50 protein-coding genes and 1 pseudogene are annotated in these 45,733 nt (G+C 38.8%); 15 read left to right on the top strand and 36 right to left on the bottom strand.

From position 1 onward, the window contains the following. Positions 1 to 30: 30 nt before the first annotated feature. The 11 genes from IV514_RS17310 to IV514_RS17260 form a co-directional block, all read right to left on the bottom strand. Positions 31 to 414, bottom strand: coding sequence for a hypothetical protein (locus IV514_RS17310; RefSeq protein WP_206486579.1), 384 nt, complete (start codon positions 412 to 414; stop codon positions 31 to 33). Between the two features lie 126 nt (positions 415 to 540). Further along, on the bottom strand, positions 541 to 897 hold the full coding sequence (locus IV514_RS17305; RefSeq protein WP_206486578.1) for a DUF2750 domain-containing protein: 357 nt from the start codon (positions 895 to 897) through the stop codon (positions 541 to 543). A gap of 103 nt (positions 898 to 1,000) precedes the next feature. Further along, complete coding sequence (locus IV514_RS17300) at positions 1,001 to 1,429, bottom strand: hypothetical protein (RefSeq protein WP_206486577.1); 429 nt, start codon at positions 1,427 to 1,429, stop codon at positions 1,001 to 1,003. 113 nt (positions 1,430 to 1,542) lie between these two features. Next, positions 1,543 to 1,995 carry a hypothetical protein gene (locus IV514_RS17295; RefSeq protein ID WP_206486576.1) on the bottom strand — a complete coding sequence of 151 codons (453 nt, stop codon included), beginning with the start codon at positions 1,993 to 1,995 and terminating at the stop codon, positions 1,543 to 1,545. A gap of 132 nt (positions 1,996 to 2,127) precedes the next feature. Next, positions 2,128 to 2,631 carry a hypothetical protein gene (locus IV514_RS17290; RefSeq protein WP_206486575.1) on the bottom strand — a complete coding sequence of 168 codons (504 nt, stop codon included), beginning with the start codon at positions 2,629 to 2,631 and terminating at the stop codon, positions 2,128 to 2,130. A gap of 75 nt (positions 2,632 to 2,706) precedes the next feature. Further along, positions 2,707 to 3,327 (bottom strand): hypothetical protein, encoded by a 621-nt coding sequence (locus IV514_RS17285; protein ID WP_206486574.1) that lies wholly within the window; start codon positions 3,325 to 3,327, stop codon positions 2,707 to 2,709. Positions 3,328 to 3,449: 122 nt separating this feature from the next. Next, complete coding sequence (locus IV514_RS17280) at positions 3,450 to 3,758, bottom strand: hypothetical protein (protein WP_206486573.1); 309 nt, start codon at positions 3,756 to 3,758, stop codon at positions 3,450 to 3,452. Positions 3,759 to 3,889: 131 nt separating this feature from the next. Next, a complete protein-coding gene (locus tag IV514_RS17275) occupies positions 3,890 to 4,360 on the bottom strand; it encodes a hypothetical protein (protein ID WP_206486572.1) in 471 nt (156 codons plus the stop codon). Positions 4,361 to 4,475: 115 nt separating this feature from the next. Beyond that, on the bottom strand, positions 4,476 to 4,949 hold the full coding sequence (locus tag IV514_RS17270; RefSeq protein ID WP_206486571.1) for a hypothetical protein: 474 nt from the start codon (positions 4,947 to 4,949) through the stop codon (positions 4,476 to 4,478). Positions 4,950 to 5,083: 134 nt separating this feature from the next. Then, on the bottom strand, positions 5,084 to 5,371 hold the full coding sequence (locus IV514_RS17265) for a hypothetical protein (protein WP_206486570.1): 288 nt from the start codon (positions 5,369 to 5,371) through the stop codon (positions 5,084 to 5,086). Positions 5,372 to 5,488: 117 nt separating this feature from the next. Continuing rightward, positions 5,489 to 5,917 carry a hypothetical protein gene (locus tag IV514_RS17260; protein WP_206486569.1) on the bottom strand — a complete coding sequence of 143 codons (429 nt, stop codon included), beginning with the start codon at positions 5,915 to 5,917 and terminating at the stop codon, positions 5,489 to 5,491. 253 nt (positions 5,918 to 6,170) lie between these two features. On the opposite strand from IV514_RS17260, the gene IV514_RS17255 reads away from it, so the two are divergent. Next, complete coding sequence (locus IV514_RS17255; protein WP_206486568.1) at positions 6,171 to 7,145, top strand: integron integrase; 975 nt, start codon at positions 6,171 to 6,173, stop codon at positions 7,143 to 7,145. 144 nt (positions 7,146 to 7,289) lie between these two features. Here IV514_RS17255 and IV514_RS17250 read toward each other — a convergent pair whose 3' ends face one another. Further along, a complete protein-coding gene (locus IV514_RS17250; RefSeq protein ID WP_206486567.1) occupies positions 7,290 to 9,521 on the bottom strand; it encodes an NADP-dependent isocitrate dehydrogenase in 2,232 nt (743 codons plus the stop codon). A 200-nt stretch (positions 9,522 to 9,721) separates the two neighbouring features. Between IV514_RS17250 and IV514_RS17245 the strand changes: the two genes are divergently transcribed. From IV514_RS17245 to IV514_RS17215, 7 genes are all read left to right on the top strand, one after another. Then, positions 9,722 to 10,318: a pseudouridine synthase gene (locus tag IV514_RS17245; RefSeq protein WP_346776945.1), complete on the top strand. Its 597-nt coding sequence runs from the start codon at positions 9,722 to 9,724 to the stop codon at positions 10,316 to 10,318. Then, positions 10,305 to 10,778, top strand: a complete 474-nt coding sequence (locus IV514_RS17240; RefSeq protein ID WP_206486565.1) for an NUDIX hydrolase — start codon at positions 10,305 to 10,307, stop codon at positions 10,776 to 10,778. The genes IV514_RS17245 and IV514_RS17240 overlap by 14 nt, the downstream gene beginning before the upstream one ends. A 79-nt stretch (positions 10,779 to 10,857) precedes the next feature. After that, positions 10,858 to 11,988: a tRNA 2-thiouridine(34) synthase MnmA gene (gene mnmA / locus IV514_RS17235; RefSeq protein WP_206486564.1), complete on the top strand. Its 1,131-nt coding sequence runs from the start codon at positions 10,858 to 10,860 to the stop codon at positions 11,986 to 11,988. A gap of 24 nt (positions 11,989 to 12,012) precedes the next feature. Further along, complete coding sequence (hflD, locus tag IV514_RS17230; RefSeq protein ID WP_206486563.1) at positions 12,013 to 12,636, top strand: high frequency lysogenization protein HflD; 624 nt, start codon at positions 12,013 to 12,015, stop codon at positions 12,634 to 12,636. Positions 12,637 to 12,694: 58 nt separating this feature from the next. Next, positions 12,695 to 14,065 carry an adenylosuccinate lyase gene (gene purB, locus IV514_RS17225; RefSeq protein WP_206486562.1) on the top strand — a complete coding sequence of 457 codons (1,371 nt, stop codon included), beginning with the start codon at positions 12,695 to 12,697 and terminating at the stop codon, positions 14,063 to 14,065. Between the two features lie 87 nt (positions 14,066 to 14,152). After that, positions 14,153 to 15,304: a cupin domain-containing protein gene (locus IV514_RS17220; protein ID WP_206486561.1), complete on the top strand. Its 1,152-nt coding sequence runs from the start codon at positions 14,153 to 14,155 to the stop codon at positions 15,302 to 15,304. 4 nt (positions 15,305 to 15,308) lie between these two features. Continuing rightward, complete coding sequence (locus IV514_RS17215) at positions 15,309 to 15,770, top strand: GNAT family N-acetyltransferase (protein ID WP_206486560.1); 462 nt, start codon at positions 15,309 to 15,311, stop codon at positions 15,768 to 15,770. A gap of 26 nt (positions 15,771 to 15,796) precedes the next feature. Here IV514_RS17215 and IV514_RS17210 read toward each other — a convergent pair whose 3' ends face one another. Further along, positions 15,797 to 16,198: a DUF4826 family protein gene (locus IV514_RS17210; RefSeq protein WP_241242453.1), complete on the bottom strand. Its 402-nt coding sequence runs from the start codon at positions 16,196 to 16,198 to the stop codon at positions 15,797 to 15,799. 261 nt (positions 16,199 to 16,459) lie between these two features. Between IV514_RS17210 and IV514_RS17205 the strand changes: the two genes are divergently transcribed. Both IV514_RS17205 and betT read left to right on the top strand, forming a co-directional pair. Continuing rightward, complete coding sequence (locus tag IV514_RS17205; protein ID WP_206486559.1) at positions 16,460 to 17,503, top strand: Glu/Leu/Phe/Val dehydrogenase; 1,044 nt, start codon at positions 16,460 to 16,462, stop codon at positions 17,501 to 17,503. Positions 17,504 to 17,913: 410 nt separating this feature from the next. Then, positions 17,914 to 19,866, top strand: coding sequence for a choline BCCT transporter BetT (betT, locus tag IV514_RS17200; protein ID WP_241242452.1), 1,953 nt, complete (start codon positions 17,914 to 17,916; stop codon positions 19,864 to 19,866). 11 nt (positions 19,867 to 19,877) lie between these two features. Here the strand turns inward: betT and IV514_RS17195 are convergent, their stop codons facing one another. The 4 genes from IV514_RS17195 to ppsA all read right to left on the bottom strand — a co-directional run bounded on the left by IV514_RS17195 (position 19,878) and on the right by ppsA (position 28,058). Further along, complete coding sequence (locus tag IV514_RS17195; RefSeq protein WP_206486557.1) at positions 19,878 to 20,372, bottom strand: MarR family transcriptional regulator; 495 nt, start codon at positions 20,370 to 20,372, stop codon at positions 19,878 to 19,880. Positions 20,373 to 20,473: 101 nt separating this feature from the next. Further along, the gene (locus IV514_RS17190; protein WP_206486556.1) at positions 20,474 to 23,536 is read right to left on the bottom strand and encodes an FAD-binding and (Fe-S)-binding domain-containing protein; all 3,063 of its coding nucleotides are present in this window, start codon (positions 23,534 to 23,536) and stop codon (positions 20,474 to 20,476) included. Positions 23,537 to 23,669: 133 nt separating this feature from the next. Further along, on the bottom strand, positions 23,670 to 25,457 hold the full coding sequence (locus IV514_RS17185) for a thiamine pyrophosphate-dependent enzyme (RefSeq protein ID WP_241242451.1): 1,788 nt from the start codon (positions 25,455 to 25,457) through the stop codon (positions 23,670 to 23,672). A 222-nt stretch (positions 25,458 to 25,679) separates the two neighbouring features. Further along, positions 25,680 to 28,058: a phosphoenolpyruvate synthase gene (ppsA, locus tag IV514_RS17180; protein WP_206486555.1), complete on the bottom strand. Its 2,379-nt coding sequence runs from the start codon at positions 28,056 to 28,058 to the stop codon at positions 25,680 to 25,682. Positions 28,059 to 28,256: 198 nt separating this feature from the next. Between ppsA and IV514_RS17175 the strand changes: the two genes are divergently transcribed. The 4 genes from IV514_RS17175 to tsaA all read left to right on the top strand — a co-directional run bounded on the left by IV514_RS17175 (position 28,257) and on the right by tsaA (position 31,556). After that, positions 28,257 to 29,066 (top strand): pyruvate, water dikinase regulatory protein, encoded by an 810-nt coding sequence (locus IV514_RS17175; protein ID WP_206486554.1) that lies wholly within the window; start codon positions 28,257 to 28,259, stop codon positions 29,064 to 29,066. 126 nt (positions 29,067 to 29,192) lie between these two features. Beyond that, on the top strand, positions 29,193 to 30,245 hold the full coding sequence (locus IV514_RS17170) for a 3-deoxy-7-phosphoheptulonate synthase (protein ID WP_206486553.1): 1,053 nt from the start codon (positions 29,193 to 29,195) through the stop codon (positions 30,243 to 30,245). A 208-nt stretch (positions 30,246 to 30,453) separates the two neighbouring features. Beyond that, on the top strand, positions 30,454 to 30,834 hold the full coding sequence (gene rcsF / locus IV514_RS17165) for an Rcs stress response system protein RcsF (RefSeq protein ID WP_206486552.1): 381 nt from the start codon (positions 30,454 to 30,456) through the stop codon (positions 30,832 to 30,834). Positions 30,835 to 30,836: 2 nt separating this feature from the next. Next, on the top strand, positions 30,837 to 31,556 hold the full coding sequence (gene tsaA / locus IV514_RS17160) for a tRNA (N6-threonylcarbamoyladenosine(37)-N6)-methyltransferase TrmO (RefSeq protein ID WP_206486551.1): 720 nt from the start codon (positions 30,837 to 30,839) through the stop codon (positions 31,554 to 31,556). Between the two features lie 57 nt (positions 31,557 to 31,613). On the opposite strand, the gene IV514_RS17155 is transcribed toward tsaA, so the two are convergent. From IV514_RS17155 to IV514_RS17140, 4 genes are all read right to left on the bottom strand, one after another. Then, positions 31,614 to 32,918 (bottom strand): amidohydrolase family protein, encoded by a 1,305-nt coding sequence (locus IV514_RS17155; RefSeq protein WP_206486550.1) that lies wholly within the window; start codon positions 32,916 to 32,918, stop codon positions 31,614 to 31,616. Positions 32,919 to 33,039: 121 nt separating this feature from the next. Further along, positions 33,040 to 33,708 carry a site-2 protease family protein gene (locus IV514_RS17150; RefSeq protein WP_206486549.1) on the bottom strand — a complete coding sequence of 223 codons (669 nt, stop codon included), beginning with the start codon at positions 33,706 to 33,708 and terminating at the stop codon, positions 33,040 to 33,042. Between the two features lie 113 nt (positions 33,709 to 33,821). Continuing rightward, positions 33,822 to 34,226 carry an ABZJ_00895 family protein gene (locus IV514_RS17145; protein WP_206486548.1) on the bottom strand — a complete coding sequence of 135 codons (405 nt, stop codon included), beginning with the start codon at positions 34,224 to 34,226 and terminating at the stop codon, positions 33,822 to 33,824. Between the two features lie 70 nt (positions 34,227 to 34,296). Beyond that, on the bottom strand, positions 34,297 to 34,683 hold the full coding sequence (locus IV514_RS17140; protein WP_206486547.1) for a hypothetical protein: 387 nt from the start codon (positions 34,681 to 34,683) through the stop codon (positions 34,297 to 34,299). Between the two features lie 128 nt (positions 34,684 to 34,811). Between IV514_RS17140 and IV514_RS17575 the strand changes: the two are divergent. After that, positions 34,812 to 34,928: pseudogene (locus IV514_RS17575) on the top strand (IS110 family transposase); the annotation flags it as partial. A 49-nt stretch (positions 34,929 to 34,977) separates the two neighbouring features. Here IV514_RS17575 and IV514_RS17135 read toward each other — a convergent pair. The 15 genes from IV514_RS17135 to IV514_RS17065 all read right to left on the bottom strand — a co-directional run bounded on the left by IV514_RS17135 (position 34,978) and on the right by IV514_RS17065 (position 45,592). Continuing rightward, the gene (locus IV514_RS17135) at positions 34,978 to 35,202 is read right to left on the bottom strand and encodes a hypothetical protein (protein ID WP_206486546.1); all 225 of its coding nucleotides are present in this window, start codon (positions 35,200 to 35,202) and stop codon (positions 34,978 to 34,980) included. A gap of 188 nt (positions 35,203 to 35,390) precedes the next feature. Continuing rightward, entirely contained in the window at positions 35,391 to 36,725 is a 1,335-nt protein-coding gene (gene nhaA, locus IV514_RS17130) for a Na+/H+ antiporter NhaA (protein ID WP_206486545.1), read from the bottom strand. Between the two features lie 214 nt (positions 36,726 to 36,939). After that, positions 36,940 to 37,149: a cold-shock protein gene (locus tag IV514_RS17125; RefSeq protein WP_206486544.1), complete on the bottom strand. Its 210-nt coding sequence runs from the start codon at positions 37,147 to 37,149 to the stop codon at positions 36,940 to 36,942. Between the two features lie 306 nt (positions 37,150 to 37,455). Further along, a complete protein-coding gene (locus IV514_RS17120; RefSeq protein ID WP_206486543.1) occupies positions 37,456 to 37,971 on the bottom strand; it encodes a lipocalin family protein in 516 nt (171 codons plus the stop codon). Positions 37,972 to 38,080: 109 nt separating this feature from the next. Further along, a complete protein-coding gene (locus IV514_RS17115) occupies positions 38,081 to 38,251 on the bottom strand; it encodes a hypothetical protein (protein WP_206486542.1) in 171 nt (56 codons plus the stop codon). A 175-nt stretch (positions 38,252 to 38,426) separates the two neighbouring features. Next, on the bottom strand, positions 38,427 to 38,636 hold the full coding sequence (locus IV514_RS17110; RefSeq protein WP_206486541.1) for a hypothetical protein: 210 nt from the start codon (positions 38,634 to 38,636) through the stop codon (positions 38,427 to 38,429). A gap of 119 nt (positions 38,637 to 38,755) precedes the next feature. Then, positions 38,756 to 39,130 carry a hypothetical protein gene (locus tag IV514_RS17105; protein ID WP_206486540.1) on the bottom strand — a complete coding sequence of 125 codons (375 nt, stop codon included), beginning with the start codon at positions 39,128 to 39,130 and terminating at the stop codon, positions 38,756 to 38,758. Positions 39,131 to 39,770: 640 nt separating this feature from the next. Continuing rightward, positions 39,771 to 40,361: a hypothetical protein gene (locus tag IV514_RS17100; RefSeq protein ID WP_206486539.1), complete on the bottom strand. Its 591-nt coding sequence runs from the start codon at positions 40,359 to 40,361 to the stop codon at positions 39,771 to 39,773. 575 nt (positions 40,362 to 40,936) lie between these two features. Beyond that, positions 40,937 to 41,314 carry a hypothetical protein gene (locus IV514_RS17095; RefSeq protein ID WP_206486538.1) on the bottom strand — a complete coding sequence of 126 codons (378 nt, stop codon included), beginning with the start codon at positions 41,312 to 41,314 and terminating at the stop codon, positions 40,937 to 40,939. Between the two features lie 113 nt (positions 41,315 to 41,427). Then, on the bottom strand, positions 41,428 to 41,931 hold the full coding sequence (locus tag IV514_RS17090) for a hypothetical protein (protein WP_206486537.1): 504 nt from the start codon (positions 41,929 to 41,931) through the stop codon (positions 41,428 to 41,430). A gap of 114 nt (positions 41,932 to 42,045) precedes the next feature. Continuing rightward, positions 42,046 to 42,468: a hypothetical protein gene (locus IV514_RS17085; RefSeq protein WP_206486536.1), complete on the bottom strand. Its 423-nt coding sequence runs from the start codon at positions 42,466 to 42,468 to the stop codon at positions 42,046 to 42,048. Between the two features lie 62 nt (positions 42,469 to 42,530). Next, positions 42,531 to 43,193 carry a hypothetical protein gene (locus IV514_RS17080; protein ID WP_206486535.1) on the bottom strand — a complete coding sequence of 221 codons (663 nt, stop codon included), beginning with the start codon at positions 43,191 to 43,193 and terminating at the stop codon, positions 42,531 to 42,533. Positions 43,194 to 43,326: 133 nt separating this feature from the next. Further along, complete coding sequence (locus IV514_RS17075; protein ID WP_206486534.1) at positions 43,327 to 44,196, bottom strand: PhzF family phenazine biosynthesis protein; 870 nt, start codon at positions 44,194 to 44,196, stop codon at positions 43,327 to 43,329. A 187-nt stretch (positions 44,197 to 44,383) separates the two neighbouring features. After that, the gene (locus IV514_RS17070; protein ID WP_206486533.1) at positions 44,384 to 44,713 is read right to left on the bottom strand and encodes a GNAT family N-acetyltransferase; all 330 of its coding nucleotides are present in this window, start codon (positions 44,711 to 44,713) and stop codon (positions 44,384 to 44,386) included. A gap of 111 nt (positions 44,714 to 44,824) precedes the next feature. After that, positions 44,825 to 45,592, bottom strand: a complete 768-nt coding sequence (locus IV514_RS17065) for a hypothetical protein (RefSeq protein WP_206486532.1) — start codon at positions 45,590 to 45,592, stop codon at positions 44,825 to 44,827. Between the last annotated feature and the right edge of the window lie 141 nt (positions 45,593 to 45,733).

Here is a 45,733-nt window from a genome sequence, read left to right as displayed (position 1 = left end):
GCAAGACCATTGTCCCTGTTTATTTGCTTGTTATGTTTCTGTTACAGCCAAACCTTTTTGAATACGGTTACGACCTTTAGAATAAATTTCTTGGGCTCGTCGTATGTAAAATGCAGCGGCAGCTAACTGATTAGGGGTTGTAATGGTGCACTCTGAATAGCCTGACATACCTTCTTTAAGAGGTAATTCTTTGAATTCAGCAAATTCAGATGGATTACCACGCAAGCTAATAGCAATATTTTTAGCACGCTTCCAATGAGGTTCAAGTGTTACAAAGTTATTTGGGCGAATTACCCAGCGTTTACCATTTAATTCAAATTTACCATTATCTGCAATAGACTCTGAATAATCGGCAATTGCCAACCCTACAATTGAAAGATCTCCAAGTTCATTTAAATTATCACGGATATTCAACTTACACTCTCCAAAGAAACATAACGCCCCATTCAGGGGCTTTTAATAGTTGGTTAAAATAACGAACGCAGTGAGGAAAGCCAACTATTTAAAGTCCCGCACTGCAATGGCTTGTTAGGAAATACCCTACGCAAAAGCCTCAATTTGTTTGATTAATGACTCTACAGTTAAATCAATACCAGTAATATTTTGACCACTGAGATTTACGCCAATCAGTCGATTATTCTCCATTAACATAGGAGATAAAACATCTTTAAAGAATTGCCAAGAAATCTCTCTCGGAGAGTACTCACCTAATAATTCAGGGTTAAGCTTTTTAAGCCTCATAATTCTTGATTTTGAAGACCAAAGAGGAAAAGACACTTTATCACCATCGACATCAAATTCTAAAGCGTCACCATCTTCAGTTTCAGCGAACCACAATCTTTGATTTTCTGAAACTTCTTCATAGAATTTATTTGCCTGGGAGCTTCCACTACTCATTTGGTATTCCTAACGCCTCGCATAACGGGCTAATAATGCTTGGCTAAAATTGGTGAGGCACGAACCAAGCCAAGCTTTATTAGTCCATGCGTTGATGCGCTTGTTAGGCAACTTTTACATATACCCAATGTGCTGGCTTTATGGCATGCATGAACATACATTTCCAATTATTGTAGTTAGCCCCACATTGTAATCTTGTATTTTTACCGTCAGATATTTCAAATTTAAATGGCATGGACTTACACCAATCGATTTTCACTGAAATAGTATGGTTGCCTGCTGGTAGTTCAAAGTGTTTCGTTTCGCCAGAGCCAATTTCACCAACCACAGCGTTGTCAACAAAAACGATATATTTACGAAGATAATTTGTGGGTTCAACGCCACGAGCTAATGTTAAACAGTTTAAGGGAGCAGAGCTATCTTTAACCAAGCTTTCCTTATGTCGTTTTATCTTCGCACTAAAATAAATACCAGAACCTAGCCAAATAACTAGAACCCCAATTAGAGGTAAAAATGCTTTGATTAACTCCATACTTTCCCTAGTTGCCTAACGCCTTACTAATGGGCGCATAAATGCTTGGCTAAAATTAGCGACGAAGGAGCACAAGCCAAGCGTTTTGCGACCTTTTGAGTAACTTGTTAGGTTTATATTTTTTTGTAATACACATCTATCTTGTGCCCAACAGCCTTAAAGTCACTGTTGATTTTTAAGAAACAAACCTCTCTCGTTTCCTTTTCTTCGTAATTTTTACCAGAAACTTTGGTTTTTGCGATTGTACTGGAAGTGGCGCAAAAGCCTGTGTTGTCAGTTAAACGTACTTCTGTATTATCTAACGTAGAGCGTGGTGTCGAGTTAGGCTTGTTCATTTTTTTCATAAACCCGACCATTTGTTCACCAGTTACTTTACGGCTATCACTCCCCATTCCTGGGACATGCATAGTTTGAACTATTTCATATTCATCAGTTAGCCACTGTGAATACTTGCTTGCATCATTACTCATATAGTCCGATTCAAATGCAAGGTAGATAGATTTTAGCTCGTCATTTGCAAACGCACTGATACTAAAAATAGTTAGAAGCGATAAAATATATTTCAATGGTTACTCCTTTAAACCTAACGCCCCGTTCAGGGGCTTTTAATAGTTGGCTAAAATAACGAACGCAGTGAGGGAAAGCCAACTAATAAAAGTCCCTCTCTGCAACGGCTTGTTAGCCATACATTGCACACATTAATTTATTGATATTGCTCTCCAAGAGGATGCCTTTTTGAAAGTAATGGTGCTTAGGTCTGTTATGACGTTATCGTTATTAGTTAATATTTTAGGTAAGTGTAACGTGAATGATTCCAATCTCTGAATTTCCTTTTTAAACTCAATGACTAATACTTCTCCACTTTCTAAATTTGTATTTAATGCATGGCCCGCGTCTCCAATTTTACTAATAACTCTTAGCTCACTAGGGTAAGACTTCCGTGACTCTCCAGAGATGTAAAAACTGGATGATGTAATTGAAATTGCATTATTCTCAGAATTATTGGAAAGAAATAACCAAGTTGAATCTGAGTTCTCTTGAGTCCACACCTCTAATTTAATGGCTCCACGATAAATATAGGCTTGGCTATTTTGTATATGATCATCTTCGGTGTTAGCGACAGGCTTGTAATATGTCGCCTTGTAAGCACACCCTGTTAAAAAAGAAATAAAAAGGCAAACTGTAAAAATATACTTAATCATATTTTGTATGGCTAACGCCCACAGCAGAGGCAAACATGGAGCGCAGCGGAATGTTTGTCCTGCTGGCTGTGCTTGTTAGCTGATTGCTGATTCATGGACCTGCGGCACAAAACCGTTGCTTAACAACTCGACAATTGACGGCGGTGTAAGTAATGTGACCATCTCATCTTTTGCTGGTAGGGAAACGCTACTAACATAGCCGTCAAATGACCATTCCTTAAGCTTACCTTTCCAAAACAGGAATGCCTCGCCACCTATTTCAATAAATGCGCCATCGGGAAGCTTTTCGAAAGAGCAAGAATGTTTGACCTTTACTCCTCCGCGAGCTGCTCGCTCTGCATGTAACTGCTTATCGATTTCTGAAACGGATATAGACTTAAGATCAGTTTTGCATTTAAGCCACAAGTTTTTAAATTCGTTATATCTCTGCCGCCTACAATGAGCACAAGGCCGATGCCCCGCTGCAAGTGCCGTTGCCTCATCCAAGAAAAATAGTTCAGAGTAACTATTTTGTCCGAACAACTTGCGCTTTATCCCTTTAAAACTGAGTTCACAAGTTACCCAATTTTTGTGTGCCCAAGGCTTAACAATATTCTTGTCGTTATCATGTAGGATTCCCCTGTTTCCAAGAAACTCACCTCTTGCTTTGACAGCAACCAAATTTCCCCAAGGATCTATTCTATTTTGTAGAGGCATTCACTCTTCTCCGACAGCTAACGCCCCAATAAGGGGCTGATAAATGCTTGGCTAAACTTGTGTAGCGAAGCGGAACTGAGCCAAGTGTTAGCAGTCCCGCGCTTAATTGGCTTGTTATATTTTCATTTACGCGAACAGAATACCGAGTGATATGGAAAGAGCAATAATATGATTCCTAAGCCAATTGCCCAAACAATATCAACAGTTTGAAACAATAAAGCATGATTATTTTCTAGTAAAGAGTTAACCGAACCATAGAGTAATTTACTAGCTTCAGGTTCTATATTCTGGTTTTCGATGAGCATTGCTATTTTAGAGCTTAACTCTTTATCTGCTTCAACATTAGCAGAGATAAGTGACTCCATAAAATAGGAAGCCCCAAAGATTATTAGACCAATAAATGCAGGGAAAAATGATTTAATGTTACTCATGCAACTCCTTTGCTACAGGGAAATATAACGCCGCGTTAAACGGCTTAGTAATGCTTGCTAAAATGTGAAGCGAAGCGAAACCGAGCAAGCATTACGGTGTCCGACTTTTTAAACGCCTTGTTATAACTACATTACTTCGTACTTAAACCTTCTTCAGTGAAATACTCGCTCCAAGCTTTGGTTTTAATTTCCGAGAGCACATTAGGTGTGAGAACATAATAGTCTGTAATTAACTTATTTTTCTTTCGGCCATATCCAAGCCAAATGGTCGTTTCGTAATTTAAATCTGATGGAATTCCAAAAATAGAACCTAAACTCCTTTCTAGTTCATCACTAGACTGACTTTCTAAATTTGCATAGAAAATGATCGCACCTTGATGTTTTACTTGAATTGAAGCTAAAACGAATTCATCAGATTTAATTTTTTCTGGGTGGAGTAAATAAAGACTTCTAATTGAGCTTCCAGTTGATGATGCACTTTCTAATAGTTGAATTTTGAACAGTGATACTTGCTCAACACTTAATTCATGTTCATTCACATATACAGATGTAGTATTTATTGAAAAGCATGCAAAGTATATAAAAGCTAAAATTTTACGCATGATTTCCCTTGTAGTTATAACGCCCGCCTAAGAGGCGGAAAATGCTTGGCTAAAATTAGCGAAGAATGAGCGCAAGCCAAGCATTTTGCGTCCATTTTTTAAGGCGCTTGTTAGGCTACAAAAAGCCTATTTTTGCTCTAGGCTCACCTTTAATTGAATCTTCATAATCTTGCTTAATAGACTCATAGACATGCTTATTTATTGCTTGAGATGACTCATATGACAAGTTACTCAATGTAAAGTTTTCACCAAGAATATTTATGATAAAACTATCACCTTTAGTATTTATAGTTAAGTGTGCCACCGAACCACCAAAGTAATTTGACTCACTTGAACTGAAGGAAAACTCTATGCCTATATGAAACTCTGTATTACTTTTACTTACCAGTTTTGCTTTATCTTCACTTTTGATGCGTTGAGATAAGTCACTAGAAAGTTGAACCAATTTTACTTGGTTACTAGGTGCCTCCAAGTAGTTCGATAAATGACTTACAATATTGACTGCGCACCGCATTGCCTTTTCCATGTTTTGAAATAAAAGCTCTGCATCTTTTAATACTAGTGAGTTTAATTCGTCAAATTTACTCATAATCATCCTTAATAACCAATACTCGAATGTAGCCTAACGCCTTAATAAACGGCGAAAAATAGCAGGCTAAACTAAGCGAAGAATGAGCGCAAGCCTGCTGTTTTGCGTCCACTGTTTAATTAACTTGTTATATTTCACTTACTTCTCTGTTCCGCTAGAAAAGCAGCGTATTCAGACCTAGCTTTACTGTTTGGCTTTAAACCTTTTGAATCGCACCAATTTAGCAATTTACTAATTTTAATTGATATTTTCTTCACTTGATGCCCGTCAGTTCGAAGCTCTTTGATAACAGTTTCAGCATTGTGCCGCCATTCTTGGTAAGTATCATCCAGCGTTTCGGGATCTTCTACGGTTTCTTTTAACTTTTGCCATTCTTCAGGCTGAAACCAAGCGAAAGAATAAACGATTTGTTGTTCACTCATACTGGTCTTCTCCGTGAAATATAACGCCCCATTCAGGGGCTGATAATAGCTTGCTAAACTTGTGAAGCGAAGCGGAACCGAGCAAGCTGTTAGCAGTCCCGTCACTGTAATGGCTTGTTATAAGCACTGCTTCACGTTGGCTTCAATATACTTAACAATTGAAGGCACGCTGTAACTTTTTAAATAGTTTGTTCCACATTTACTAGTGCATTGGTATGTAATCAACACTGCTGCATCGCCGCCCGAATGAATAGTTTCATAAAACCCGAGAATTACAGTTGTTTTCTGCTCATTTATTTTTTCAAAATTGGTTTTTGTAATAAATATTGGATTTTCATTTAACCTGTACTCAACCATTGTTGAAACAGGAATCCACTTTCCTCCAATGACTTTCGGGTAATTTAAACCAACATATTCATCGGTTGGGCGATCTAAAGTGAAGCCAAGGCAAAATGCTTTTTCAGGTGTTAACTCGACGTCTGGCGGAACCATATCCGCCAAAGAAATAAATGAGAATAAGTAAAATATTACTAGAATATTACGCATTGATTTCCCTGTGCTTATAACAGCTTATTAGGAGGAATAATTCTCGCTTTACGGCGGAAAGTTTACCTCCATGTATTGATAAAAAAATACGTTACGCTTTTTTTAAATTAATTTCAACTCAATCAATTAGATAAATAAACTATTAGAGGTCTGATGTGTGAAACCGAGAATAATTCTCGGTTTATGGCGCAGAGCGAGAAAACAACTATACTGTATATTTATACACCAGCATACTATCAAGGATTGATAAAAGATGTCTTCACCATTTTTACAAATGATTGCTGAGAAAATGAATACTCAGCGTTATGCAAAGCGCACTATAAATACCTACCTCTACTGGATTAAAGGCTATATTAATTTTTGTCACAAAACTCACCCCAAGCAGTGTGGTAATGAAGAGGTGGAAGAGTTTCTAAATTATCTTGCCAATCAATTACTAGTGGCACCAAAAACACAAGCTTTAGCACTAAATGCTCTAGTTTATCTTTATAAACAAGTATTAGGGTGCCCGTTATCAATCAACCTAAATTTTAATAAATCAAAAAACTCACCCAACCTACCAGTAGTGTTAACACAAAATGAAGTTAATGAGCTACTTAACGCAGTAGATTCCAATCATTCACTAATTTGTCGTCTCATGTATGGTTCAGGCTTACGGGTAATGGAAACTGTCCGGTTACGAGTTCACGACATTGATTTTGATTACCATACCATTCAAGTATGGCGAAGCAAAGGTGGGAAAAACAGGCGAGTGACCTTAGCGCCTGAACTTACCTGTGAATTAAAAACCCAAATCAAACTCGCTCGAGCATTATTTGAGCGCGATAGAATCAGTCCAAGCTATGCAGGGGTTTGGTTACCTAATCGTTTAGATAGAAAATACCCAAATGCCCCTTTTGAATTTGGCTGGCATTATCTATTTCCGTCACAGCGATTAAGTACTGAGCCACAAAGTAACAACGTTAGGCGTCATCATATTGATGAAACAAGACTTAGAAAAGCGCTGAAAACAGCGGTCGCTAAAACCACGATCGAAAAACGTGTCACTTGTCATACTTTACGTCATTCATTTGCCACCCATTTATTACAACGAGGGGCTGATATTAGAACGGTACAGGAACAATTAGGGCATACAGACATCCGCACCACACAAATTTATACCCATGTTATTGAACAAGGGGCAAATGGTGTTCGTAGTCCGTTATCCGATCTTTATTCAAATGAGTAAGATAAAGATTAAAGAAATGCTATGAGTGCATGTTGTATTTCACATAATAACAGCACTATGTTTGAGCTATCCTAGTTTTTTCGTTTCAATAAAAAAGGCCATGCATTGCTGCATGGCCTCTTAGTATTCTATTTTGAGTCTAAATTATAACAAACTAGAAAGAATGGTATTTAAGGTTTCACTCGGGCGCATTGCTTTAGACGCTAAATCAACATCTGCAAAGTAGTAACCGTTGATATCCATCGCAGGACCCTGTGCATTATTTAATTCAGTCACAATTTTTTCTTCTTGCTTAGTCAATGCTTGAGCAACCGCAGTAAATGCTGTTTTCAATTCTTCATCTTGCGTTTGCTCAGACAAGGCTTGTGCCCAATACATGGCTAAGTAAAAATGAGAACCACGGTTATCTAATTCACCTACTTTACGTGATGGTGACTTATTCTCATCTAAAAACTTACCTGTGGCCGCATCTAACGTATCAGCTAATACTTGCGCTTTCGCATTGCCAGTTGTTGTCGCTACATGCTCTAGTGAAGCTGCTAATGCTAAAAATTCCCCTAATGAATCCCAACGTAAGTGGTTTTCTTTGTTGAACTGTTGCACGTGCTTAGGTGCACTGCCACCAGCGCCTGTTTCAAACAAACCACCGCCGTTCATTAACGGTACAATAGACAACATTTTTGCCGATGTGCCCAACTCTAAAATTGGGAATAAATCGGTTAAATAATCACGTAATACGTTACCAGTGACAGAAATCGTGTCTAAGCCGTCTTTACATCTTGCTAAGGTAAATTTACACGCTTCTACCGGTGCTAGAATACGAATGTCTAAACCACTGGTGTCGTGGTCGGCTAAATAAGTGTTCACTTTTTTGATCATTTGCGCATCATGACCACGGTTTTCATCTAACCAGAACACAGCAGGCGTATTGGCGGCACGAGCGCGCGTTACCGCTAATTTAACCCAATCTTGAATTGGTGCATCTTTTGCCTGACACATACGGAAGATATCACCTTGCTCAACCGTTTGTTCAATCAACACATCACCGTTGGCAGCTACTACACGTACCTTACCATTTGCAGACATAGTAAATGTTTTATCGTGCGAACCGTACTCTTCCGCTTTTTGCGCCATTAAACCAACATTAGGAACTGTACCCATAGTAGTTGGATCAAACGCACCATTTTCACGACAAAAATCAACAACAGCAGAGAACACCCCAGCATAGTTGCGATCTGGGATCATAAACTTAGTATCTTTTTGCTTACCGTCTGGACCCCACATTTGGCCTGACGCACGTAAAGCCGCTGGCATTGACGCATCAATAATCACATCGCTAGGTACGTGTAAGTTGGTAATGCCTTTATCTGAATCTACCATTGCCATTTCTGGACGAATTTCATAAACCGCATTTAAATCAGCTTCAATTTCTGCTTTTTTATCTGCAGGTAAACGCTCAATTTTTGCGTATACATCACCAATACCGTTATTGGCATCAACACCTAATTGTTCAAACGTTGCAGCGTGTTTTTCAAACACATCTTTGTAAAATACTTTAACGCAGTGACCAAACATGATCGGGTCAGACACCTTCATCATGGTCGCTTTTAAATGCAATGAAAGTAATACATCTTTCGCTTTCGCGTCATCAATTTCTTTAGCAAAAAAGTCCACTAATGCTTGCTGATTCATTACTGAAGCATCAATCACTTCTTTATCTAATAACGGTAAGTTTTCTTTTAATACTTTCACATCACCGTTATCTGCAACAAACTCAATGTTAACTGACGTTGCACCGTCAATAGTGACTGACTTTTCACTGCCGTAGAAATCACCTGACTCCATATGCGCAACATGTGATTTTGAATCTTTTGACCATGCACCCATTGAATGTGGGTTTTTCTTCGCATAGTTTTTCACTGAAGTTGGCGCACGGCGGTCAGAGTTACCTTCACGTAATACTGGGTTAACCGCTGAGCCTAATACTTTGGCATAAGTTAATTTAATTGACTCTTCTGCTTCATTTTGTGGCTCAGCTGGGTAATCTGGTAAGTTATAACCTTTTGCCTGAAGCTCTTTAATTGCCGCTTGTAATTGCGGTATCGACGCTGAAATATTCGGTAATTTGATAATATTTGCTTCAGGTGTTTTCGCTAATTCACCAAGCTCAGCTAATGCGTCATCCATACGTTGTTCAGGGGTTAAATACTTCGGAAAATGAGCAATAATACGACCCGCTAAAGAAATATCACGTGTTTCCACATTGATACCTGACGAAGCAGTGAACGCTTGTACTATGGGTAATAATGAATGCGTAGCGAGTGCTGGCGCTTCATCGGTAATGGTATAAATGATTTTAGACGATTCTGTGGTCATTTTTTATCCTACTTTAATCAGCGAGTATGCAATAAAATGAAAATTAAACCACCAAATATGGGACATTATTCACTTTATTTAAAAAAATATTAGCGCGCGCATAGTATAGGAATTCAAAGCACATTAAAATAGGCAAGATAAAAACTCATTAAGCAAAATTTTGGTAATACTCTGTGGCATTTCAACGTAACAAAGGCACAATAAGACACCAAGCACATCGCAAACAAAAGGTACGACCAGTAGTAAAAGACCGAAAGATCGTGCTATTTAACAAACCTTATGATGTCTTAAGTCAATTCACTGATGATGAAAATCGTCAAACCTTGAAAGATTATATTCCAATCAAAGAGATTTATGCTGCGGGGCGATTAGACAAAGATAGCGAAGGCTTATTACTACTTACCAATGATGGGGCATTACAGCATGAATTAGCGAATCCAAAGAAAAAAACTGCAAAAACCTACTGGGTACAAGTAGAAGGAGCTCCTAACGAAGACGATTTAAACAAGCTACGCAAAGGTGTCACTCTCAAAGACGGCTTAACTAAACCCGCTAAAGTAAAACAGATACAAACACCTAATGTTTGGGCACGCACCCCACCCATTAGAGAACGCGCTAACATTCCAACAACTTGGCTAAGTATCAGCATCACCGAAGGCAGAAACCGTCAAGTCAGGCGTATGACAGCCCATATTGGCTTTCCTACCCTAAGATTAATCCGTTATAGTATAGGCAAATATACCATAAACGGTATTGATAATGGCGACTACAAAGAGATAACTGATGACAACCAATAACCACCACGGTGAGCAACAATTTAAACCCAATACCACAGTAGCTGTTGTCGTGCATTGCCAAGGAAAGTTTCTCTTGGTCGAAGAATTAGAAAATAACCAACAAGTGTATAATCAACCGGCTGGCCATCTTGAAGCAAACGAAAACCTGATCGACGCAGCCAAACGCGAATTATATGAAGAAACAGGGCTTGATCTTACCCCCAACTACTGTAGCGGTATTTACTACTTTCACCGTCCAGAACTTAGCTTATACTTCTTACGTTTTTGTTTTGTGATAGAACTGGATGCTATTGCTGATACCGCCCCACAAGATGAAGAAATTATTGCAACACACTGGTTAACACTTGAACAAATTCACGACAAACAGGCACAATTACGAAGCCCTATGGTGCTTAACTGTATTGAAGATTACCTTAACGGACAAAAAATCGACATCCGTTTACTAAAATCTAACCTTTAAAGTCACATCTAACACTATATCCCACTAAAACACCGTGCTATAATTTTGCGCCTTTTTATCAAGACCTGAATTTAGTTAAATGTCATCAAACGAGCAATTAGTAGTAAAAGCCCCTGAAGACACCAAAGTAATTGTTGGTATGTCTGGCGGTGTTGACTCTTCTGTTTCCGCCCACTTGTTAATCGAACAAGGCTACCAAGTGGAAGGCCTGTTTATGAAAAACTGGGAAGAGGATGACACCGATGAATATTGTGCCGCCGCTGAAGATTTAAAAGACGCGGAACAAGTGTGCCAGAAATTAGGCATTAAATTACACACCATTAATTTTGCGACAGAATACTGGGATAACGTATTTGAATATTTTCTTGCCGAATACAAAGCAGGACGTACCCCTAACCCAGACATCATGTGCAATAAAGAAATTAAATTTAAGGCATTTTTAGAATTTGCATGTGAAGATTTGGGTGCTGACTATATTGCGACAGGTCATTATGTGCAACGCGAATTTCGTGATGGCAAATGGGTGATGTTGCGTGGTTTAGATAATAATAAAGATCAAAGCTATTTTCTTTATACCCTCAGCCACGAACAAGTTGGTAGAACCCTATTCCCAGTCGGTCATATCGAAAAGCCACAAGTAAGAGCCATTGCAGAACAAGCTGACTTAGTCACAGCGAATAAAAAAGACAGCACAGGCATTTGTTTTATTGGTGAACGGAAATTTAAAGATTTTCTACAGCAATATTTACCCGCGCAACCAGGTAAAATTGAATCGGCAGAAGGTGAAGTGATCGGTGAGCATGATGGTTTAATGTATCACACCTTAGGCCAACGAAAAGGCTTACGCATTGGCGGTTTAGCCAATGCGGGTGAAGCGCCTTGGTATGTGGTAGATAAAGATTTAGAGCGCAATGTATTAATTGTAGGCCAAGGCCATGACCACCCTCGGCTGTTTTCCAAAGGTTTATACGGTAACCAATTACATTTAGTGAATAGAACACCATTAACCGCTGCAATCACTTGCACGGTAAAAACACGTTACCGTCAGCAGGATGTCAAATGCACACTAACACCTGACAGTAACAACCCTGAAGCATTTACCGTTATGTTTGATGAGCAGCAAAGCTCAGTGACACCAGGACAATCGGTAGTATTTTATCAAGATGATGTTTGCCTAGGTGGCGGCATTATTAACACGTTAATTCGTTAAATCTTTTAAAGGTTATCTTTTTATATGCATCAACTTGATGAACAAACGATCACATTAGCAGCAGTTTGCCAAGTAGCAGAGCTAGTACAGAAGCTGGCACGCAAAGGACAATCAAACGATGAAGAATATGTCTGCTTACTCAATAGTATCATGATCACCTCCCCGCAAAATACCTTAGAAGTATACGGTGGAGATATCGCTAATCTTCGTATTGGCTTACAAACGTTAATTACTCATTTAGGCAATAAAGCAAAAGCAAAAGATCCAGAAATCACTCGATATGTGGTGAGCTTATTAAGCTTAGAGCGGCAACTAACGAAAAAAACCAAAAAGCTCAACGAATTAGGCGAACGTATTGAACAAAGTCAACGTCAATTGGCGCACTATGATATTAACAGCGATACGTTAAACGCCAGTTTAGCCAGTATTTACAGTGATGTTATCAGCCCTTTAGGCACACCAATACAAGTAGCGGGTAACCCTGAAATACTGAAACAATCAATTAACCAACATAAAATTCGCGCCTTATTATTGGCAGGCATTCGTTCTGCAGTATTGTGGCGTCAAGTTGGTGGTAAAAGACGTAATATTTTATTTTCACGTGCAAAAATTGTTGCCTGTGCTGAGCAGTTGCTCAAGCAGATTTAACGTGGAAGAAACAATTTTTATTAAACAATTTGTAAGTTAACTCAATTAGGAACTTATTATGGAACTTTCAGCTTTAAGTGCAATTTCACCAGTCGATGGTCGTTACGGCAGTAAAGTCAAAGCACTTCGCCCTATTTTCAGCGAATTTGGTTTAATTAAATACCGCGTCACGGTTGAAGTACGTTGGTTACAAAAATTAGCGACAACAGGTGACATTACCGAAGTTCCAGCGTTTTCTGCCGAAGCAAATGCCCTATTAGATGCAATTGTAACGAATTTCAGTGAACAAGATGCTATGCGCATTAAAACCATTGAAGCGACTACCAATCACGACGTGAAAGCCGTTGAATATTTCTTGAAAGAACAAGTTGCTGATAACCAAGAGTTAAACGCAGTAACGGAATTCATTCACTTTGCCTGTACTTCTGAAGACATTAACAACTTATCGCACGGCTTAATGTTAAAAGAATGTCGTGAACAGGTGCTATTACCTGTGATGGATGAAATTTTAGCCGAGCTTAAAGCTTTAGCCGTTGAATACCAAGCCATTCCTATGATGTGTCGTACTCACGGTCAACCTGCTTCACCATCAACTATGGGTAAAGAATTTGCTAACGTTTATGTGCGTTTAAAGCGCCAACGTGATCAAATCGCCAATGTTGAGTTATTAGGAAAAATTAATGGTGCTGTCGGTAACTATAATGCTCACCTTTCAGCTTACCCTGAAGTGAACTGGCACAACTTTGCACAAGAGTTTGTTGGTTCTTTGGGTTTAACTTGGAATGCCTTTACCACGCAAATCGAACCTCATGATTATATTGCTGAATTATTTGATGCCGTTGCCCGTTTTAATACCATTTTGATCGACTTTGATCGCGACGTTTGGGGTTATATCGCTTTAGGTCACTTCAAACAAAAAACCATTGCAGGTGAAATCGGTTCATCAACCATGCCACATAAAGTTAACCCGATTGATTTTGAAAATTCAGAAGGTAACTTAGGCATTGCGAATGCACTATTTGCTCATTTAGCACAAAAATTACCAGTATCTCGCTGGCAGCGTGATTTAACAGATTCAACGGTATTACGTAACTTAGGTGTTGGTTTTGGCCACTCGTTAATTGCTTATGCAGCAACATTGAAAGGCATGAGTAAGTTACAAGTCAATGAAGCAGCATTACTTGCTGAGCTTGATCAAAACTGGGAAGTATTAGCAGAGCCAGTACAAACAGTAATGCGTCGATATGGTATTGAAAAGCCATATGAAAAATTAAAAGAATTAACCCGTGGTAAGCGTGTAAACGGTGAATCAATGCGTGAGTTTATTGATAACCTTGAGCTACCTGAATCAGCTAAAGCGTCTTTACGTGAAATGACACCGGCAAGTTATATAGGCCGTGCGGTTTCTTTTATTGCTGAACTAGACTAATCACTGATTGAGTCTAATAAATAAAAAGGAACCTTTGGGTTCCTTTTTAATTTCTGCGATTAATATGAGTAGACATTGGAATAACACATGACTAATGAAATTAATTGGGGCGATCTTACCCCAGAATTGTTCTTAAAAGAGTATTGGCAAAAAAAGCCTTTGTTGATCAAAAATGCCTTACCTGGCTTTCAAGGATCTATTGATGCCAATGAATTAGCCGGTTTAGCCATGGAGCAAGAAATTGAATCTCGTATCATCTCAAAACAACCCGATAATAAGTGGCAAGTTTCGCATGGCCCTTTTGACGATTTTGAACAATTTGGCGAGCAAAACTGGACGTTATTAGTGCAGGCAGTGAATAACTGGTCTCGTGAAACCGATCAGTTAATTTCATTAGTCAATTTTATTCCTCGCTGGCGTGTAGATGATGTCATGGTAAGTTTTTCAACCCCCAATGGTGGCGTTGGTGCACATCTCGATCAATATGATGTTTTCATCATTCAAGGGGAAGGCAAACGTAGATGGCAAGTAGGTTTACCTGATAGCTCATTAGAGACGTTACTGCCGCACCCCGATCTCAAACAAGTCAGTGATTTTACTCCCGTCATAGATGAAGTGACCGAAGCTGGTGATCTACTTTATATTCCACCTAATCACCCTCATAAAGGTGTTGCCCTTGAAAATGCGTTGAACTTTTCCATTGGTTTTCAAGCGCCTTCTAGTCAGGATTTATGGTCAGCTTTTGCTGATAAACTGATTGATAACAACCGAGGCGAATTTCGCTTTGCTGATAAAAACCGGCAAGTCACTGCTGAGCCAGAAATTCTCTCTAACGATGATGTCAAAAGCTTAACGGACTTTATGCTCAATGAAGTAAATGACTCAACATTTTTCCCATTATTTATTGGCCAATACTTAACTCAAAGTCATCATACCTTAGAACTGTTGATCCCGATGGAGCCTTTTACAAACGAACAAGTAAAAGGGTTTACAGAAGATAACAGTATCGAGTTTTTGCCTGTTTCTGGCATAAAATCATTGATCAGCCATACACCTAGCAGCAACTTATTCATCAATGGTGATGTTTTTCAACTTGAAGAAGAAACGCTTGAATTAGGAAAAATTTTAGCGAGTAGTCAGCCTTTGACAATGGAGCAAGCAAAAAGTTTCATGGGTTGTTTGAAAAATAACCAATTGTTAACTACAGTTTTAAATAAGGGTTACTGGTATATAGATTAATTAAATGTCATTTAGTATTTGTCAGGTTCAATGGGAGCAAGCAGCTCCCTTGCTGAGGAATGTCAGAGAAAAAGTCTTTGTCTGTGAACGGCGTATTCCCAAAAGAATTGAGTTTGATAAAAAAGATCGTCACGCCTACCATATGTTAGTGTGTGATGATGTCTCGCAAGAGCCTGTTGCGACAGGCCGCATTTTATCGACGGGTGAAATATCACGTATTGCGGTATTAATGTCTTATCGAAAAAAAAATGTCGACCAAATCGTCATGAAAGGTTTATTAGCGATTGCAAAAGATCTAAACCTAGATGAAGTCTTTATCTACAGTCCGTTAGAGTCAGTGAACTACTTTAGAAAATTCAATTTCACTAGCGCTGGTGCGGTATTTATGGAAGCAGGAATGCCAAGGCAGCGCATGGTGTGCGCTGTTGAACAAATTAAACAAGCTAATTACTACCTCACTCATTAATTATAAGTAAGGTAGTAGCACAACATTTACTGCCAAATTTTATCTTTACTGAACAAATCATACAGACTTTCCGCACGATTAATTAAATACTCAGCAAACTCTGTTTGTGATTGGTTGTTTGAGGTCAAGAGTTTATCTGCCTGCATCTGCCACTTTAACGAAAAATGCCGCACAACTTCACGCGCATCATTGGCAATGTTACTGTCTGCAAAATCACTCGGCGCATCACCGGTGATCACCCAAACAGATGATTCATCTTCTAAGGTAAAATTCCAAACTGAAATGAGTGGCACGAGGTAACGGCCGTCATCTTTATTTATGCTTTTGGTGATCATACCTTTACTGGCAAGAAACTTTGTCGCAGCTTGGCATTGCATTTTTAGCCAATGCTGCTGTTCTTGCTCAGACATTTCAACATCTTTAGTCATTGTTATTATTTTCCTTCTGCTTTAATTAGCGACTACTAGGAGTGTCATAGGCTATAAAAGTTATTGAATTTAAACAAGGATTAATCATGTCCAGTAGCACTTTGGCAAGTGTATATTTTTAGAAACAAAATGCAGATCAAATTCCATCATTATTTTGTCTGACTTGCTAGCTATCCCCTATTCTTAATGGTATTGTGCGCAGCAAGAAATATTACAGCTATTACTACATTTTTGTACTAATCTAACCACGGAGATTAAACAGTGGCATTTTTCGATTTAGTAGATTTTGACGATCATGAACAAGTTATGTTTTGCAGTGACGCAAAAACAGGGTTAAAAGCAATTATCGCAATACACAGTACGGCACTTGGGCCTGCTGCTGGCGGTTGTCGTTTCTGGGATTATGCTAACGATGAAGCGGCAATCACAGATGTGTTACGTTTATCACGTGGTATGACATATAAAAATGCCATGGCGGGCTTAAAACTTGGTGGCGGGAAAGCCGTAATTATCGGTAACCCTGAGTTAATTAAATCAGAAGAGCTTTTTAAAGCATTTGGTCAAGCGGTCAATAATGCAAATGGTCGATATTACACTGCTGAAGATGTCAATATTACCACTGGTGATATGGCAATCGTAAATCAAGTGACAGACTATGTCGCAGGTTTAGACGGTAAAAGTGGTAACCCAGCCCCATTTACTGCTTTAGGTACGTTTTTGGGTATCAAAGCCGCGGTTAAATTTAAACTAGGTAAAGATGATCTAGCAGGTGTTAAAGTTGCAGTACAAGGCTTAGGTAGTGTGGGCTATAACCTATGTGAAAAACTTCATGCAGCCGGTGCGGAGCTGATCGTAACGGACATCAACCAAGAGGCATTAAATAAAGCAGCTGCTGAGTTCAATGCCAAGGTTGTTGGTCTTGACGAAATATACTCACAAGATGTTGATGTCTATTCTCCTTGTGCCCTTGGTGCATCTATTAACGACGACACTATCCCGCAATTAAAAGCATCGATTGTCGCAGGTTGTGCAAACAACCAACTAGCACAAGCAAAACATGATCAAATTTTAAAAGATCAAGGTATTTTGTATGTGCCTGATTATGTCATTAATGCCGGTGGTATTATTAATGTTTCATTAGAAATCTACCCTGAACCGTATTGCGCAGAAGAAGCAACCCGTTTGGTTGAGAAAATATATGACACATTAATGACAGTATTTGAAAAAGCCGCTGAGCAAGATAAACCGACAGGTTTAGTGGCTGACGAAATGGCAAGAGAAATCATTGCTAAAGGCGGCAAGTAACGCCTAACGTCTTAATTGACACCGTTTAATCTAACAAGCATTAAGCGGTGTTAATTTATCTAAGTCTCTCCTGTTATCCACTAAGTTACCCCCCCAGATTCGTCTATTTAATACGGTGAAATAGCTACTTTAAACTATAGCTTTCAACTGTACATACCAGCATAGTAAGCAACTATATCATCGACATCAGTTCAGCTTCGCTTATATCCGCTAACACGGTTCAAACCTCAATATTACATTTTACTTTTAGCAAGTACGCAAATTAAACGGATAAAATTACTACGTACTGAAATAGTTAAACTGTCATTAAAAAGCATTTAAACCTAGAGAATATATGATAAATCCTTTATTTACTCGGCAATCTACTTATATAATATGATGAACTCTAATGTTTTGACGTATAAATGATAATGAACAAAATGAATTCCAAAATTAACCCTTATGTATTTTTAACGTCAACGATAATAATCGCCTCACTATTAGTGTTTGCTGTTTTTTTTCCTCAAACTATTAATGAGATTTTTTCAAAAGTTCAATCCAATATTACCACTAATGCCAGCTGGTTTTATGTGCTAACCGTGGGGATCATTCTTGGTTTTGTTATTTACTTAAGTATGTCGAGATTTGGCTCAATCAAACTAGGACCGGATCACGCAACCCCCGAATATAAATTATCGACTTGGATATCCATGTTATTTGCTGCTGGCATGGGTATTGGTTTAATGTTTTTCGGGGTAGCAGAGCCCATGATGCATTATTTATCCCCCCCTACGGCAGATAAAGGCTCACTTGAAGCCATTAAAGAAGCCATGAAAATTACGTTTTTTCATTGGGGATTACATGCCTGGGCAATATACGCCATTGTTGCATTGATCTTGGCGTACTTCTGTTATCGTCATGAGTTACCGCTGACCTTAAGATCAGCACTTCACCCAATTATTGGTGATCGTATTTATGGCTGGCCTGGCCATATTGTCGATATTTTTGCGGTAGTCGGCACAGTCTTTGGTGTCGCAACCTCACTTGGCTTAGGTGCTTCGCAAGTCAATGCGGGTCTAAATTACATATTTTCTGTTGATATCAGTAACAGCAATCAATTAATTATCATGCTAGTGATCACTGCGCTAGCATCTGTTTCTGTTGCCACGGGTTTAGATAAAGGCATTAAAATATTATCTGAAATCAATATGCTGCTAGCCATTGCGCTGCTTGCATTTGTTTTTATCTTAGGACCAAGTGTGTTTTTACTTAAAGCCTATGTACAGAACATTGGCGGTTACCTATCAGATATAGTCTCAAACACCTTCAACTTATTTGCCTATGAAAAAAAGGATTGGATCGGTGGTTGGACAATATTCTATTGGGGCTGGTGGTTAGCTTGGGCACCATTTGTTGGGCTATTCATTGCCCGTATTTCAAAGGGCAGAACCATTAGCGAATTTGTCTTTGGCGTATTGGTTGTGCCAACGGCTTTTACCCTGTTATGGATGACAATATTTGGCAATGCCGCCATTTATCAGGCGGTAGAGCTTGGTATCGATAATTTAGGCACTATGATAAACGCTAACTCAGCTGTTGGCTTATTTGTCTTTTTAGAGAATTTTCCATGGTCAACCGCCCTGACAGGGCTTTCCCTGATAATGATTGTCATCTTCTTTGTCACCTCATGTGACTCTGGTGCTATGGTCATCGATATGCTTTGCTCGAATGGCAACAGTGATACTCCCGTATGGCAACGCTTATTTTGGGCGATAAGTGTTGGTGTAGTTGCTGCAGTGCTAAGCTTAGTGGGCGGATTAGATGCCTTACAAACTATGACTATAGCCAGCGCACTCCCCTTTTCAATCGTATTATTAGTAGCCTGCTTTGGCTTGATCAAAGCATTACGGATCGAATCTGCTAAACGCGACAGCTTACAATTGAATGCCGTGCCAACCAATTACTATGATGATGCGGATAATTGGCAAGAAAAATTACGCAATATCCTGTCAACGCCAACCAAAAAGAGTGTTGACTCGTTTTTAAATACTCGGGTTAAAAGAGCCTTTACCAAAGTAAAAGCACAGTATGAAGAAAACGATATAAATGCTGAAATTACTGCAACACCAACCGGCATAGAGTTGAAAGTATTTCATGGCGATGAGCATGATTTTATCTATGGAGTGCATAAGAAAAGGCACTTACAGCCGGATTTTAATCCCGAGGATAATAATGATCCTGACAGTTACTATCGTGCCGAGGTGCATTTACTAGAAGGTGGACAAGATTATGACATTATGGACTGGTCTGAAACAGCTGTGATCAATGATATTATTGATCAATACCAAAAGCACATGCACTTTTTACATTTGTTAAGAGAATAGCTAACTTGGTATTAGCTATTCTGATTTTGGCTAGTGCCGTCGTACATTGCATTAAGCTCTAGTACTGGGGCGGCATCTAGTTCGTTGGCATCCATCATAGTGGCAATACGTTGCATCGATGAAAGCAACAATGATTGTTCCCAATCAGCTAATTCACGAAACTGTTTGATAAAGCTTTCTTGTAGTAAACGCGGTGCATCAACCAGCGACGTTTGACCCTTTTGGGTAAGAAACAAACTGACACGGCGCTTATCTTCTGAGCTTCTCACGCGTTCAATTAAACCACGGCTTTCCAATCGATCTAAAATGTTAGTGACCGTTGCCGCACTTAAGTTGATTTGTTTCGCTACCTGACTCGCTGTCACCCCTTTGGTTTTATCGATTTCTTGTAAAATCAATAATTGCGGGCCAGTTAAGCCAGACAATTTATTTAATTGTTTTGAATGTAAATCAATGGCGCGGATCACTTTTCGAATTGAAACTAATAATTCTTCGTATTTTTCCATATCGATATAACAAGTATTGATTATTTAACTAATTGTAACATTAAATTAGTTAAGCAAAACATAATAATAGCCTAATTTATCAGGGCAATTTTTTTAACTGCTTACCCGTCTAACTCTTGCAATAATACTTCAATTGGGTGTTTGGTGTTGACCTGACTCAATCGCTTTACTTGTGAACGACAAGAATAGCCTGTAACCACTATCTGCTCTGGTGCTAACGGTTCAATGCTAGGTTGCCAGCTTAACTGATAAAGCCCTTTCGAGTTCGCCAGATTGCTTTGCTCGTGACCATAAGTGCCCGCCATACCACAGCAGCCCACAGAAACATTGTCTAATTTCAGACCAAAAAAGTTAAAAATTTCTTGCCATTGTTTTTCACTGCCTGCTAACGCAGTTTTTTCCGTACAATGAGCAAACAACTTATAAACCGTAGAATTTTTCGGCGTATATTGTTCATTATGTATTTTTTGGTGATCGATCACAGATAATAGCCACTCATGGGCAAGTAGCACCTGAAAGTCTCCACGTTGCTTTCCTAGTGCTTGCTGATATTCGTCTCGATAACACAAAGCTAATGAGGCATCCATCCCCACCATAGGGATCGCTAATTGCTGTAATTGGTTTAAGAATGCCGCCGTTGATCGGGCTGTTTTTGCAAAGCGTTTTAAAAAGCCTTTAACATGCTGTGGCTTACCATTGGGTTTGAACGGGATCAATACAGGTTTAAAGCCCAACTTTGCAATCAGCAGCATCATACGTTCAACCACACCAGCATCGTAAAACGAAGTGAATGGATCTTGAACAATAAACACATAATCTTGCCGCTGCTCTAACGACATTTGTTCAAACTTGCTTAATTCAAATGGCTCAAAACCATGGGTTTGCGTGCGCGAAGATAAGGTAGGCACAGACAGTAACGGGGTATCTACATACCCGATAGTCGCTTTAGACGCCTTTTCATACACACCACTTGCTAAAACACTGTTCACTAATTTTGGCGCTTTTGCCATTAACGGTGTAAGCGTTTCAACATTTGCCACTAAGTGATCTTTTAATGGTCTGAAATATTTAGCATGATATAAGTTAACAAAACGTGCGCGAAAATCAGGCACATCAACCTTGATAGGACATTGACTGGCGCACGCTTTACACGCTAAACAACCTGACATGGCTTCCATTACTTCATGAGAAAAGTCGTCCTGATTGGCTTTGGTCAGTTTATTTTTCACTTTATCAAGTAATTGTTTTATCGACCAACCATTGACTTGCTGCTCAAGTTGCAAGACATCTATGCCTTTGTTTTCCAATAATCTTAGCCATTCACGCATCAAGCCTGCTCGACCTTTCGGCGAATGACGACGATCTCGGGTAATTTTACTCGACGGACACATAGGGCTGGTTGCATCATAATTAAAACATAAACCATTGCCATTACATTCCATCGCCGACTTAAATGACGATTTCACTTGAATAGGGATTTGTCGATCAAACGTGCCGCGCTTAGTGTCATCAACAGACACTAGTTGCTCATCAGAATCAATTGGCGTACAAATTTTTCCTGGGTTCATTTTATTGAGCGGATCAAATACCGTTTTAATTTTTCGCAGCTCAGTAAATAATTCGTCGCCAAAAAACGCTGGCCCATATTCACTGCGATAGCCTTTACCATGCTCTCCCCACATTAATCCGCCATACTTAGCGGTTAATGCCACCACTTTATCAGAAATCTCCCGCATGATTATTTCTTGCTTAGGATCGCACATATCAAGAGCAGGACGCACATGTAATACCCCTGCATCCACATGGCCAAACATGCCATAATGCAGTTGGTAACTATCTAGTAACGCTCTGAATTCACTAATAAAATCGGCTAAATTTTCAGGAGGAACGGCAGTATCTTCAGCAAATGCTAACGGCTTTTGCTCTCCTTGAGTGTTACCGAGCAAGCCAACCGCTTTTTTTCGCATCCCATAAAGCTTATTAATGCTAACGAGATCTGAAGTCACCTGATAACCAATCACCCCAGTCTTGTCAGCAATATCCTGATCAAGTTGCGCCGTTAACTGAGCCACTTCACTTGCTAACGCCTCTGGGGTTTCACCGTTATATTCAACGATGTTAATACCATCCATCACTTTATCTGGTACTTCGGTGATCAAATCACTGACTGAATGCCAGACGATATCTTGTTTAGCAAGATTTAATACCTTTGAATCGATAGTTTCAACCGACGTTGCATTAGCCGCGACTAATGTTGGCGAATGACGCAGTGCTGAATCAAAACTGTCATACTTAATATTAATTAAGGTTTTCGCCTTGGAAATAGGCGTTAAATTCAGTTTTGCCTCGCAAACAAACGCTAAAGAGCCTTCTGAGCCAGTAATAAGTCGGCTTACATCGATTGTCTGTAAATCGTCACTGACCGCATGCTCAAGATCATAGCCCGTTAAAAAGCGATTTAAGCGAGGAAATTTCGCTAATATCTGTTCTCTTTTATCAATACTCGTTGATAATACCTGCGCTAATATTCGCCCTAAACTCGTGTCTTTGCTTGCAAGCTCTTTAGCTTGAGCAATAGCTAACGGCTTTGTTGACAGCAGTTCACCATTGGCTAATACCGATTCAAGCGCTAGCACGTGATCAGATGTTTTGCCATACACTAACGAACCTTGGCCGGATGCATCAGTATTGATCATACCGCCTATCGTGGCGCGATTACTGGTGGATAAATCAGGTGAAAAGAAAAACCCGTATGGGCGCAAATAATCATTCAACTGATCTTTCACCACACCAGCTTGTACTCTGACCCAATTTTCTTCAACATTGATCTCGAGTATGTGGTTCATATATTTTGACATATCAACCACAATACCTGGGGTTAAACTTTGGCCATTAGTGCCCGTTCCGCCGCCTCGAGCACTGAACTTAATCGATTGATAGCAGTCTTGATTGGCAAGTTCGGTGATCACTTGCACATCTTGTGTATTACGAGGATGTAATACAAGTTGCGGTAATTGTTGGTAAATACTGTTATCGGTAGCAACCGCAAGTCGCGCACCATATTGCGTGCTAATATCACCGTGATAAGAAAGCGAGGCAAGTGCTTGAGCAAATTTTTGATACAGTGGCGCAATAAGTTCTTGTGGATCTAACCGAGGAAACATAACAACAATATAAACAGCAAATTAAAAGTGCTGGCAGTATATCACTGCTATGTTTGAAATTTTAGCGTTGAAGCGAGAAAGCTTAAGAACTTTTTTGACTAAATTACTCACTTCACACGCTAAGCTGATGTGTTTAGCTGCGCGATAGCGCTTGCCATTTTTCGATTGAGGCAGGATCGCCATTTTTAGATTTAATGTACAAGTTCAATAAACGTAATTCATTACATTGCTTTTCTTCTGTTGGCTGCGCCAATATTTCTATTAATTGAATACCCTGCACTTGTAATGTTTGCTCAAACGCGGCTTTAAACTCAGCCACCGTATGAGTGCGATAGGCTTGTCCTTGATACCCTTTAACTACACTATGCACATCAAAATCGGCATCATTACAATGGTAAATACTTGAATCACCACTTTTACCTAGATGAAACACATTATTTCGCATATAGATAATAGTGACATTGGTTCTGTCTTTTAAAAAATGGATCATTTCATTTAACTGAAAATGAAAACCACCATCGCCAATAATAACAACAGCCCTGTCTTTATCACCATTTTCTTTGATACGTTTGGCGACTACACGAGCATAGGGTAATGCCGTTCCCATAGCACCGTACCAAGGGTTAGTTAACCAGGCACGGCCTAAGCTACTTTGCTTCACCGTTAAGCTATAGCTAGTAAAATACGAATTCCCTACTTCCGGTAAATAAACAAACGGGGTTTGATGCTCAGCTTGTAATTGATTAAGCGTATCGGCAAGGTTATTAAAATCAATCGTCTCATCCTCAGCTAAGACAACAGGTGCTGTTGTCTTAGGCTGTTGAAAATCGAAACGCTTGATATCCGCTTTAATTAAATGTTCAAACACTTCAACAATATCACGCTCTAACACCGTACCGCCTTTAAGCAATGTACGGTTACTTAAGCTTTCTATTTTATGGGTGCCAGTGCCAAACGCGGTATTAGTATCTTGTGCGTAAATGCTGGTTGCTACATCGAGGACATAATCAACTTGGCTGTCGATATACTCACCACCAGCCGTTTGAGTAAATACGCCGTTATAAGCACCAAGCGCTAACGGATGATATTCATCAAAAATGCCTTTGGCAAACCAACTGGTGGCAAAAGGAATATTAAATTTTTCGGCAAATGCGAGTATTAATGCCTTTAACTTATCATTATGTTTAAGCTTATCGCCCAAATAAAGCATGGGGGCTTTTGCTTCATTAAGCTTTGAAATCACCTTTGTGGCAATCAATTCACTACCACACAAAACGTTATCGCCCCAGGTGATCTTTTCAACCGATTCGGGCAGTTTTAATAATTGTGTTTTAGCAAAGACTAAATCGCGTGGCACTTCAATAAATACTGGTTGCTTAGTTTTATACGCTTGAGCAACTAAATGAAAAAAGCGATTACCTGCCACGTTCGGCTGACTACTCGCACGATCACCTTGCAAGCGCTCCACTTTCATCCCTAGTGCTGCAAAGGCATTTAACGCATTATCATATTCGGTTTTCCATGACGCATTAGGATGGACGGTATGGTGAATAGCTTGTTGATGCACTTCCACTTCCCCTGGTGCACCAGAGATAAATACTACGGGTAAACCTTCTGTTACCGCTAATGCCGCCGCACTGGCGCAAGGTAAGCTACCAACGGTATAAGTGGTTAAGCAAAAACCTAAACCGTCAATTTCAGCTTGAGCACAGGCTGAAAAACCCGCGTGCATTTCATTACTTGATGGGCATATATCTAATCGTTTTTCCATTGCCGCAATTAAGTTGGCAGCAAAATCCCCACCAACACCATAAATACTTTTACCACCAAAAAATTCAATTACGTCGGCCATGACACTGCCTAATACCGGCAAGCTGTCGTTGTAGTCTTTACCAAAATTTAATTCATATGATGTTGTCATTTAAATTTCCTAACCAGTAGGTTCTAGTCAAATAATGACAGCACCTTAAAACCTCACTTCACTTTGTGTTGTGATCAAGATCATAATTTGCTGCTAAGGCAACTATTTAGTTTTTCTCCTATTGTCATTAAAAATGTACAGTAAATGTAAAGCTAAAAATCACAAAAAAAAACCTCACAGCCAACGGCAAGTGAGGTTTTAATGCAAAAGTATTTGGGACGATTAATTAGACGGGTATTGCTCTGCTAAATATAACCAAGTCGGTAAAACCGTATCAGGGTTTAATGACACACTATCAATACCCTGTTCAACCAACCAGGCAGCTAAATCTTCATGATCTGATGGGCCTTGACCACAGATACCGACATATTTGCCCCGTGCCTTACACGCTTTAATTGCCATCGCTAATAATGCTTTAACTGCAGGATTGCGTTCATCAAATAAATGAGCGACTAAGCCTGAGTCTCTGTCTAAGCCCAAGGTTAACTGGGTTAAGTCATTTGAGCCAATAGAGAAACCGTCAAAATGATCCAAGAATTGATCGGCTAATAATGCATTAGACGGCAATTCACACATCATGATCACCCGTAAGCCATTTTCACCACGTTTTAAGCCGTGCTCTGCCAAAATTTCAATGACAGCTTGCGCTTCTTCCAAGGTACGAACAAACGGGATCATCACCTCTACATTGGTAAGCCCCATGTCATTACGTACTCGTTTAATTGCTTCACACTCAAGTGCAAAACATTCTCTGAAATCTTCAGAAATATAACGAGACGCACCACGATAGCCCAGCATAGGGTTTTCTTCTTCTGGCTCGTACTCTTCTCCACCAACTAAGTTGGCATATTCGTTCGACTTAAAATCAGACATACGAACAATCACTTTTTCAGGAGAATAAGCAGCAGCTAAGGTGGCAATGCCTTCGGTTAATTTGGCAATATAAAATTCTACCGGGCTGCTATATCCGGCCATATAATCATTAATTTCTTCTTTTAACTGATCAGATTGCTGATCATAGTTAATCAGCGCTTTAGGATGAACACCGATCATTTTGTTAATAATAAATTCTAATCGCGCTAAACCTATACCGGCATGTGGTAGTTTGGCAAAAGTAAATGCACGATCAGGATTACCAACATTCATCATAATTTTGAGTGGTAACTCTGGCATATCATCAACGGTAGATTTAGTGACGGTATATTCAAGTAAGCCCTGATAAATATGACCAGTATCACCTTCGGCACATGAAACGGTAACTTCGTCGCCGGTTGCAATTTTACTGGTGGCATCAACACAACCGACTACTGCTGGAATGCCCATTTCACGCGCAATAATTGCCGCATGACAGGTTCTGCCGCCGCGGTTAGTCACAATCGCTGACGCTTTTTTCATAATAGGTTCCCAATCGGGATCGGTCATATCCGTAACTAAAACATCACCCGGTTGAATTTTGTCCATTTCATCGAGAGAAGCAAGTACTTTAGCCTTTCCACTACCTATTTTATGACCAATCGAACGCCCCTGACAGACGATATTGCCGGTTGCTTGTAACTGGAATTGTTCCATCACATTACCACTTTCACGGCTACGAACCGTTTCAGGACGTGCTTGAACGATATAAAGCTTGCCATCAAGACCATCTTTTGCCCACTCAATATCCATTGGACGTTGATAATGCTTTTCGATAATAACCGCTTGTTGTGCTAACTGTTGTACTTCGCTGTCGGTTAATGAAAATTGATTAGATAATTGTTGGTCAACATCGACAATTTCCACTTGTTTGCCGTGCTCTTGCGTATCGGTATACACCATTTTGATCGCTTTTGAGCCGATATTTCTTCTAACTACCGCTGGGTTCCCGTTAGCTAGGGTTGGCTTATGAACATAAAATTCGTCTGGATTAACCGCCCCTTGTACCACCATTTCACCAAGGCCGTAACTTGAAGTAACAAATACCACATCTTCAAAGCCTGATTCGGTATCAATTGAGAACATCACACCTGATGATGCAATATCACTACGCACCATACGTTGAATACCTGCTGATAAAGCAACGCCACGATGGTCATAGCCCTGATGAACACGATAAGAAATCGCTCGATCGTTAAATAATGACGCAAACACATGCTTAATTGCCACCATCACAGCATCAAAGCCACGCACATTTAAGAAAGTTTCCTGCTGACCAGCAAAAGAAGCATCTGGCATATCTTCTGCTGTTGCTGACGAACGCACAGCAAATGATGCATCGTCTGAGAACTCACCTGCTAATTTGGCATATGCTTGCTCAATATCTTGCTGCATTTGTGGTAAGAATGGCGTATCAATGATCCACTGACGAATTTTTGCACCACATTCAGCTAATGCATTCACATCACTGACATCGAGTTCATCGAGCAGTTGATGAATTTTGTCGTTTAAACCACTTTGCTCTAAAAATTCGTTGAATGCGAACGACGTTGTAGCAAAGCCTCCTGGTACTTGTACACCCACATTTGACAGGTTTGAAATCATCTCACCTAGTGATGCATTTTTTCCACCAACACGGTCGACATCACTCATTCCTAATTCTTCATACCAAAGTACGTTTTCTTGCACGACAAAATCTCCACTTAGGATAAATATAAATTAATAACTATTAGCTTAATCATCTAATTCAATCATTTAACTAAAAAATTAAGCTAATTGCTATCTTTGTGCTAGCAATCATTTTACACTGCTAATGCAATAAACTAAAACACATTTAGTAAGTTTTCATAGTTGATTTCACACTTTGATATATTTAAAGGAATTTTCATGCGTACGGCTTTTTATGTCTCAGATGGCACAGCAATCACTTCAGAAGTATTCGGTCATGCCCTTTTATCTTTATTTCCTATTCAATTTGAACATGACACCATTGCCTTTGTTGAAACCGTGGAAAAAGCGCAGAAAACCAAAGAACGAATTAATCGTGTAGCCAAGCATACAGGTGAAAAACCCTTAGTATTTCATACCTTTGTAAACCATGAAATAAGGGAAATTATTGATAGCAGCGATGCCATTATTTACAACTTCCTCGAGCAATTTGTTGCTCCATTAGAAAAACAATTAGGTGTCAGCGCTAAGCCAAAAGCCCACCGAACGCACAGTATCCACGAAAATAGTTATGATTATCGTATTGACGCAGTCAATTACTCTCTTGCTAATGATGATGGTTCTAATGTCTCTAACTACGAACATGCGGATGTGATACTGGTCGGTGTTTCTCGTTCGGGTAAAACCCCTACGTCACTTTATCTCGCTTTGCAATACGGCATTAAAGCCGCAAATTATCCGTTTACCGATGATGATATGGATGAGCTGAAACTGCCGAGTTTTCTCGTCCCTCATAAGAAAAAACTCTTTGGTTTAACCATAGATGCCCAACGATTAATCGATATTAGAACCGGTAGAATGGCCAATAGTAAGTACTCTTCCGCCAGACAATGTAGAATGGAAGTAAGAGAAGTTGAAAGACTATATAAAAAAGAAAAGATCCCATTTTTAAACACAACCAAACTTTCGGTTGAAGAAATAACCGCCAAAATATTAAATGAAACTGGATTGCAACGATACAAATACTGATCTGGTATAAGTAATTTTAAGAATAACTGGCAAAACAGTTCACAATACCAATGTTTTTCTGTATGTTAGCGCGATAAATTTGTGTTGTTGTGTGAACGCTCGCGCAACTCAAGAAAAGTTACTTACATGACCATCAAAACAGATGAATTTAGAACGACACTGATAGAGAATCTAGTGTCTCCTGCAGAACTTGCCGAACAAATTCCACTCTCGGATGAAACAGCAGAGTTTATCATTAATAGCCGAAAAGAAATTGAAGCCATTATTAATGGTGACGATGACCGTTTGTTAGTGATCATTGGTCCTTGTTCGATTCACGATACTAAAGCGGCTGTTGATTACGCTAAAAAGCTCAAACAATTGCATGATAAATACCGCGAAGATTTATTAATTGTGATGCGAGTTTATTTTGAAAAACCTCGTACTACCGTTGGTTGGAAAGGTTTGATCAGCGATCCTGATTTAGATAAATCATTCCATGTCGCCAAAGGGCTTAATTTAGCGCGCAGCTTATTAATGGAAATTAATCAACTGGGCTTACCTGCCGGTACTGAATTTTTAGATATGGTGACAGGACAATACATTTCAGATCTTATTTGTTGGGGAGCTATTGGCGCCCGCACCACAGAAAGTCAGGTACATAGAGAGTTAGCTTCAGCACTTTCATGCCCAGTCGGCTTTAAAAATGGTACTGACGGTAATATTCAAATCGCCGTTGATGCCATCAAAGCATCAAGTGTTCCTCATGTGTTGTACTCACCAGATAAAAGCGGCCAAATGTGTATTTACCAAACCCATGGTAATCCACATGCACATGTGATTTTACGAGGTGGTAAAACCCCTAATTATTCGCCAGAAGACATTGAGCAAACAAAAGTCAATTTATCAAAGAATGAGATACATTCTGGCATCATGGTCGATTGTAGTCATGGTAATAGCTACAAAGATCATACAAAGCAAATTGATGTTGCTCAAAGCATTGCCGAGCAAATAAAACAAGGTCAGCAAAGTATTTCCGGTGTGATGATCGAAAGTTTTCTGGTTGAAGGCAAACAGCAAGTATTAGCTAATCAAGCATTAACCTACGGTCAAAGCATTACCGATGCCTGTGTTGATCTTAACGTCAGTGAACAAATGCTTGTGTTATTAGCAGATGCCGTTAAGCAAAGTCGTCAATAAAAAAGCGTTAAAAATTGAACATTTTAACCAATATTCGATAACCGCTCTCGCTTTACAACACATTGATAACTGCGCATTATCAATGTGTTGTAAAGAGTGTTATGCCACCCATTCATTAACAAGCGCTGTTGCTTGTATACATTACTTCACTTTAGAATACCCTCAACATAAAATACGCATTACGCCATAATCATTGCATGGAAACCTTATGAAGCACCTATTAATGCTAATGAGCACATTGCTCCTTTCTGGCTGTGCGCAACACTATTCCATTTCGACCAATTTAGATAAGCAAAATTTTAGTGAATACTTTTCAGCAACTAAAGTTAAAATTTACCAAGAAAAACAAATACAAACGCTAAATGCTCGTTACTTAGCAGCCGTTGAGGGAGAGTCTTGTCAAAGTAAAGCCAGTCATGACAGCGCCAATGAAATAGATGCCCGGACCCATGCAAGGCGTAATGCCTATCAACTAGGGGCGAACGCCATTGTATTTTCAGGATGTGCGCTTTTGCAAACGGCACAAACCGACAAAAAATGTATTACCACTCGCGTTTGTTACGGTAAAGCTTATATAGTTGCACAATAATCATGAACCCGCTTGAAACAACGATTAACATCACTCCTATTGGAACTGTATCTTCACCGTACGATGAAAAGTTTGCCATACCTAGACAGCCTGGCTTAGTCTCTGCGGCAAAAGGCATTATCAGGTTAACTGGGCAAGCCAATCATCCAGACATGGTAAGGGGTTTATCAGAATTTAGTCACATCTGGTTATTGTTTATTTTTCATGGTACTGCCGAACAAGGTTGGAAGCCGTTGGTTCGGCCGCCTCGTTTAGGTGGTAATAAAAAACTAGGCGTATTAGCGACTCGCTCAACGTTTCGGCCCAACTCTATTGGTATGTCTGCAGTATTATTAGACAAAATCGTCACCAATACGACTCAAACAGAGCTGCACGTTTGTGGTATCGATTTATTAAACAACACCCCAATTGTTGATATAAAGCCTTATATTCCCTATTCAGATAACATTACAGATGCGCACGCAGGTTTTGCAAATAGTGCACCTGACAAACAGACTCAAGTAATATTTACGCCGAAAGCCGTACATTGCTTACAACAGCTACATCAGCAATTACCTGAGCTAACCTTGCTTATTGAGCAAGTGCTTGCCCAAGACCCTCGACCAGCCTACAAACAAGGTAAAACCGATACTAAGGTGTATGGCATGAGCTTATATGGCAAAAATATTACTTGGCATGTCCCCAAACTCAATACTATTGAAGTACTTGAAATTACTGGCTAATAGTAATAAAAAAGCGCTGATAATAAGATCAGCGCTTTTTAGCTAATACTAACTATTTTATTTGGCTTTAACGACATGGCCAGATTTCATCACAAAATCAACAGCCATTAATGCCTTAATATCCTTTATAGGGCTGTTACTCATAGCAATAATATCGGCTATTTTGCCTGTTTCGATCGTCCCTAATTGTGACGATTTGCCGATCAGATCTGCCGCATTAATTGTGGCAGATTTTAAGATAGCTTGCGGGCTCATCCCCGCTTTATACATAAGCAGAGCTTCTTTGCCATTATTGCCATGCTTTGACACGCCACTATCAGTGCCATAAGCGATTTTAACGCCGGCTTGATGAGCACGTTGAAAGTTTTCTAGCATATCGCCACCAACTCGAATCGCTTTTGCGCGAATAGCCGGTGACAGAAATTCGGTAGTTTTTGCTAAACCAACAACGGTATCACCTGCCATCAAGGTTGGCACTAGATATGCGCCATTTTTCTTAAAGAGTTTAATACTTTCTTCGTTAGCGTAGCTACCATGCTCAATACTGTCGACCCCTGCTTTTAGTGCAGCATTTATGCCTGCTGCAGCATGGGCATGACTGGCGACTTTTCGGCCTAAGGCATGAGCCGATGTCACCACTTCCCGTAATTCATCATCTGCCATTTGTTGGCCCGTACCAGTATTTGTATCAGAAAGTACTCCGCCAGTAGAGGTTATTTTTATTACATCAGCACCAAATTTAATGGCACGTCGTGTCGCTCGACGACAATCATAAGGTCCGTCACAAATTGTTTTTGGTGTATAAAGATCCATCAGATCAGGGCTCATACCATCAACATCACCATGACCACCAGTCACCGCGACACTGCTTCCTGCTGCGACAACACGAGGTCCAATTAGATAACCTTTTTCAATGCCATCACGCAAAGCAAAACTTTGCTCGGCACTACTGCCTAGATCCCTAACGGTTGTAAAGCCAGCCATTAGCGTTTTTTTAGCAAAAAACGCACTTTTAACTAAAAGATCAGCATCAGAAAGCCGTAATTTATCTTTATCATTGTTTGGACCAAGCTCGCCTTGAAGATGAACATGCATATCCATTAAGCCCGGCATAACAAAACTATTGGATAAATCGATAATTTCTGTATCACTTGCAAAACCAGCTGCTGAGACAAAACCTGATTTTACCGCCGTGATCTTACCGTCATTGATTACGATAGACTGTTTTTTCAACGGCGCCTTCCCCGGAACAGCTAATAACTCACCCGCATGAATGATTTGAGTTTCAGCCATTGCTGATAGTGATGTAATTGATGCCAGTACCAATGCTATTGACTGTTTTGAAAAGTTAAGCTTGATCATGTGTTTAATCCTTTATGCGCATTATTTGATAAACACCATAGCAAGGATCTTTGTATTAAGAAAATAAATCATTATCAGGTAATATGTTTCGCCACATCATCAGTGAATTGATGTTATATATTCACTTAGTATGAACAAATAGTAATTTAGACAAAAAGAAAAATTGTAAAATAGATAAGGCAACTATTACCGTAACCGATATATTTTGATCAACTCCCAAGCTTGATAACCCCATTATAGGCTCAGCCTTGCTGCCGCCCCAAAAGATCAAATGTGGTAAATTTAGAAATAAAGGAAATACGGTATAAAATAAAATGTCATAAAACAGAAAAGAACCACTTGCGGCCAAAAAATACCAAATCCCCTTAGGCCTGAATTGATAAAGAAATAAAATAGACATAATAGAAACAATGAGGTTTAAGCCACTCCCCATTAATGCTATTACACCATGTTGTGTTTTAGTTATCGATTGATACCTAGGTTTAAGTGGTTGTATATTTAATGACGGTATAGATGATAGCCCAGAAAGAAAGTCGGTATTTAAAGAGATATTCTGGTTAATTTCGGGTGAAAAAATTCCAAATCCTATAGCATTATTAGGCCATTCGCCATCATACGGTCGCCCAAAATTAGGAGATAATTCATAACCTGGCCAGACATAAATATTTAAATTATTAACGCCTACAAATTTTGCACCGAGAACATGCCCGTATTCATGAATAAGAACGGAAAATATAAATATAATAGGTATTGCCGCTGCAATTATTACCCTTCTTTTATTAAAGAACATCTGAACATTCCGTATTCATCAAACGCCTAAATAACAAGCGAGAATTTGTTGGCTAAAATAACAAACCTAATGTGGAAAACCAACGGTTAAAAATTCTGCACTACAATGGCTTGTTAGCCAGCAACAATGCCACGCTTAATTAAGCTTTTCTTATTAATAATTACAAATAAATAAATGGCGATCGCATACATAGTTGAAGTAATAATTACGGTAGGAATAAAGACAATAAAACTAAATGATTGATCAAGTTCTATAAATGCTTTTAAGACAAAAAGACTTTGAATAAAAGTCATAATTAAAATAATTCCCCAGATAACTTTAGTTTGTTCCGAAGCTGAATAGCAACGACCATTACTTTTAGCAAATGACTCACCTATGGAGCGTATAACAAAATATAAAATAAAGACATCTAATGCTTTAACTCCTCCAATATCAAAATAAATTAGGGCTGCACCTATGATTATTGAAGCTAAAATGTAATAAATAGAAAAAAATATAAAAACTTTACGCAAGTTCATTGATTATCCTGATGGCTACCGCCCTGTTAATGAGCAAAATTTCGTTGGCTAAAATGTAAGCGGAGCGAAATCAGCCAACTGAATTTTGTCCGTTATTCAATCGTTTATTATAAGCCTTTGCTACTCTATTAGCCTTTATTGATATTACAAACCCTACTAAACCCAAACAAAAAACTGATAGTAGGAAAGCACTGAGGTCCGGTAGACATTTAATATTTATATAACCAACCAACATCAACCCTCCTAAAAAGTTTAAAGCGCTAATAATGGTGAAATACTCCGGAAGTTTAAACAAGCCAAAAAACATTATTAAAGAGAATATTAAAACATATAAAGAAGCTAAGCTACGATTACCACCGAGGTCTTTAACTCCATTTAAGATGCTTAAGTATAAAAATATAAAACCTAAGCACGCATAGCCAAACAATAAGATTTTGGTGCTCGAAACTTTAACCAAACCACAATCCTCTATAGGTTTATAGGCATAATGACTCCCCACGAGGTGCTAGCTTCCATTTTCATGGGTTAGCAAAGCCAGAGCCATAATTAGTTTGTTAAATAACTAAGCAATTTGACGTAAGCCCCATTCACCATAGGAAAATAAAAACTACCAAAGCAGCAATAATCAAACTCGCTCGGCAATACCAATTCAAATGCCTACCCTCGACACTGCATTTTGTATATAAAGCCGGTACATATGGCTAATGGATTTACCGATTATTGTCCGGTTGAATGCCTTGTGAACAAGACTTTATGCAAACTGTTTTACAGCTAATGTCTTGAGGTAGTTGTATAGACGGTTTTTAACTTGTGGAGTTAAACCCAAACTAATTAAGAATGTTGAAAAAATAGAAATAAACATAATACTTTTAATTACTTTAACGCTAGTAAGTAACGCTACAAGTATTAATAGAGCAACATAACCTAAACCAATTAAGCCTAGAAACAAGCACATCCCTTTTATATCGTTATTCATAATTTTCCTTAATTAATGTTAATCCACACCAATGTTAACCTAAAAATTTTAAAATGCACTCATATTTTCAGATATTGCTAACGTTTTAGTTAAAAGCCACGATGCTTAAATACGTTCTTTTTAAACGCCTTATTAGCACCAATGATAATACGAAAGTGGGTCATACTGGCACTTTCATGATTTCACACTCAAGCAATTTTTACTCGTGTAGGCAGCCACACCAATAGCACAAGTCCTGCCACGGCAGAGAAAACGGATGCCAAGAAGATTCCCAGCTTTGCGCTTTCAATCAAGCTATCGCCGAAAGCCATATTCGCAATAAACAGCGCCATGGTGAAACCAATACCAGCTAGAAAACTGCCACCTGCAAGCAACCTCCAATTAAGTTCAGGAGGGAGAATTGCGATATGTAAACGCACAGCTAGCCAACTGAACAACATAACGCCTATTGGTTTACCCAGCACGAAGCCTAAGAATATCGCCACGGTAACTGAGCTGCCAAGGTTGCTTAAACTCAGCGGTAAACCAGCGTTAGCAAATGCAAACAGAGGCATAATGACAAACCCTACCCAAGGATGCAGCATAATCTCCAGACGTTCCACTGGAGACAGCGATTCACGCGCGGCAATTTCGGCCATCTGTAATGTTTGCCGATCTTTCGTATCACTACTGCTTTCGTTGCCGGCTGGATGTGCAATAACCTGATCCAATATCGAGTACAACCGTTCGTCACTGACCCATCGACGCGCAGGCGTCATCAAACCGAGTATGACGCCTGTGATGGTGGCGTGGATCCCGGACGCATCAACGGCGAGCCAGATGAGCACCCCCACTAATATGTAGAGTGGAAAGCCGCGAAAGCCAAACATAGCCATAGCGCGTGTGATCACTAGACCAAGTGTGGCCACCACCAACGGCCACCAGACAATATCGCTACTATAGCCGATAGCGACGACAAGTATGGCACCAATATCGTCAACAATTGCCAATGACAGCATAAATACCCGTAAGCATTGAGGAATGCGGGTGCCAAGCAGCGCCAAGCAACCAATAACAAACGCCGTGTCAGTTGCCATGACTGTCCCCCATCCAGACTGACCGGCTTGCCCTGTTTGCACTGCCAGATAGATAGCAGCAGGGACGATCATACCGCCGAGGGCGGCTGCTATAGATAGTGCGGCCATGCGAGGTTTGTTCAATTCTCCAAGTACCAGCTCCCGTTTGAGCTCTAATGCGACAAGAAAGAAAAATAGCGTCATAAGGCCATCATTGATCCACTCGCGTAACGAACGGGTAAACTCGATAGAGCCAAGATAAAAACCGGCCTGTGTCTCCCAAACATGTTCGTACAAATCAGCCCATGGTGAGTTGGATAGAACGAGTGCGAAAAGCGTAAACAATAGAAGAATTGCGCCACTAGCTGACTCAATATTCAAGAAGCGAACAAAGGGGTTCGTCAGTCGATCAACAAATTCCTTTGGTAATCGAGTGGATTGTGAGTTTGCTTGTTTATCTGTGCTCATAAAGAGGTGTTCCGATTGCCAAGCGTTAACGCCCCATTTAGAGGCTTTTATACAGTTGGCTAAAATGACGAACCTAGTTAGAAAAGCTAACGGTTAAAAGCCCCGTACTGTAATAGTTTGTTATGTGTCTTTATTGATTATAGAGGTTTACTATATTTTAGACACAAAAAAGGCAAGCCATTACAGCTTGCCTTTTTTAAGAGTTGGCGCGCTATTAGATAGCTACGATATTCTCAGCCTGAGGGCCTTTTTGGCCTTGAGTTACATTGAACTCAACCAATTGACCTTCAGCTAATGTTTTGAAACCAGCGTTAACAATTGCACTGAAGTGGGCAAAAACGTCTGGGCCAGATTTTTGTTCAATAAAACCAAAACCTTTAGATTCGTTGAACCATTTTACGGTACCAGTAGTTGCATTAGACATGATAAATATCCTGTATATAAAAAGTATAAGAATGCCTTCGTGAGGCACGAATAAGCGGGAAATATAAATTGAAATTTAGAAGCTACAGGACGAAGAACTACAATGAACGCGACGAAATGGAGGTAATAAAAAAAGAGTTACTTTCAAGCTGTGCACACAATATAGACCGCGCGGGTTAAAGTCAAATGATTTCTCAGGCCGATGAAACATAAGGCCAATTTAAGGACTGATAATAGTTTGCTTAAATGTGTAGCAAAGCGAGACCAATCAAACTGTTTGCTGCCCCGATTTAAATTATTGTCAGGTTTATTCTTGTTCCACGTATATTAATTGCTCGATATCAAATCCCTTCTGCTTAGCTAGTTGTTCAAATCTTTCAATAATATCTGCACTTACCCTAGGTGAACGCGATAACAACCAAAGATAGTCGTTATTAGGACCAGAGACAAAAGCATACTCATAGTTTTCTTTTTCTAATTCAAAGACAACATATGAGCCATAAAATGGACCAAAAAATGACACTTTCAAATACCCTTCGTCAGGGCTGTTAACGAAATACGCTTTACCTTCCGCCTCTTTCCATTCTTTGGTCGCAGCATAGTATCCACGATTTAGCACCGAAACTCCGCCATCTTTACGCAATGTATACTCGGCAGTGACCTGACTCAAGCCTCGTTCAAATGAGTGATCTAAGCGGGCTATTTCGTACCACTGACCTAAATAATTATCAAGCTTAAAATCTTTTACTGGTTGTACTGTTTGTGGCATGCCCAAACAACCAACTAGTGTTAGTGAAACTATAGACAGAAGTAATTTTCTCATGGCTTCTCCGTAAAAGACCTACCCCATTCAGAGGCTTTTTACTGTTGGCTAAAATAACGAACGCTGTGAGGAATACCAACGGTTAAAAATCCTGCACTGCAATGGCTTGTTATGTATTTACCTTATCCCAGATATTTTTACCTGTTTTTAACTTATATATTAAATGGACACCTGAAAGCACCATCATAAAGCCAGCAAAAGCCCAAAGATAATCCCCCTCAATTAAGCCCATTACTAAACTGAATACTCCAATAATAAAAACAAAAATTTTACCAAACACTTAGATATCCTTATTTATATTTGTGTATCACAATTACTCAGCCGTTGTTTATATACACCAAATTTGAGAAAAACATAACACCCATATTAGCAGGCAAATTATGCCTGACTATAATTTAGGATGTAGTGACAAACACCTAGCTCTATTTGTCCTGCTGAGTTGCTTATTAGGCGAATTAAACTTTAGATGATTGTTTTGTAAATGGAAGTAATTGCTTATAAACACCTAAAACTGAAACAACAAATGCTAGTACAATTGAGAAGAAAACTACATTTTTACTTTCAAGCACTGTGCTAGCAGAGAGCCCAGCCATTAAACCTCCAATAAAAGCAAAAATGAGCGACAATCCGCAAAACCAAACTAAAACCATTATTTCCTTTTTCATAATATTCTCCTTAATGTAATTATTAAAATATTAACCTTGCGCCCCAATAAGGGGCTGATAATAATTGGCTAAAATAAGCAGCGATGCAGCCAAGCATTATGTGTCCTGTGAGTAAGTTGCTATTTCACTGATCTAGGCTTAATTTCAATTCGAAAAGGCGACTTTTTAGAATCTATTTGGAACGATGGAGTTAAGCTTAAATCTGCAACCATTGATGAGCTATATTCTTTAACCATTTTATTGCCATCAAAGAAATATACTTGTGCTGACACCAAAGATTTAGTTCCTTCAAGTTTGCCTGCTTCCATTGTTACTTTAAACTTTCCATCTACCTCTAGAGTATTCGATTGCTCAAACGCACCTATCAATGTTGTGGTAGATATTTTTTCACCATTTTTTAATAACTCAACGTCAAACTTTGCCTTTTGTTCACCTGCAAAGCTAGCTGATGAGACTAGGCAGATTAGTAATAAAATTTTTGATAATAGCTTCATGTTAATATCCTTATTTAATTAATACGCTTAACTTGGTTTGAAACTTAGCACCCTGCTAAGAGACTTGTTTAGGCTTGCTAAAATTAGCAACGATGTAGCACAAGCCAAGCGTTACGTGCCCGACTTTATAATTGCCTTGTATTTTGTAACCATAGCAACCTATAGTAACTATAGATGTATACAATAAGGCCAACAATATACGCTAATGATGAAGTAATTTGTATCGGTGCTCCTGTTAGCCTATTTAGAAAACTAGAATCTAAAAATGTTGATTTCACTAACAACGCAAAAAACGGCAACATAATTACAGCGATTAAAATGTTTATTATCCAGTTTTTAATTGAAAACGATGAAAGAAACAATCCTAGTTGAGATAAAATACCGAAAAAAAGAAATAACATTAGATGAAAAAAGTTTATATTTTCACCAACTCCAGTAGAAAATGACAGCAATAGGTAAGAAAATGCTAGCGCAAAAAAAATAGCAACAATTCTGATAATGTTAGTCATTTAACTCCAATATATGAAAGCAATAAAACGCTTGTATTATCGGCTTGGTTGAACCGGCGGCTTTTTTTGTTGCGCAGCGCGAAAAAGGGGACAGTTTAACCAAGTCCTTGCTAGATGCACTTATAAGGTTCTTATTCATAAGTAGCACTATATTCTTGCGGAATTGATATTTCATTAAAAACACCGCAAAAGCCGAGTATTAAGGTTGTAGAAATAAAAACCCCGATAAGAATGATTACGTAAGCAAGCTTCGTACGTAACGGTTGTTGAATTAAGTTACGACTAAGCCAATTGAATGCAGAGGCTAAGTGGACAAATAAAGCAACAACTGCAAAAAAATAATAAGGGATAAAGTAGAACTGAAATGGCTCAGAATAAAACCCCGCAATGCCATAATAAATATTGGTATCTAATTCTGCGCCAAACCTACCATATAACACAGCACCAACATGGTTTATAAAGAAGTATGCTAAGTATAAACCTGATATTGCTTGCGCCTTTTCGAGAACTCCTGAGCGTTGACCTCTACGTTGCCATACAAAATAAAGACCACTACATAGTTGAAACATTACACATAATAATAAGATGCTCTCTGCAATGACATTACGGTAGACCAAACGAAAAGTATCCATAAACTCTATATGTTGTTGTACGCCTCCCAGAATATATAGGTGGTTAATAAGGTGGAATAAAATAAAAGAGCCAATCAGTAGAGCGGACATCCTGTGAAACTTATGTAACATCAAACTTCCTTTTTTGTAGTTTTCTTAAAATCTAAAGCCCTATTATCAGGCAATAAAATTGTTGGCTAGAATAAGCGACGAAGGAGCAAACAGCCAAATGTTATTTGTCCTGATTTATTTGATTATTAGAAGTTTTTTCGGCTCTACTCCCGACAATTGTACCGATTACTACCATTATTAACTGTAACGCCATAACAGGAGTAATAATAAATAAATCTAATCTAATATTAGTTCTAGGTGGAAGGGACATCTCGACCAGAAGCCATAATAATACAATAACTATTATTGAGTAATTTAAGCATTTTTCTATCTTTAACTGAAAGGTAGACGATTTCCATATACTTAATATCAGTACGCTTATAGATAATAATGGCATGAGTAATATTAAAAACATTGAAAAAAAATAGATATACCGCCAAGGCTGTTCTTGATGATCGGAAGGAATTCCGATAATTGCATTACACCCAATTAAAAGTATGATACATACAACTAGTACTACATATTTCATGTAGAACTCCATTTCTGACTAAACATCTAACGCCCCACGCATATGTTTACGTTACACCAACAAGACTTAAAACCCCAATAGGTAATAATAAAACCCATTGCGGTAATTTTATGAATGTTTGAAACTTAAAGAAATACCAGCCTACAGCTATAAAGACAAATGAGAAAATAACAAAGCTGATTGAAATGCCAATAACAATATTATGATATGACCCTAAGTCGAACCAACCAATATACGCTAAAGAAAAACCCGAAATAACTAGGATTGCTGAAACCATATGCCAGCAACCTAATAGTGTTGCCTTAGGAATGTCCGGAAGATCAGATTTTAGAAACGGTTTAACGGGATCAACTTGACCCGCAAATATATGCACAAGCGAAGTGAATATACCTACTATTCCTGCTGCAAATACCCAAGTGTTCACTGTATTCTCCTTGTAATCATACCCCCCTATTAGGGCTGATAATGCTTGGCTAAACTGTATAGCGAAGTGGAACCGAGCAAGCTGTTATCAGTCCCGTTGCTTTTATGCGCTTGTTATATTTCTTTGATACATTCTTGTTTATATGTATCAATTTTGTTTAAAACAAACTTATGGAGCACTTTATTATCAGTAAAAAACTCAGTCGGCAACATATTTATTCTTTCCATCGTGTACTCGACGCCGTCACGTTCAGCTACATAAGTAGCTTTATTCTGGTAGATTGATTGTACGATATAACTAAACCTTGGAGGATTACAATCAGGTAAACTTTTAACACTGGTAGCACTTGCGTACACCACAAAATCTGTCCAGAGTTTTTCTTCAGTTTGTCCCCATACACCGTAATTATGTATCCACCTTTTCATAACACCATCTTGGTAATATTCATGTCTTGAGAAATAGTATCCGTCTTCGGTCCTTACGGTATATATCTTTCGATGTTCAGTAGCAGTGATATGTTCTCCAATCCATATCCCAGCCATATCAAGATCACTACTCAATGAGAGACAAGAAACTAAAAGGAATATCGTTGTAATTATTATTTTGATGATTTTCATCCAAACTCCATTTGAAATATAACGCCGCGTTAAACGGCTTAGTAATGCTTGCTAAAATGTGAAGCGAAGCGGAACCGAGCAAACATTACGGTGTCCGATTTTTTAAACGCCTTGTTATATTTTTTCTATTTTTAACGATGCCTTGTCAGCCTTATCCATTCCCAAAATAGTTTTTGTGTATTCGGTTACACACTTAAAGTCATATTTAGCATTCGCTTCAATAACCTGAATGGCTCTAGGGTGTGCATAACTGTTCCCAATCATACAAATTGCAACAATGTTATATGTTCCAGCTTCTAAATAGACACTTTCCCAACGATCTTGCTCAAATGCTGATGTATAACCAATGAGTTGATTTCCTGCAAGGTCATATACACCAACTATCATGGCCTGAACTTCGTTCTCCAAAAAGCCAACCGACTTAGTAGTTAAACTAGCCAATTCGTTTGCTGGTATACCTGATGGGTTGTGTGTTGCAGGTATTGATTTACAACCAGACAAAAACAAAATAATTACAATTATTCCTAGAAATTTCACAAATTACTCCTTTAAAAACATAACGCTTCAAGACCATTGTCCGTTTAAGCAACTTGTTATACCTAAATTGCACCAATCTCATTGCGCATTTGTTCCATTAACAATTTTGTTTTGGATTTAATCTGTTCTCCTAGTTTTGTAGCACCAGTTTGGTACTCTTCGACTAAGTCTTGCCTTTGGTCAGATATTACTACCACAAAATTATTCATGAATTTATTTGAATGTTCCATTGCTTGGTCTGTTAATGATTCTAAGCTTTCTAATGTGTGAAGCATATCTGCTGTAGCTATTAGCTTTATTCGATTAGATTCATGTCTTAATTGCATTACCTCTTTCATCCCGTCTTGAGTTAAGAGTGAGATTTGAGAACCAAACCAAGTTATCACTTGTATTTCTTTTTCTTTATCACCTTCGCTAGTTGCAGCAAGGTAATTTTTCATATATTCATCAACAATAGGTTGAAGCTTATTAAGCATTTCTGAATTATTTTTCTTTCCAAATTCGTCAAGGTGCGTCACATATCGGCTATATTCGTTGGCTTTAAGATCAAATATTTTGAGCCTTCTATCTGCATCATAACGAAGGTTTTGCTCAAGTTTCTTTAGTTCTCGACCGTGCGATTGTTTATTGAAATATGCAAAGACTAAACAGAGCGTGCTAATGATAGTAAACACCCAAGTGTAAAACTCTGGGGATTGTTTAACTAAATCATAGATTATCTGCATAAGTTCCCTTTAGGTATAACGCCCTGTTAAGGTGTGAGCAACACAATACAGAGGCCGCCGCATACCACCTTAATCACTTAAACCAACGCATAGTAAAAACGCCAAGCGTTGCGAATCACTCTTAAACAGTTTGTTATACGGATATTTTCCGCCGTCCAATTTTATGAGCGAAACCACCAACTCTAACCTTAATAATACCTTGCTCGTTTGAATCTACAGACGCGGTAATTTTTGAAATACACTTCATTGCCCGACCTTGTTCGAAAACAAAACTATTCGAATGTGTGTTAGGAAGGTGTTTAGTTAGGTAACACGCTAATGCACCACTCGCACTCCCCGTCGCTGATTCCTCGGAAATACCAAACAGTGGAGCGAAGTTACGACAGCTTGCTGTAACCATGCTTGTTTTTTCACATAACTCAAAAGCATGAATACCAATTACTTCATGCCTTTTACAAAAATTAATGGTTAGATTTTCATTCACTTGAATTTTATCGAGATACCCATATGGGACTGGGACAATAATATCGGGTAAACCTGTTGAAACAACCTCAATCGGCAACCGTGTCGACTCAAGGACTTTTGAGTCTAGCCCGACTAACTCCGATATAAGCTCATAACTGAACTGTGTACGGTATTCTGGTAGCTTCTGATCCATGACTACAAGACCGTTTGTCTCTATGGTTACGACAAGTAAACCTGCTTTAGTCCTTTGAACGTATTTACCTTCACTTATAATTCCGTCTTGATACATTGTTGAAAATGCAGCTAATGTAGCGTGTCCACAAAAATCAACTTCACCTGTCACGGTAAAAAAGGACACCTCAAAATCAGCTTCATTATCCTGAGATACAAATGCAGTTTCCGAATAACCAACAACTTGTGCTATTTGTAATTTTTCTTCGTTCGACAAATAATCGGCGTCAAGTACAACACCCGCAGGGTTTCCACCCGTTCCATTCGCTGTAAAGGAATTAACTAAAATAGCTTCAACGTTCTTCAATCTCAATTTCTCCGTATAACGCCGTATTAAACGGCTAAGTAATGCTTGCTAGAATATGAAACGAAGTTGAACCGAGCAAGCGTTACGTGTCCGACGTTTAATACCTTGTTAGGCATTGGTACACCGCATAAGCTTAATACCACCTACTTCAGTTGAAAAACCAAAACTTGAATAAAACGCTTCCATCTCAGGTAAGCAAATATAATTCAAAGTGTTTAACTTTTCGTAGTTCCTTATGACCTTTAACCAAATTCATAAGCTTTTGACCCAAGCCATTACCACGATGAGCCTTACTAACAATGACATCAAATATAATTGCTTTATATATAAAATCGCTAATAACTCGAGTAAAGCCAATTAAGTGATCATTGTCATCAAGAATACCAATACAAATTTGAGATCCTTGAACGCAATTTATTGTATCTTCGAGTGAACGCTCTTTACCCCACCAGACTTCTTTATACAATTGATGGACTTGCTTCATTTGATCAGAAGAAAAACTAGAAATTATCGTCATACTTGAATAAATGCCTAACGCCCCATTCAGGGGCTGATAATAGCTTGCTAAAATTGTGCAGCGAAGCGGAACCGAGCAAGCGGTTAGCAGTCCCGTTACTGTAATGGCTTGTTAGCTGCTTTTGAACCTGATCTGTGAATAAACAACTGCTACATCATTTTCCATATATATAACAGATTTAGGATCATTATTACCGTCTGGGAATTCAACTTTTGGAGCATTTTGAAGCAAGCTTACATATAACTTGAACCAAATATTCGATTCTTTTTCTACGCCAAAAATATCACACATTAACTGTTTGCAAGAAAGGTTTAACAATTGAAACTTATCGCTTAACTCATGTTGAGAAATCAGTAATTTTAATTGTTGCTCCATATTATATGCCCAATTATCATCCTCAATAGGATCTTGCTTAATTGGAGGCTGAGTTAAGAACTCATTATCTTTTGAAATCTGTAACTTCATATGTTCAGCATTTTCACTCGACATATGTGCAGTAACCAATTCATTAATATGATCTTTGTGCACGATAGACCATTCTTCTAATTCTTTTTGAACAACAATAACAGTTTCATCTGTTATTTTGTCTTCTACTACGGTATCAAACTGTTCATTTTCATTAGCTATATCAAGTTCTACATTTTTTTCTTTGGTACTTGCCGGTAATTCAGCGAGTGTTGAATTACCTGAATTAATATTTGATTTTTGAGATACATTGGGGACACTTACAACAGCGATATCTTTTGTAGTACTATTCTCGCTTTTAACATCATTTGTTAGTGTTGGCTCGAATTCAGTATCATTAATAGTGGGATATAAGGCATATCCTGATGTAAAACAGACTATTGCGATTAGGATATTTATGGTCATATTTTTCATTACACTTCCTTGTTTTTGTTTAAATTCATCTGCAAGTTAAATTGTGCAGCTAACGCCGCAATAAACGGCTAAGTAATAGTTGGCTAAAATGTGAAGCGAAGCGGAACCGAGCCAACTGTTACGTGTCCGTTATTTAATTGA

Origin of the sequence: Thalassotalea sp. G2M2-11 (assembly GCF_017168195.1) — a bacterium.
Taxonomy (GTDB): domain Bacteria; phylum Pseudomonadota; class Gammaproteobacteria; order Enterobacterales; family Alteromonadaceae; genus Thalassotalea_E.
Note: the sequence above shows the minus strand (reverse complement) of the source record. Positions and strands in the feature narration are given on the sequence as shown.

What these genes read in the sequence shown, in the direction of transcription:
- IV514_RS17145 (WP_206486548.1), bottom strand. Translation starts at nt 34,226, where the DNA reads ATGAACTTGCGTAAAGTTTTTATATTTTTTTCTATTTATTACATTTTA.
- hflD (WP_206486563.1), top strand. Translation starts at nt 12,013, where the DNA reads ATGCATCAACTTGATGAACAAACGATCACATTAGCAGCAGTTTGCCAA.
- IV514_RS17120 (WP_206486543.1), bottom strand. Translation starts at nt 37,971, where the DNA reads ATGAGAAAATTACTTCTGTCTATAGTTTCACTAACACTAGTTGGTTGT.
- IV514_RS17265 (WP_206486570.1), bottom strand. Translation starts at nt 5,371, where the DNA reads ATGAGTGAACAACAAATCGTTTATTCTTTCGCTTGGTTTCAGCCTGAA.
- IV514_RS17080 (WP_206486535.1), bottom strand. Translation starts at nt 43,193, where the DNA reads ATGCAGATAATCTATGATTTAGTTAAACAATCCCCAGAGTTTTACACT.
- IV514_RS17280 (WP_206486573.1), bottom strand. Translation starts at nt 3,758, where the DNA reads ATGAGTAACATTAAATCATTTTTCCCTGCATTTATTGGTCTAATAATC.
- IV514_RS17255 (WP_206486568.1), top strand. Translation starts at nt 6,171, where the DNA reads ATGTCTTCACCATTTTTACAAATGATTGCTGAGAAAATGAATACTCAG.
- IV514_RS17185 (WP_241242451.1), bottom strand. Translation starts at nt 25,457, where the DNA reads ATGACAACATCATATGAATTAAATTTTGGTAAAGACTACAACGACAGC.
- IV514_RS17190 (WP_206486556.1), bottom strand. Translation starts at nt 23,536, where the DNA reads ATGTTTCCTCGGTTAGATCCACAAGAACTTATTGCGCCACTGTATCAA.
- IV514_RS17155 (WP_206486550.1), bottom strand. Translation starts at nt 32,918, where the DNA reads ATGATCAAGCTTAACTTTTCAAAACAGTCAATAGCATTGGTACTGGCA.
- tsaA (WP_206486551.1), top strand. Translation starts at nt 30,837, where the DNA reads ATGAACCCGCTTGAAACAACGATTAACATCACTCCTATTGGAACTGTA.
- mnmA (WP_206486564.1), top strand. Translation starts at nt 10,858, where the DNA reads ATGTCATCAAACGAGCAATTAGTAGTAAAAGCCCCTGAAGACACCAAA.
- IV514_RS17065 (WP_206486532.1), bottom strand. Translation starts at nt 45,592, where the DNA reads ATGAAAAATATGACCATAAATATCCTAATCGCAATAGTCTGTTTTACA.
- IV514_RS17090 (WP_206486537.1), bottom strand. Translation starts at nt 41,931, where the DNA reads ATGAAAATCATCAAAATAATAATTACAACGATATTCCTTTTAGTTTCT.
- IV514_RS17125 (WP_206486544.1), bottom strand. Translation starts at nt 37,149, where the DNA reads ATGTCTAATGCAACTACTGGTACCGTAAAATGGTTCAACGAATCTAAA.
- IV514_RS17270 (WP_206486571.1), bottom strand. Translation starts at nt 4,949, where the DNA reads ATGAGTAAATTTGACGAATTAAACTCACTAGTATTAAAAGATGCAGAG.
- IV514_RS17305 (WP_206486578.1), bottom strand. Translation starts at nt 897, where the DNA reads ATGAGTAGTGGAAGCTCCCAGGCAAATAAATTCTATGAAGAAGTTTCA.
- IV514_RS17150 (WP_206486549.1), bottom strand. Translation starts at nt 33,708, where the DNA reads ATGTTCTTTAATAAAAGAAGGGTAATAATTGCAGCGGCAATACCTATT.
- IV514_RS17215 (WP_206486560.1), top strand. Translation starts at nt 15,309, where the DNA reads ATGTCATTTAGTATTTGTCAGGTTCAATGGGAGCAAGCAGCTCCCTTG.
- IV514_RS17170 (WP_206486553.1), top strand. Translation starts at nt 29,193, where the DNA reads ATGACCATCAAAACAGATGAATTTAGAACGACACTGATAGAGAATCTA.
- IV514_RS17195 (WP_206486557.1), bottom strand. Translation starts at nt 20,372, where the DNA reads ATGGAAAAATACGAAGAATTATTAGTTTCAATTCGAAAAGTGATCCGC.
- IV514_RS17260 (WP_206486569.1), bottom strand. Translation starts at nt 5,917, where the DNA reads ATGCGTAATATTCTAGTAATATTTTACTTATTCTCATTTATTTCTTTG.
- IV514_RS17210 (WP_241242453.1), bottom strand. Translation starts at nt 16,198, where the DNA reads ATGACTAAAGATGTTGAAATGTCTGAGCAAGAACAGCAGCATTGGCTA.
- IV514_RS17175 (WP_206486554.1), top strand. Translation starts at nt 28,257, where the DNA reads ATGCGTACGGCTTTTTATGTCTCAGATGGCACAGCAATCACTTCAGAA.
- betT (WP_241242452.1), top strand. Translation starts at nt 17,914, where the DNA reads ATGAACAAAATGAATTCCAAAATTAACCCTTATGTATTTTTAACGTCA.
- IV514_RS17070 (WP_206486533.1), bottom strand. Translation starts at nt 44,713, where the DNA reads ATGACGATAATTTCTAGTTTTTCTTCTGATCAAATGAAGCAAGTCCAT.
- IV514_RS17100 (WP_206486539.1), bottom strand. Translation starts at nt 40,361, where the DNA reads ATGTCCGCTCTACTGATTGGCTCTTTTATTTTATTCCACCTTATTAAC.
- IV514_RS17220 (WP_206486561.1), top strand. Translation starts at nt 14,153, where the DNA reads ATGACTAATGAAATTAATTGGGGCGATCTTACCCCAGAATTGTTCTTA.
- IV514_RS17250 (WP_206486567.1), bottom strand. Translation starts at nt 9,521, where the DNA reads ATGACCACAGAATCGTCTAAAATCATTTATACCATTACCGATGAAGCG.
- IV514_RS17275 (WP_206486572.1), bottom strand. Translation starts at nt 4,360, where the DNA reads ATGCGTAAAATTTTAGCTTTTATATACTTTGCATGCTTTTCAATAAAT.
- IV514_RS17300 (WP_206486577.1), bottom strand. Translation starts at nt 1,429, where the DNA reads ATGGAGTTAATCAAAGCATTTTTACCTCTAATTGGGGTTCTAGTTATT.
- IV514_RS17240 (WP_206486565.1), top strand. Translation starts at nt 10,305, where the DNA reads ATGACAACCAATAACCACCACGGTGAGCAACAATTTAAACCCAATACC.
- nhaA (WP_206486545.1), bottom strand. Translation starts at nt 36,725, where the DNA reads ATGAGCACAGATAAACAAGCAAACTCACAATCCACTCGATTACCAAAG.
- IV514_RS17290 (WP_206486575.1), bottom strand. Translation starts at nt 2,631, where the DNA reads ATGATTAAGTATATTTTTACAGTTTGCCTTTTTATTTCTTTTTTAACA.
- IV514_RS17135 (WP_206486546.1), bottom strand. Translation starts at nt 35,202, where the DNA reads ATGAATAACGATATAAAAGGGATGTGCTTGTTTCTAGGCTTAATTGGT.
- IV514_RS17105 (WP_206486540.1), bottom strand. Translation starts at nt 39,130, where the DNA reads ATGAAGCTATTATCAAAAATTTTATTACTAATCTGCCTAGTCTCATCA.
- IV514_RS17285 (WP_206486574.1), bottom strand. Translation starts at nt 3,327, where the DNA reads ATGCCTCTACAAAATAGAATAGATCCTTGGGGAAATTTGGTTGCTGTC.
- IV514_RS17110 (WP_206486541.1), bottom strand. Translation starts at nt 38,636, where the DNA reads ATGAAAAAGGAAATAATGGTTTTAGTTTGGTTTTGCGGATTGTCGCTC.
- rcsF (WP_206486552.1), top strand. Translation starts at nt 30,454, where the DNA reads ATGAAGCACCTATTAATGCTAATGAGCACATTGCTCCTTTCTGGCTGT.
- purB (WP_206486562.1), top strand. Translation starts at nt 12,695, where the DNA reads ATGGAACTTTCAGCTTTAAGTGCAATTTCACCAGTCGATGGTCGTTAC.